Source organism: Vibrio sp. SCSIO 43140, from assembly GCF_023716585.1.
In the GTDB taxonomy this organism is placed as follows: Bacteria; Pseudomonadota; Gammaproteobacteria; order Enterobacterales; family Vibrionaceae; genus Vibrio; species Vibrio maritimus_B.
In genome coordinates this window covers 692,057-749,727 of record NZ_CP071851.1, presented here as the reverse complement: position 1 = coordinate 749,727, position 57,671 = coordinate 692,057, and the positions used below count along the sequence as shown (strand labels likewise).

51 protein-coding genes (2 of these 51 running past the window's edge) are annotated in these 57,671 nt (G+C 45.5%); 17 read left to right on the top strand and 34 right to left on the bottom strand.

Annotated elements, in window-relative coordinates:
• Positions 1–1,575, bottom strand: the 5' end (the start) of a protein-coding gene (locus J4N45_RS21915; protein ID WP_252016975.1) for a T1SS-143 repeat domain-containing protein. 10,743 nt of this gene lie to the left of the window's left edge; 1,575 of the gene's 12,318 nt are visible here — the first part of the coding sequence; it begins with the start codon at positions 1,573–1,575; its stop codon lies off the left edge, out of view.
• 120 nt (positions 1,576–1,695) lie between these two features.
• Here J4N45_RS21915 and J4N45_RS21910 point away from each other — a divergent pair, with 120 nt between their 5' ends.
• Positions 1,696–2,628 carry a DUF808 domain-containing protein gene (locus J4N45_RS21910; RefSeq protein ID WP_252016974.1) on the top strand — a complete coding sequence of 311 codons (933 nt, stop codon included), beginning with the start codon at positions 1,696–1,698 and terminating at the stop codon, positions 2,626–2,628.
• A 143-nt stretch (positions 2,629–2,771) separates the two neighbouring features.
• Entirely contained in the window at positions 2,772–3,695 is a 924-nt protein-coding gene (gene phnD, locus J4N45_RS21905; protein ID WP_234496918.1) for a phosphonate ABC transporter substrate-binding protein, read from the top strand.
• Positions 3,696–3,779: 84 nt separating this feature from the next.
• Here phnD and J4N45_RS21900 read toward each other — a convergent pair whose 3' ends face one another.
• The gene (locus J4N45_RS21900; RefSeq protein ID WP_042471307.1) at positions 3,780–4,991 is read right to left on the bottom strand and encodes a phosphoribosyltransferase family protein; all 1,212 of its coding nucleotides are present in this window, start codon (positions 4,989–4,991) and stop codon (positions 3,780–3,782) included.
• Positions 4,992–5,305: 314 nt separating this feature from the next.
• Here J4N45_RS21900 and J4N45_RS21895 point away from each other — a divergent pair, with 314 nt between their 5' ends.
• The gene (locus J4N45_RS21895) at positions 5,306–6,379 is read left to right on the top strand and encodes a beta/alpha barrel domain-containing protein (RefSeq protein ID WP_252016971.1); all 1,074 of its coding nucleotides are present in this window, start codon (positions 5,306–5,308) and stop codon (positions 6,377–6,379) included.
• Positions 6,380–6,489: 110 nt separating this feature from the next.
• Here the strand turns inward: J4N45_RS21895 and J4N45_RS21890 are convergent, their stop codons facing one another.
• The 11 genes from J4N45_RS21890 to J4N45_RS21840 all read right to left on the bottom strand — a co-directional run bounded on the left by J4N45_RS21890 (position 6,490) and on the right by J4N45_RS21840 (position 16,614).
• The gene (locus tag J4N45_RS21890) at positions 6,490–6,720 is read right to left on the bottom strand and encodes a hypothetical protein (protein ID WP_252016970.1); all 231 of its coding nucleotides are present in this window, start codon (positions 6,718–6,720) and stop codon (positions 6,490–6,492) included.
• A 9-nt stretch (positions 6,721–6,729) separates the two neighbouring features.
• Positions 6,730–7,155, bottom strand: a complete 426-nt coding sequence (locus J4N45_RS21885) for a bifunctional diaminohydroxyphosphoribosylaminopyrimidine deaminase/5-amino-6-(5-phosphoribosylamino)uracil reductase RibD (protein ID WP_252016968.1) — start codon at positions 7,153–7,155, stop codon at positions 6,730–6,732.
• Positions 7,156–7,234: 79 nt separating this feature from the next.
• On the bottom strand, positions 7,235–7,468 hold the full coding sequence (locus tag J4N45_RS21880; protein WP_252016965.1) for a YDG/SRA domain-containing protein: 234 nt from the start codon (positions 7,466–7,468) through the stop codon (positions 7,235–7,237).
• 100 nt (positions 7,469–7,568) lie between these two features.
• Positions 7,569–8,837: a hypothetical protein gene (locus J4N45_RS21875; protein ID WP_252016964.1), complete on the bottom strand. Its 1,269-nt coding sequence runs from the start codon at positions 8,835–8,837 to the stop codon at positions 7,569–7,571.
• A 301-nt stretch (positions 8,838–9,138) separates the two neighbouring features.
• The gene (locus tag J4N45_RS21870; RefSeq protein ID WP_042471294.1) at positions 9,139–9,681 is read right to left on the bottom strand and encodes a cupin domain-containing protein; all 543 of its coding nucleotides are present in this window, start codon (positions 9,679–9,681) and stop codon (positions 9,139–9,141) included.
• A 46-nt stretch (positions 9,682–9,727) separates the two neighbouring features.
• Positions 9,728–10,570 (bottom strand): ABC transporter permease subunit, encoded by an 843-nt coding sequence (locus J4N45_RS21865; RefSeq protein ID WP_252016962.1) that lies wholly within the window; start codon positions 10,568–10,570, stop codon positions 9,728–9,730.
• Complete coding sequence (gene potH / locus J4N45_RS21860; RefSeq protein ID WP_042471288.1) at positions 10,567–11,484, bottom strand: putrescine ABC transporter permease PotH; 918 nt, start codon at positions 11,482–11,484, stop codon at positions 10,567–10,569. Before potH ends, J4N45_RS21865 begins: the two co-directional genes overlap by 4 nt.
• Positions 11,481–12,623 carry a putrescine ABC transporter ATP-binding subunit PotG gene (gene potG, locus J4N45_RS21855; RefSeq protein WP_042471286.1) on the bottom strand — a complete coding sequence of 381 codons (1,143 nt, stop codon included), beginning with the start codon at positions 12,621–12,623 and terminating at the stop codon, positions 11,481–11,483. The genes potH and potG overlap by 4 nt, the downstream gene beginning before the upstream one ends.
• A 53-nt stretch (positions 12,624–12,676) precedes the next feature.
• A complete protein-coding gene (locus J4N45_RS21850; protein ID WP_286036919.1) occupies positions 12,677–13,786 on the bottom strand; it encodes an extracellular solute-binding protein in 1,110 nt (369 codons plus the stop codon).
• A gap of 74 nt (positions 13,787–13,860) precedes the next feature.
• Positions 13,861–15,225 (bottom strand): aspartate aminotransferase family protein, encoded by a 1,365-nt coding sequence (locus J4N45_RS21845; RefSeq protein WP_252016960.1) that lies wholly within the window; start codon positions 15,223–15,225, stop codon positions 13,861–13,863.
• 57 nt (positions 15,226–15,282) lie between these two features.
• Positions 15,283–16,614, bottom strand: a complete 1,332-nt coding sequence (locus tag J4N45_RS21840; RefSeq protein WP_234496928.1) for a glutamine synthetase family protein — start codon at positions 16,612–16,614, stop codon at positions 15,283–15,285.
• Positions 16,615–16,902: 288 nt separating this feature from the next.
• Here J4N45_RS21840 and J4N45_RS21835 point away from each other — a divergent pair, with 288 nt between their 5' ends.
• On the top strand, positions 16,903–18,261 hold the full coding sequence (locus J4N45_RS21835) for a glutamine synthetase family protein (RefSeq protein ID WP_503058231.1): 1,359 nt from the start codon (positions 16,903–16,905) through the stop codon (positions 18,259–18,261).
• A 14-nt stretch (positions 18,262–18,275) separates the two neighbouring features.
• Positions 18,276–19,553, top strand: coding sequence for an NAD(P)/FAD-dependent oxidoreductase (locus J4N45_RS21830; RefSeq protein WP_252016956.1), 1,278 nt, complete (start codon positions 18,276–18,278; stop codon positions 19,551–19,553).
• A gap of 134 nt (positions 19,554–19,687) precedes the next feature.
• On the opposite strand, the gene paeA is transcribed toward J4N45_RS21830, so the two are convergent.
• From paeA to J4N45_RS21770, 12 genes are all read right to left on the bottom strand, one after another.
• Positions 19,688–21,004 carry a polyamine export protein PaeA gene (paeA, locus tag J4N45_RS21825; RefSeq protein WP_252016954.1) on the bottom strand — a complete coding sequence of 439 codons (1,317 nt, stop codon included), beginning with the start codon at positions 21,002–21,004 and terminating at the stop codon, positions 19,688–19,690.
• A 212-nt stretch (positions 21,005–21,216) separates the two neighbouring features.
• On the bottom strand, positions 21,217–21,702 hold the full coding sequence (locus J4N45_RS21820; protein ID WP_252016952.1) for a GNAT family N-acetyltransferase: 486 nt from the start codon (positions 21,700–21,702) through the stop codon (positions 21,217–21,219).
• 60 nt (positions 21,703–21,762) lie between these two features.
• Entirely contained in the window at positions 21,763–22,719 is a 957-nt protein-coding gene (locus J4N45_RS21815; RefSeq protein WP_252016950.1) for a Gfo/Idh/MocA family protein, read from the bottom strand.
• Positions 22,720–22,738: 19 nt separating this feature from the next.
• On the bottom strand, positions 22,739–23,647 hold the full coding sequence (locus J4N45_RS21810; protein WP_252017219.1) for a LysR family transcriptional regulator: 909 nt from the start codon (positions 23,645–23,647) through the stop codon (positions 22,739–22,741).
• Between the two features lie 38 nt (positions 23,648–23,685).
• Positions 23,686–24,975 carry a BatD family protein gene (locus J4N45_RS21805; protein ID WP_252016948.1) on the bottom strand — a complete coding sequence of 430 codons (1,290 nt, stop codon included), beginning with the start codon at positions 24,973–24,975 and terminating at the stop codon, positions 23,686–23,688.
• Complete coding sequence (locus J4N45_RS21800) at positions 24,972–26,654, bottom strand: vWA domain-containing protein (protein ID WP_252016946.1); 1,683 nt, start codon at positions 26,652–26,654, stop codon at positions 24,972–24,974. The genes J4N45_RS21805 and J4N45_RS21800 overlap by 4 nt, the downstream gene beginning before the upstream one ends.
• On the bottom strand, positions 26,651–27,712 hold the full coding sequence (locus J4N45_RS21795; RefSeq protein ID WP_252016944.1) for a VWA domain-containing protein: 1,062 nt from the start codon (positions 27,710–27,712) through the stop codon (positions 26,651–26,653). Before J4N45_RS21795 ends, J4N45_RS21800 begins: the two co-directional genes overlap by 4 nt.
• On the bottom strand, positions 27,709–28,284 hold the full coding sequence (locus J4N45_RS21790) for a DUF4381 domain-containing protein (protein WP_252016941.1): 576 nt from the start codon (positions 28,282–28,284) through the stop codon (positions 27,709–27,711). Before J4N45_RS21790 ends, J4N45_RS21795 begins: the two co-directional genes overlap by 4 nt.
• Entirely contained in the window at positions 28,281–29,240 is a 960-nt protein-coding gene (locus J4N45_RS21785; protein ID WP_252016940.1) for a DUF58 domain-containing protein, read from the bottom strand. Before J4N45_RS21785 ends, J4N45_RS21790 begins: the two co-directional genes overlap by 4 nt.
• An 18-nt stretch (positions 29,241–29,258) precedes the next feature.
• Positions 29,259–30,257, bottom strand: coding sequence for an AAA family ATPase (locus J4N45_RS21780; RefSeq protein ID WP_252016939.1), 999 nt, complete (start codon positions 30,255–30,257; stop codon positions 29,259–29,261).
• A 114-nt stretch (positions 30,258–30,371) separates the two neighbouring features.
• Complete coding sequence (locus J4N45_RS21775) at positions 30,372–32,648, bottom strand: multiheme c-type cytochrome (RefSeq protein WP_252016938.1); 2,277 nt, start codon at positions 32,646–32,648, stop codon at positions 30,372–30,374.
• Between the two features lie 152 nt (positions 32,649–32,800).
• On the bottom strand, positions 32,801–33,799 hold the full coding sequence (locus J4N45_RS21770; RefSeq protein WP_252016936.1) for a CobW family GTP-binding protein: 999 nt from the start codon (positions 33,797–33,799) through the stop codon (positions 32,801–32,803).
• Positions 33,800–34,339: 540 nt separating this feature from the next.
• Between J4N45_RS21770 and clcA the strand changes: the two genes are divergently transcribed.
• From clcA to cqsA, 3 genes are all read left to right on the top strand, one after another.
• Complete coding sequence (gene clcA / locus J4N45_RS21765; RefSeq protein ID WP_252016934.1) at positions 34,340–35,737, top strand: H(+)/Cl(-) exchange transporter ClcA; 1,398 nt, start codon at positions 34,340–34,342, stop codon at positions 35,735–35,737.
• 119 nt (positions 35,738–35,856) lie between these two features.
• Positions 35,857–36,825: a TDT family transporter gene (locus tag J4N45_RS21760; protein ID WP_286036918.1), complete on the top strand. Its 969-nt coding sequence runs from the start codon at positions 35,857–35,859 to the stop codon at positions 36,823–36,825.
• 223 nt (positions 36,826–37,048) lie between these two features.
• The gene (gene cqsA, locus J4N45_RS21755) at positions 37,049–38,230 is read left to right on the top strand and encodes an alpha-hydroxyketone-type quorum-sensing autoinducer synthase (protein ID WP_252016932.1); all 1,182 of its coding nucleotides are present in this window, start codon (positions 37,049–37,051) and stop codon (positions 38,228–38,230) included.
• A gap of 73 nt (positions 38,231–38,303) precedes the next feature.
• Here the strand turns inward: cqsA and J4N45_RS21750 are convergent, their stop codons facing one another.
• Both J4N45_RS21750 and folE read right to left on the bottom strand, forming a co-directional pair.
• Positions 38,304–40,352 (bottom strand): hybrid sensor histidine kinase/response regulator, encoded by a 2,049-nt coding sequence (locus J4N45_RS21750; RefSeq protein ID WP_252016929.1) that lies wholly within the window; start codon positions 40,350–40,352, stop codon positions 38,304–38,306.
• Between the two features lie 195 nt (positions 40,353–40,547).
• Positions 40,548–41,201 carry a GTP cyclohydrolase I FolE gene (folE, locus tag J4N45_RS21745; RefSeq protein ID WP_042471267.1) on the bottom strand — a complete coding sequence of 218 codons (654 nt, stop codon included), beginning with the start codon at positions 41,199–41,201 and terminating at the stop codon, positions 40,548–40,550.
• Positions 41,202–41,406: 205 nt separating this feature from the next.
• Between folE and moeA the strand changes: the two genes are divergently transcribed.
• The 4 genes from moeA to J4N45_RS21725 all read left to right on the top strand — a co-directional run bounded on the left by moeA (position 41,407) and on the right by J4N45_RS21725 (position 44,653).
• Entirely contained in the window at positions 41,407–42,642 is a 1,236-nt protein-coding gene (gene moeA, locus J4N45_RS21740; protein WP_252017217.1) for a molybdopterin molybdotransferase MoeA, read from the top strand.
• Between the two features lie 9 nt (positions 42,643–42,651).
• Positions 42,652–43,401, top strand: a complete 750-nt coding sequence (moeB, locus tag J4N45_RS21735) for a molybdopterin-synthase adenylyltransferase MoeB (RefSeq protein WP_252016927.1) — start codon at positions 42,652–42,654, stop codon at positions 43,399–43,401.
• A gap of 28 nt (positions 43,402–43,429) precedes the next feature.
• Positions 43,430–43,735, top strand: coding sequence for a hypothetical protein (locus J4N45_RS21730; protein WP_252016925.1), 306 nt, complete (start codon positions 43,430–43,432; stop codon positions 43,733–43,735).
• Between the two features lie 84 nt (positions 43,736–43,819).
• The gene (locus J4N45_RS21725) at positions 43,820–44,653 is read left to right on the top strand and encodes a sulfurtransferase (RefSeq protein ID WP_252016923.1); all 834 of its coding nucleotides are present in this window, start codon (positions 43,820–43,822) and stop codon (positions 44,651–44,653) included.
• A gap of 78 nt (positions 44,654–44,731) precedes the next feature.
• Here J4N45_RS21725 and J4N45_RS21720 read toward each other — a convergent pair whose 3' ends face one another.
• Positions 44,732–45,253 carry a lactoylglutathione lyase family protein gene (locus J4N45_RS21720; protein WP_042471258.1) on the bottom strand — a complete coding sequence of 174 codons (522 nt, stop codon included), beginning with the start codon at positions 45,251–45,253 and terminating at the stop codon, positions 44,732–44,734.
• A 106-nt stretch (positions 45,254–45,359) separates the two neighbouring features.
• Here J4N45_RS21720 and J4N45_RS21715 point away from each other — a divergent pair, with 106 nt between their 5' ends.
• Complete coding sequence (locus J4N45_RS21715) at positions 45,360–46,250, top strand: LysR family transcriptional regulator (protein ID WP_252016922.1); 891 nt, start codon at positions 45,360–45,362, stop codon at positions 46,248–46,250.
• Here J4N45_RS21715 and J4N45_RS21710 read toward each other — a convergent pair.
• On the bottom strand, positions 46,247–47,245 hold the full coding sequence (locus J4N45_RS21710) for a sugar-binding transcriptional regulator (protein WP_252016920.1): 999 nt from the start codon (positions 47,243–47,245) through the stop codon (positions 46,247–46,249). The two genes, J4N45_RS21715 and J4N45_RS21710, sit on opposite strands and share 4 nt — an antisense overlap.
• A gap of 437 nt (positions 47,246–47,682) precedes the next feature.
• On the opposite strand from J4N45_RS21710, the gene tal reads away from it, so the two are divergent.
• The 4 genes from tal to J4N45_RS21690 all read left to right on the top strand — a co-directional run bounded on the left by tal (position 47,683) and on the right by J4N45_RS21690 (position 52,393).
• Positions 47,683–48,633, top strand: a complete 951-nt coding sequence (gene tal, locus J4N45_RS21705) for a transaldolase (protein WP_042471254.1) — start codon at positions 47,683–47,685, stop codon at positions 48,631–48,633.
• 82 nt (positions 48,634–48,715) lie between these two features.
• On the top strand, positions 48,716–50,707 hold the full coding sequence (tkt, locus tag J4N45_RS21700) for a transketolase (RefSeq protein ID WP_252016918.1): 1,992 nt from the start codon (positions 48,716–48,718) through the stop codon (positions 50,705–50,707).
• A gap of 155 nt (positions 50,708–50,862) precedes the next feature.
• Positions 50,863–51,330, top strand: a complete 468-nt coding sequence (locus J4N45_RS21695; protein WP_252016916.1) for a putative pterin-binding protein — start codon at positions 50,863–50,865, stop codon at positions 51,328–51,330.
• A gap of 1 nt (position 51,331) precedes the next feature.
• On the top strand, positions 51,332–52,393 hold the full coding sequence (locus J4N45_RS21690) for a diguanylate cyclase domain-containing protein (protein ID WP_252016915.1): 1,062 nt from the start codon (positions 51,332–51,334) through the stop codon (positions 52,391–52,393).
• Between the two features lie 47 nt (positions 52,394–52,440).
• Here J4N45_RS21690 and J4N45_RS21685 read toward each other — a convergent pair whose 3' ends face one another.
• The 5 genes from J4N45_RS21685 to J4N45_RS21665 form a co-directional block, all read right to left on the bottom strand.
• Positions 52,441–54,843: a bifunctional diguanylate cyclase/phosphodiesterase gene (locus tag J4N45_RS21685; RefSeq protein ID WP_252016913.1), complete on the bottom strand. Its 2,403-nt coding sequence runs from the start codon at positions 54,841–54,843 to the stop codon at positions 52,441–52,443.
• A gap of 3 nt (positions 54,844–54,846) precedes the next feature.
• Positions 54,847–55,911, bottom strand: coding sequence for an ABC transporter substrate-binding protein (locus J4N45_RS21680; RefSeq protein ID WP_252016912.1), 1,065 nt, complete (start codon positions 55,909–55,911; stop codon positions 54,847–54,849).
• 91 nt (positions 55,912–56,002) lie between these two features.
• A complete protein-coding gene (locus J4N45_RS21675) occupies positions 56,003–56,707 on the bottom strand; it encodes a COG3650 family protein (protein ID WP_252016911.1) in 705 nt (234 codons plus the stop codon).
• Positions 56,708–56,816: 109 nt separating this feature from the next.
• Positions 56,817–57,431 (bottom strand): LysE family translocator, encoded by a 615-nt coding sequence (locus J4N45_RS21670; RefSeq protein ID WP_252016910.1) that lies wholly within the window; start codon positions 57,429–57,431, stop codon positions 56,817–56,819.
• A 115-nt stretch (positions 57,432–57,546) separates the two neighbouring features.
• Positions 57,547–57,671: the final stretch of a LysR family transcriptional regulator gene (locus J4N45_RS21665; protein ID WP_252016909.1), read on the bottom strand. 793 nt of this gene lie beyond the right edge of the window; the window shows 125 of its 918 coding nt (coding positions 794–918); its start codon lies beyond the right edge, outside the window — the gene reads right to left on this strand; its stop codon occupies positions 57,547–57,549.

Below are 57,671 nucleotides of genomic sequence, written 5' to 3'. Positions count from 1 at the left end.
CTTATCAACCGTCGATGCTTCAACAGTGAGTGTACCATCTGTCAAACCCGACACATTAAGGTTCGTTATTTGCCATTGCCCGGTTTCACTGACAAGAGACGTACCCGAAATAGTACTACCTTGCGCGTCTGTTACCGTCCAATTGATAGTTTGTCCCGCTTCCACAAACTCAGTTGTTCCTGTAAACGCAGCATTCGGCGCTTCCACTAAGTTTACGTACTCATCACCAAACCCGTCCCAGTCAACACTAATACTTGCCAAGGTATCTTTTATGGTTGTATCCGTTGCCGATACCGAGTTCCCAGCGATATCTATCGTGCTCGCCACTACAGACAGTTCACCCTCGGCAAAACCAGACAGATCGATGTTGGATATCGACCAACTCGCTCCGTTAACTATCGAAGATAAGCTTAGAGAATCACCGTTACTGTTCGATAGGATGACATTTATTGTCTGGCCGTCTTCCACTTCTGCGACCGTTCCTGATATCGTTGTAATTGGAGCCTCATACTGATTTAGCACACCATCGACATCATCAAACTGAACCGAAATAAAAGCCTTTGTATCTTTTATAATTGTATCGCTAGACGTTGCTGGGTTGCCTGCAATATCGACCGTTGAAGCTTCAACAGTAATTACACCGTCTTGGAGAGTTTGAACATCGACAGACGCTATATTCCACTCTCCAGATTCACTCACTACTGAAGTTCCTGAAAGTGAAGTTCCCAACTCGTCGGTTACGGTCCAGTTAATCACCTGACCAGCCTCTACAAATTCAGTTGTCCCTGTAAATGCTTCGGCAGGTGCTTCGTTAGCGTTGACATAGTCATCACCAAAACCATCAAGTTCAACCGTAATACTCGCTAATGTATCTTTGATCGTCGTATCTTGAGCGGTAACATTATTGCCAAAATCATCAGAAATTATGGCATCAACAATCAACGGGCCTTCTGCGAGCGTCGAAAGATCAATATCAGAAATAAAATAAGACTCGTTAATTGTTACGGACTGGAGCTGGATGGTATTACCATCTTGATCAGTAATGGTAATAAAAACATCTCTATCATCACGCACGTCCTTTGCGGTGCCTTCGATGATGACACTTGGAACTTCAAACTGATTCTCATAACCATCACCACCATCGAGAATGTTGACGGTTAACGCCGCTTGGTCAGGCAGAATATCTAGCGAAGACTCCGCTGGCCTTGGTGAGGTATCTAACCTATTAGCAGGCCTAGTATCGAACCCCGCTCGAGCTATAGTTTCGTCTAGTGTTGCCTTTAACGAAACAATAAATCCGCCGCTTTCGTTACTCGTTCCTGAGGTAAGGTCCACGTTACCTTGTTGGTTAACAATATTATTCGTCAAATCATCAATGGTTTCTGAGAGAGCTTGCTCTACAGAGGCAATTTGCGCCGGGGTAAGGTTTGTCTGATCACCTAGCTCAACGATTGGCTGATTAACGACCAATACCCCATCGATTAGCGATTCATCAGGAGCAGCGCGCTCCCAACTTCCGTCTGAAAACACTTTCCAAATCACATCACCCATCTGAACGTATAGCACTGGCACCATCTTTGGTCTCCGATCCTTACTAAGCCTTTCATCTAAAGATAGTATTTGTACAAAGTAGCGTGGTAAATTTTACAAATTTGTTCTAGTTAATAAGGTAGAGTTCAAAGAAGGAACCGGGTTATGGCAGGCGCAAGTTTACTCACCCTAATTGATGACATCTCCGTGCTCATGGACGATGTCGCCGTTATGTCGAAGGCTGCAGTTAAAAAAACCGCCGGTGTACTTGGCGACGATCTCGCCGTAAATGCTGAGCAAGTCAGCGGTGTTGCTACCGAAAGAGAGCTTCCTGTAGTCTGGGCAGTTGCTAAAGGCTCACTTCTCAATAAAGTAATATTAGTCCCCGCCGCCTTACTCATAAGCTTATTTATTCCATGGCTCATCACACCGCTACTTACTCTTGGTGGTGCTTTTCTTTGCTTCGAAGGATTTGAAAAAATCCACCATTGGTGGACCCATCGCGGTCAAAAAGCATCTCATGTAAAAAACGAAGATGTGGTTTCAATGACAGCCGAAGAGTTTGCCAATCTCGAACAACAAAAAATCAAAGGCGCAATCCGCACCGACTTTATTCTGTCTGCAGAAATCGTCGTGATCGCCCTCGGCACTATGATGGCTCAATCACTGACCATGCAGGCTGTCAGTTTAAGTATCGTTGCTGTGCTAGTCACCGCTGGCGTATACGGTTTAGTCGCTATCATCGTAAAGCTCGATGACGCTGGACTCTGGCTTATCAATAACAATCCTTCTAAAAGTGTCTTGAAGCAGAAACTAGGGCTCGGTCTTTTGAGCTTCGCTCCTTGGTTAATGAAAGCTCTCGCAGTCGTTGGCACGATCGCGATGTTCTTGGTTGGTGGCGGTATTATTAGCCATGCGATTCCTTGGCTCGAACACTTAAGTGCTGCACAGGCAGATACCTTCAATCACATTCCAAGCCTAGATCTATTCTGGGAGAGCATTGGTGCTAGCATGATTCACCTGTTTAGCGGTGCTGTACTTGGTGCTGTTTGCTTTAGGTTGCACCACGTTTACACCAAGATAAAAGGTTCAGCCTGACCAACGTAATGTCACTGGCGTATAACTCGTCTAGATACAAACTTAATGACCTATTCACGACCCCGTAAGATAGCCACAAGCCACAACTGATTTAATACCGATTCAAACAACAATAAGCCTAGATAGGCATTAAGGAAGTTGAAATGAAAAGTGTATGGGTCGGTGGGTTGATGATCTCCAGTTTGGTCGCTTTTAATGCAAACGCATCAGCGCCAGCATCGATTAATCTAGGTATTTTAGGTGGTGAGAACTCGGAAGCGCAGATTGGTAACAACCAATGTGTGGTTGAGTTTATGCAAGCGGAACTTGGTGTGAAAACCAACATCCGCAATTCGAGTGACTACAACTCAGTCATACAAGGTTTACTCGGTAAGAAAATCGACTTGGTTATCAACATGTCGCCTAAAGCGTTCGCCGAAGTCCACCTTAATGATCCAGAAGCGGTGGACATCATCGGCTTAATTGCCGATAACACGGATAACTCTCGGGGCTACCACTCAGTTGTCATCGTAAAAGCTGATAGCCCTTATCAAAGCATCGACGATTTACGTGGCAAGGTATTCTCTTTTGCAGACCCAAATTCTACCTCCGGCTACTTGATACCAAACAACCAACTTCAGCAGCAGATTGGCGGCACGATGGACAACCGTTTTAACGGTTTCTTCGACACAATCAGTTTTTCGGGCGGGCACGAGCAAAACATCGTTGGTGTTATCAACGGTCAGTTTGATGCTGCAGTCTCTGCGTCAAGCATGGTAGGTGATGAATCGATAGGTTATTCAGCAGGCGCTCTCCATCGCTATGCGAAGCACGACCCAGAGGTGATGGATAAGATCCGCGTCATCTGGCAATCTCCGCTTATCGCGAATGGCTCTACGATTGTCAGCAATGATTTAGACCCAGCGTTTAAAGAAAAGCTGGTTGCTGCCGTAAAAAAGTTGGATAAAGAAGATAACGAGTGCTTCTCAAAAGCCGCAGGCGGATTAAGACATCTTGCCGATACGAGCATAGAAGAGTATCAATCGATCATCGATTTGGTGTATGCGACTAAGTTTGTGCAGCGCTAAACCACGCTTGCACAGGTCTAACTAAAGCACAAAAAAGTAGGTTCACGACTGAGCCTACTTTTGAATGTGAATTGCTAAGAGTGTCTATGACAGCTCTGACAATTGGTCTGAGAACCAGATTTTGCGTTGAAAACGTGGGTTCTTAGATGACATATCGATTTTATATGGGTTCTTCTCAAGCGCACGCTGAGGCACGTTAAGGATCTTACAAAGCTCTTGCGCCAAGAACTTCTCAATCTTCAACACAACCATCTTCTTACGCAGACGCCCCTGCTCATCACGGTTTAGGATCGTTGGCATGGTGTTCAGCGTCAGAATCTCACCAAGTGCAGGGTGAGACATACGCTCACGCCCTTCTGTGCTCGCGTAGAAGTGCGACACAGTAAATACCATACGCTCAGGCTTTAGCTGCTGGAGGAACTGACAAGATTGAACTACTGTCGAGCCAGTGCGAACCATATCATCAAACAGAACAATACTTGGGTTCTCTAGACCCTCAAATGTATCTTCGCTCTCTTTATGCAGCGTGATTTCAACTTTGCGCTCGGCCGTACGCTCTTTGTCCAGCATGATGAACTTCGCTTTGTTTAAGCCCAGCTTCTTGTAGATCTCTTTAACGAAATCACGAGCGCCTTTGTCTGGAGCACATAGAACCAGACCTTCGCCTTCTGGACCGTAGCTTAGAATGTTTGAGTTCAATAGGTAGTGCGCGTAAATCTCGTAAGGAATCAGGTTGTAGAAACGCCCTTTGAACACTTCAGTAAACATCTTCTGCACAGAGACCGAGTGGTTATGTACAGTGATGACATCATCCACACCAGCAAGCTTTAGCATTTGCGCGTAAAGCATCGCCGTAAATGGCTGACCATCAAACTTCTTGATATCGGCGACGTCACGCTCAGCTGACTTATCACCTAACTCAGGACGAGCACCACGGTCTTGAGCAGAGAAAAACAGGTCAGGTTCAACCAAAGTCACACGGCTAGCGCCATTTTCTTTCGCCGCACGTGCAATGATCAAGTTGTGCATTGCAAGTTCTTGACGGCTTGTGACCAGATTGCCCGTGCTGACAATCACTACGGTTTTGCCCGCTAGGCTATTACCAATGTTGTCCATGTCGTTCTCATCAGAGATAAAGCGTGGGCAAAACTCGGTATTCATAAAGTGCTTCATGCTGATGACATCGGAGATATCTTCATGCTGCCCCATCGCATAGGCGACATCGATTGCAAATGGGTTATCAGATGAGTTGCTAACAATCACTACGTCACTAGATTGTTCGTTCAGAGTGCTCATGGTATTCCTTATCAAGAAGAAGCGAAGTGGGTTGCGGGTATTCTAGTGGTAAACCACACAAAATGGCATCGGAAATAGTAAGTTTATGCGTAATTAGGTTGAGAACAGCATTAAGCAAACGTTTTCCAACTGAAAATTGCGTCTATTTTCACCATTTCGTTTAGTCGAAGGCGCTAATTTCGTCATTTTTTCGTCAAGTAATTGATCTTACGCAGCAATACGTTCATCTATCTCCCCTCCCCTATATTCAGCCAGCAAAGCAAACGCTAGAATCCCCTCCAAATTTTATTTGGCAAAACAGGAAACGGCTTCTGATGACTACTCCAACTCAGTTTGAACTTTATGACATCCTCAAAACCTATGAGGACAACTACCAAAATGGTCCATTCTTTGATGCCAAATACCCGACTCGTCCAGCGGTAACACAAACTCATAAAATCTTTGACTTTGAGGTTAACTCTCGTCTTGGTGTTCCTGCGGGCCCTCTACTAAACAGCCACTGGTGTGATGTTTATGCGAAGCTAGGTTTCGATATCCCGGTATACAAAACAGTAAGAAGTGTTGAGCGCACCTGCCACCCAGCACCAAACTGTGTCTTCCTTGATACCAACGAACAGTTCGACAACCGCGACATCAACACAGAGATCCACCCAGGTGCTCGCCCTTCAGTCGATGAAAAAATCACCATCACTAACTCGTTCGGCGTACCTTCTCTAGCGCCATCGGTGTGGATGAAAGACATCGAAGAAGGCAACCGTAAGATGGGTAAGAACCAGCTTATGATTGTTTCGGTAAACGGTACTCCAGGTCTTGCAGAGCGTGATCTTGTTGAAGACTACGGCTACGTTTCATCAATGGCGAAAGAAGCTGGCGCTAAAGTTATCGAAGTGAACTACTCATGCCCTAACCTAGGCGGAAGCAAAGAAGGCGCGCTGTTCTCTGATCCAGAAAACTCTGCGCTAGTGTCTAAGAAAATCCGTGAATCTATCGGGGACACACCACTTCTTATCAAACTAGGTTGGATGCCAGCAGAACAGCTAGAAAAAGTTATCGAAGCAAACCGCCCATTCGTTGATGGTTTTGCTGCAATCAACACCATCCCTCGCCAAGTAGTCACTCCAGAAGGCGTTGCTGCTCTACCTGGTGAAGGTCGTCTGCAAAGTGGTACGTGTGGCTACGCGATTGGTAACTTGGCTGAAGAAGTCACACAGAACCTAATCGACCTTCGCACCAAATGGAAAGATGAATTCGTTATCTGTTCTGTAGGCGGCATGATGAATGCTGAAGACCTACACCGCCGCCTAGATATGGGCGCAGACATGGTAATGAGTGCGACTGCAGCAATGTGGGACCCGTACTTGGCTCAGAAATTCCATGAGTACAAGTAAGCGACTGGGCTAGGTTTAGCTAGTTGAGTAAAAAAGGCTATTGGTGCTAGAAATGGTGCCAATAGCTTTTGTCCCCCTATCAGCACGCGTATTCTAAATCCGTGCGTTCCTTATGAAATCACACATTTTTCAATCATGCGCCAGCCAATATAGATAGCTGCCCCACCCAGCACTAACTCAGAAAGAATTAAGAAGAAAAACAGAAGCCACTTGTTCTCATAGTAAATATTGTTGAGAGTACGAGTGTAAAACGCTGGAACAAGACTTCTACCGACGTAGATAACAATAGCGATAAAGAGAATAGAGTTTACGAGTTCTGTGTTGGTTATACAGCTAAACATAAAATGCCTCTACGACTTACCCAGATAGGGTGTCAGAAACTCGCTAACTTGCTCACTACACAAACCAACCTCTACCTCTACTCCTGCTTCCCTTAGAATTGCTATGCCTTTACCGCTATTGCGGGGATCGGGGTCTAACATGGCTACGACCACCTTCTTGATCCCGGACTTAACGAGTGTCTCTGCGCAAGCTGGTGTTCGACATACGAATGAGCATGGCTCAAGCGTCACGTAGGCTGTGATGTTGTCCATCGAACCTGAGTATTTGTTTAGAGCTTCTACTTCAGCGTGATTGTAGCCGATGGGTTGTGTGAAGCCTTCGGAGACGATTTGATTGTCGTCGACGAGGACGCAACCGACTGGTGGGTTGGGTTTACAGTTTGGGAGGGCGGATTTTGAGAGTGTTAGGGCTTTGAGCATGTGGGATTTGGGCATTGGGGTGTGTCCATGTAGATAAAGTTGATTCTTGGATTCAGAAGTCGATTTGCAAACAGTCTACTAAAGCAAGACGTCCTTAACACAGTAGGTTTTGGTGTCTTGATTGGATGATCTCATTACCAAAGTCTTCATCATCCTCATACCTACCGCAGAGTACAATAGAGTAAGCGCCTTCATTTTCTCCGCCACTAATCTCAGCCTGCGTTGGTAAATGAAGACAAGCGTCTTTAAGAACAGAGCGATTTTCGAAAACATCTCCAACTTCAATACTGGCAATATGTCCAAAATGGCTAATATATTTCCTATACACACAACGCCGACTTAAGCGGACGAAAATTGGCTATGATTTGCATTAAAGTGAAAATAACCAACTGTTTTTTATTGACGTTTAATGTTCTTGTTTGGGCTTATTATTTTAGTTGATTTGCGATACCTAAATTTATAAGCCTCTCGCTCTCAATAGCTAACTGTAGAAGACCAGCACTACTTGAGTGTACTTTTTCTTTTGAAAACACTTTTTTAAGTTCCTGTAGATTCAAACTAGTCATTTTTACTGACTCAGAGCTCCCCAAAATGGGTAATTTACTATAGTCTTTGTCGTCTACAACTATTAAAAATGAAGCTTCATGTCGCAGAACGGTTAGATCCGTAACCAGCCCCAAAAAGTCGAAGCTAGCTGATTTAGTGTTAATTAGCTCTATTAACATAGAGACATGCTTTTCGGAAAGTATGCTGTTAGAATCTCTACCATCTACACAAAAACTAAACTCTTCAACATTGTATAGTTCCTCAGCATATTCTCTTAGTAACGCTGTCCGTATATCGAAGGCTTGCTCTAATAATATACTGTTATTATCTTGTTCGTGACCAAAAACTTCAAAGCCACCTGCAGGTTGAATCTGCCATAGGTCAGGTTTTACAGAGACATCTTTGCCCCTTTGTGCAATAACTGCTTTCCATTCAATATTCTCTGGGTCCTTATAGTCTTTGTAGATGACTAGAGCCTGCACACTGATTAATGGGAAGGCGTTACAGGGTTTAAGAATTGCCAAGGAGGGGGAACAGGAGCCGTGATAATTAGCTCTCATTTTTAAATCTGTAGCAATATTTATGTTCTTTCCCTGCTTTCTCTCATAGCTCTTAAATAGTTCCCATTCTAATATATGTGCAGTGGTTAAATTTTGGTCATACGTAGTAGCACGAGCAGAAATCGAATCTAAAAGGCCGTTTGAGTCTAAAATCACTTCATTAACGGAAAAACCCTTCATCTTCGGCCTTTTAACAGAATCGCCTAAATATTTTAGATACTTTCTTTGAGTCCTATTAAATTCAAAACTTTCTATATCAGTTGATTCTAAAGAGCATAACCCTTTGAATGGGTATTGATGTTTACTATTTGTACGTATTATAGTTGCTGGATATTCCTTCCCATATAGTGTGGTGAACTCCGAAGATGAATAAGTTTCCTTAAAAAAAGACAACTGCCAATGTAAATAGTCATCAGAGTTCATTTTATCACTCAATTGATACCTGTAGTTATTTATCCTATTTATTTTTCTTTCCTTTAAATATTCAAATAACTTATTCGCAAGTGTAACTAACGGTAAAACAACTAAGCAAATACCCAAAAGGTTTGCCAACCATCCTAGCTCTGACCAAAACTGATAAAACTCTTGCATGTACTCGTTTCTCTCTTTTTCGAGTGGTTCTAACACTTATCGGAAGGACTAGTTCCGTATAAATCCTAACAGCTTGCACTCAATCCATATAAAACTCAAACACTATCAAGTAGTTATGTGACTACCCCTTAGTATTGAGCTGAAACGGCAGAAAATTCGCTAACTGGCTGGAAAATCAGGGTTATACGGAAAGGTGGATGCGGGCGAATAATGAAGGGTTGGAGCGTGTTGTGGGTAGATTCCTGCCTGCGCAGGAATGACGTGAACTGGGATTTTTGGATGCGTAGAAGTACTTTAGCAGCTAGAAAGTTGGCGGCGTGGCGGCGCTGATTAGTTCACATTCTACTTTGCCTTTGTTGCGGAAGCGGTGAGGCTTTCTGGTTTCGAAGTAGTATGAGTCGCCGGCTTTGAGCACGCGGGTTTGGCTGCCTACGGTGATTTCTATTTCGCCACGGATGACGACACCGCCCTCTTCTCCGTCGTGTTCGATGAAGTCTGTACCTGTATCTGAACCTGGTGGGTAGATTTCTCGGAGGATGGCGAGTTGTCGGCCTTCGCGTTTGGCGCCGACGAGCAGCATTTTAATTTTGCCGTCACCTAAGTCTGCCATTTGTTCGGCGGTGAAGAAAATGTCATCTTTGGGTTCGACGTCTAGGGTGAAGAACTCGCCCATTGAGATTGGGATGGCATCGAGGATTTTCTTGAGTGAACCCACTGACGGGTTCACCAAGTTTTGCTCTATTTGAGAGATCATGGAGTTGGTGACGCCACTTCGCTTGGCGAGTTCTCGTTGCGACAAGCCGCGCATTGTGCGAATCGTTTTTAGCTGTTTCCCTACATCCATGTCTCTCTCCCTAAATTAAGCTGTGATCTCAGCAAGTTATTTCCGTTTACTGCTGACTCATCTTCATTTCTAGAAGCCTACGCTTTTCTGCCTTTGCCATCAACCACCACGCGATAAATGTGGCACAGGAGACGGCGAGTATCGTCAGTGTTGCCAGCGCGTTGATCTTCGGACTCACCCCCAGCCTTACACTGGAGAACACCACCATAGGCAAGGTTGTCGCACTAGGCCCTGACACAAAGCTCGCAATCACCAAGTCATCAAGCGACAGGGTAAACGCCAGTAGCCAGCCCGCTAGAATCGCTGGTGCAATAGATGGCAGCGTGATTTGGAAGAAGACCTTCCAAGGTGGCGCACCTAAATCCATCGCGGCTTCTTCGATTGATCGGTCGACTTCTTGAAGCCTCGAACTAACCACCACAGTGACATAAGCCGTACAAAACGTCACGTGGGCTATCCAAATGGTCATCATGCCACGTTGGCTGAAGATATCGAACACCTGCCCCATCGCAATAAACAGCAGTAACAGTGACAAGCCAGTAATCACTTCTGGCATAACCAATGGCGCAGTAATCATAAACGCAAAGCCCGTCTCGCCTTTGAACTTACCGAATCGGTTAAGGACGAAGGCGGCGATAATGCCAAGAACCACTGCGGCACTTGCTGATAGGAACCCGATAATTAGGCTGAGTTTTACGCCGCCCATTAGCAAATCATCTTGTAGTAGCTCAAAGTACCACTTGAATGAGAAACCTGACCAAACCGTTACCAAGCGGTTTTCGTTAAACGAGTAGATGATCAGAATCAGGATCGGCAGATATAGGAACGCAAAGCCCACGCCCAATATCACCCATTTAAGTTTGCTGTTGTAAACTGGGATGTCGTTCATCCTTGAGCCTCCAATTCACGTTTTTGATAGCGATGGAACCATAGAATTGGCAGCATCAAAATGAGCAGCATGACTATGGCGACGGCAGATGCCACAGGCCAGTCTCGGTTGTTGAAGAACTCTTGCCACAACACCTTACCGATTAGAACCGTATCGGGGCCGCCCAATAGTTCTGGGATAACAAACTCACCCACAGCCGGGATAAACACTAACATTGAGCCTGCAATGATACCTGCTCGTGTAAGCGGTACTAGAACCGTAAACAGTGTCGTCATTGGCTTAGCACCTAGGTCGCTCGCGGCTTCAAGCAACGAATAATCCACTCGCATAAGAGCGGTATATAGCGGTAGCACCATAAACGGCAAGTAGGTGTAGATAATGCCAATATAGACTGCAGTATCTGTGTGCAGGATTTGTAGTGGCTCGTCAATGACGCCAGACATCATCAAGACGTTATTGAGCAGTCCGTTATTTTTTAAGATGCCAATCCACGCATAGACTCGAATCAAGAAACTGGTCCACGATGGCAGGATAATCAACATCAAAAGGACATTACGAGTACTTGGAGATGAGTGAACAATCGCCCAGGCAATCGGGAAGCCTATGATTAAACACAGTACCGTCGAGATAAAGGCGATACGAATCGATTGAATGTAAGACGACGCGTAAAGGTCATCTTCAATCAGGTACTGGTAGTTGCCTACATTGAGCAGCAGTTGCAACTGTTGCTCCGCATAGCTCAACAGCTCTGAATACGGTGGAATCGATATCTGAGCTTCTGCAAAACTGATCTTAAATACGATAAGAAACGGCAGCAGGAAGAACAGTAGGAGCCAACCGTACGGCACGGCGAGTAGCAGACACTTAGGTGTCGGTACCACACTCCAAATATTAAGTTTGGCTGGTTTCTTCATATCTTGAGTACCACACAACTTTCCTTGTCCCAGCAAAGATTGACTCTTTGCTCCCATGTAGGCATTCCTTTCCTAACACGACTGGTGTTTTGCAGTGTTGCGGTGACCAGTTTTCCTGAGTCGAGTCTTACGTGATAGATCGACTGATTACCCATATAGGCGATGTCTTCGACGAGTCCACTACAATGATTCGGCGACGGATTCATATGATCGCACAATGTAATTTTCTCCGGTCTCACAGCAATCGACACCGGAATACCTGGCGCACCAGAGATACCGTGGCTGATAGAGATCGGATTGCTCATATCTGGAGTGCGAACGGTTGAATGGTCGGCCTCATTGGTTTCAAGCACACCTTCGAAGATGTTGACCGAGCCGATGAACTTAGCCGCAAATTTGGAGTTCGGGTGCTCGTAAATCGACTCTGGCGAGCCAATCTGTACAAACTGCCCTTTATTCATAATGGCAATGCGAGTTGCCATAGTCATGGCTTCTTCTTGGTCGTGGGTAACCATCACACAGGTCACGCCGACGCTTTCTAGAATATCGACCACCTCGAGCTGCATCTTTTCTCTAAGGTTTTTGTCTAGTGCGCCCATTGGCTCATCAAGAAGCAGCAGTTTTGGTTTTTTCGCTAAGCTTCTTGCCAGCGCGACACGCTGTCTTTGTCCGCCAGACAGTTGATGAGGTTTACGCTTGGCGAAATCGGTCATTCGTACCAGCTCGAGCATGTGCTTCACCGTTGCGTCGATCTCTTTGCTTGGCATACCGTCTTGTTTCAAACCAAAGGCGATGTTCTTCTCCACCGTCATATGTGGGAACAACGCGTACGACTGGAACATCATGTTCACAGGTCGTTTGTAAGGCGGAATGTCTGCCAAATCTTCGCCATCAAGAATGATTTGACCTGCAGTTGGTTGTTCGAAACCCGCGAGCATGCGCAGTAGTGTTGATTTACCACAGCCAGAGGCGCCTAGCAGCGCGAATAGCTCGCCTTGATTGATGGTGAGATCAATGTTGTCCACGGCTACGTGACCATCGAAATCCTTAGTCAGACCTCGAATTTCTAGAAGTGGTTTCGGTGGCACTGGGGCAACGTGTTGATGGTTGAGCTCTGTATCGAGTGACATCACTGTCATGGTAGTCTCCAAGCAAACGCGGCGACCCAAGTTGGGTCGCCAAAATTGTCTTATCAGTTTTTAAGGAAGTCAGTCCAAGCGCGAGTCATGGCACGAGATGTTTTGTGTGGCAACATCTTCGAGCTATATAGCTTCGCTTGCGCTTCTTCTGTTGGGTAGATCCCTGGATCTTCTAGAATCTCTGCGTCGATAAACTCACGTGATGGTGGGTTCGGGTTCGCATACCAAACATAGTTACTGATCTCAGCAATCACTTCTGGACGAAGTAGATAGTTGATAAACAAGTGAGCGTTCTCTGGGTGCTTCGCTTCTTTTGGAATCGCCATTAGGTCGAACCAAGCCAGCGCACCCTCTTTCGGAATTGAGTACGCGACTTCTACACCATTGTCTGCTTCAGCAGCGCGATCAGCCGCTTGAAGGACGTCACCAGACCAACCGATCGCCACACAGATATCACCGTTTGCTAGGTCATTGATGTACTGCGATGAGTGGAAGTAGGTCACGTATGGACGAACTTGTTTAAGCAGCTCCAAAGCGTCTTTCTTGTAGTCGTTTGGATTGGTACTATTTGGATCTTTGCCGATATAATTCAGCGCAGCCGCCATGATTTCGGTTGGCGCATTCAAGAAACCCACACCACACTTGTTGAGTTTTTCCATGTTCTCTGGCTTGAACACGAGATCCCAGCTGTCGACAGGGGCATCTTCACCAAGTACCGCCTTCACTTTCTCAACGTTGTAACCTATACCCGTGGTACCCCATAGGTAAGGGACTGAGTAGTCGTTACCTGGGTCTACAGTGTCAGCAAGAATGCCCATCAGTTTCGGGTCAAGGTTCTTGTAGTTAGTCAGCTTAGACTTATCGAGCTTTTGGAAAGCCCCCGCTTTCGCCTGACGACCTAAGAAGTCGTTACTCGGTACAACTAGGTCAAAGCCTGTGTTGCCCGATAAGATCTTCGCCTCTAACACTTCGTTTGAGTCGAATACGTCATACACGACTTTGATGCCGGTTTCCGCTTCAAACTTCGCAATGGTGTCTTCCGCTATGTAGTCTGACCAATTGTAAATGTTGAGCACTTTTTCCTCAGCAGCAAAAGATGTCATTGAGGTAAGCCCCATTGTCATCCCTAACGCTACACCAAAGTATGCTTTTGCTTTCTCCATTTGGATCTCCGTTTCCTGTTTGCTCTTTGGTTAATACCTTTGTTGTGTTTTTCTGGTATTGGGTGTCTCGTCGGCTACTGCGAAACGTCGGCGAGTGTTTTATCGAGTGCGAGTTTTGCTTTTTCGATGAACTCATCGATCTCGTCTCGGGTGATAATGAGCGGTGGCGAACAAATCATGGTGTCCCCTACCGCTCGAAGAACGACACCTGAGTTAAAGCAATGCTCGCGACAACGCGTACCTACATCGAGGTCTTTGTGGTATCGCTCATTAGTCTGTTTGTCTTTGACCAGTTCAATCGCACCAACCAGACCTTTACTTCTTGCTTCACCGACCATTGGGTGCTCTAAAAGCTCACTCCAACGTGAAGCAAAGTAAGGGGCGGTATCTTCGCGAACTTGGTTGATGATATTGCGGTTTTGCATCTCCTTGATATTGGCGATGGCAACCGCACAGGCAGCTGGGTGACCTGAGTAGGTAAACCCGTGCGCGAACTCGGTGTCAGCATCTGTCAGCACCTTGGCAACGTGGTCGCGCACCATGACGCCACCAAGTGGTAGATAGCCTGAGGTAATGCCTTTTGCCATACACATGAGATCGGGTTTGATGTTGTAGGTTTGGCTAGCAAACCACTCACCTGTTCGCCCGAATCCACAGATCACTTCATCAGCAATCAAAAGGATTTCGTATTTGTCACAGATACGTTGAATTTCTGGCCAGTAACTGTCTGGCGGGATAATTACGCCACCAGCGCCTTGAATAGGCTCAGCGATAAACGCAGCGACATTCTCTTCACCAAGTTCAAGGATCTTCGCTTCAAGCTGACGTGCGCGTTCCAAGCCAAACTCATTCGCATCCATAGCCTGACCTTCACCGAAGTGATATGGCTGATCGATATGAGTAATGTTTGGCAATGGCAAACCACCTTGAGCATGCATAAACGCCATACCACCAAGGCTTGCGCCCGCCATGGTACTGCCGTGGTAGGCATTCTTACGGCTAATGATGGTTTGTTTGTTTGGCTTACCTAGGCTTGTCCAGTAATGACGAACCATGCGAACCACAGTGTCGTTACACTCAGAGCCCGACCCAGTAAAGAACACATGATTCATCCCTTCTGGTGCTACTTCAGCAAGCAGCGTCGAGAGCTCAACAGCAGGTGGATGCGTAGTCTGGAAAAACAGATTGTAGTAAGGCAACTCCTTTAGCTGGTTGGTCGCCGCTTCAATAAGAGGCTCACAGTTGTAGCCCATATTTACGCACCAAAGACCCGCCATTCCATCTAAGATTTTATTGTCATGCTCATCGTAGATGTAGATGCCTTCTGCACGAGTAATCACTCGTGAACCTTTGTCGTTTAGTGCTTTGAAGTTAGTAAATGGATGGAGACAGTGTGCGCTGTCTTGCTCTGTCCATTTTGATCCGTTTTGTACTGACATAAATTAATTTCCATTTCCTGCTGTTTAATTAATGCTCTTTCGATAGCGTTGCCTTAGTTACACGTTTAAAAGTAAGAATTCTCGCTCCCAAGAACTGATCACTTGGAAGAAGGTTTTGTACTCCTTGCGTTTGATTGCCACATAAGCCGATACAAATCGATCGCCTAGGATTTCTCGTAATTCATCGCTGTTCTCTAGCAGAACCAATGCATCCTCTAGGTTGTGAGGAAGCGAGTATGGTTCAGTAGTCATGTCGCCTGTGCTCTTCTCCGTTGGCGTGAGTTTTTCTTTCATGCCAAGGTAACCACACGCTAGGGTAAGAGCCATCGCCAGATATGGGTTAGCATCTGCACCTGCGTAACGGTTTTCTAAACGTCTTGAATCTCGATCTGATACTGGGACACGAAGACCAACAGTGCGGTTGTCTTCACCCCAAGCGACGTTAGTTGGCGCTGAATCACCAAACACCAAACGGCGATACGAATTCACGTTTGGAGCAAAGAACGCAATCGCTGCTGGCGTGTATTTCTGCATGCCACCGATGTAGTTCATGAACAGTTCGCTGTTTGAGCCATCTTCGTTGGCGAATAGGTTTTTACCTTTGTCATCAACTAGGCTTTGGTGAATGTGCATCGCACTGCCCGGCTCATCTTCCATCGGTTTTGCCATAAAGGTGGCGTACACATCGTGTCTGAGCGCCGCCTCGCGTACCGTGCGTTTGAATAGGAAAACTTGGTCTGCTCGGTCTAGTGGCTCGCCGTGGTCAAAGTTAAGCTCCATCTGGGCTGCGCCAGACTCATGGACCAAGGTGTCTACATCCAAACCCTGCGCTTCACAGTAGTCGTACATGTCTTCGAAAATAGGATCGAATTCGTTAACCGCATCGATACTGAATGACTGTCTTGCTGTTTCTGGGCGACCATTGCGACCAATCGGCGGCTCAAGTGGGTAGTCCCAATCAAGGTTTTTCTGAACTAGGAAAAACTCGAGCTCTGGCGCGACAACTGGATGCCACCCTTCTTTTTCGTAGAGACTCAACACACGGCGTAACACAGCACGTGGTGAGATATCGACAGGGTTACCCTCTACGGTGTAGCAGTCGTGGATCACTTGCGCCGTGGGCTCTTTGGTCCAAGGCACAAATCGAATTGTGTTTTGGTCGGGCTCCAGAGTCATGTCCTTCTCGGTCAGGTCGATCATACTTTCATCGTCTGGCCAATCGCCGGTCACGGTCTGGAAAAAAACCACTTCGGGAAGACGCATGCCCCCTTCTCGAAGGAATTTTTTCGCTGGCATAATTTTGCCTCGAGCGTTGCCCGTGATATCCGGGATCAAACACTCAACTTCAGTAATACGGTTCTCTTCTATCCATTTCCTAATCGTTTCCATAAATCCTTCTTTTCGTTACTCGCTCAACGAATTTATCAATAAGCTCCCATTTAGCATTGGCACCGACCTGTATAAATGTCAAACAAAGATGTTAATTATTTTGCAACTTTTGAGATGACGATTAACATTTTAGATACATTAGTGTTGTGTTTTACTGAACATTGTGTCTATGGTTAAAAAGCAACCAACACGGTTGAGCCCAATTTAGGGCTTGATACATAAGGAATCGTTGGGAAAAGTGGAGGAGCCACAGTGGGAACGAGTCAACTTGCGAGTAGCGCAGACAACATCGAACCAATTCAACTTGGTCACGAAAAGCTTACAATTGAACGATTTATTGAACAGCATCCAGACGTCACCAGCTTGGATTTGATCCTGTTCGATATGAACGGTGTTGTTCGAGGCAAACGCGTCCCCATCACCCAACTCAACAAAGTGTTAGAACAAGGTATTTGTCTGCCCGCTTCGGTATTCGCACTCGATATTTGTGGGGAAACGGTAGAAGAAACCGGACTGGGTTTTGAAAAAGGCGACGGTGATAGGATCTGTCGAATGGTGGCAAGCTCACTCACTACCACTCCTTGGCAAGAAAACAGTGCGCAAGCGATTGTGACCATGTTTGAGCCAACCTCAAACCAACCATTCTTTGCCGACCCAAGACACGTACTCGAAGTTCAGCTAGAAAAATTCGCTGACAAAGGACTCAAACCTTGCATCGCAGTTGAGCTTGAGTTCTATCTCCAAGATCTTGAACCCGACGAAGCAGGCAACCCACAACCACCACTGATGCCAATCAGTGGTGAACGCATGACACAAACTCAAGTCTATTCCCTAGAAGAGCTCGACGAGTTCAAAGCCTTCCTCGATGAGATCATCAGCGCCTGTGAAGAGCAGAATATCCCAGCTGAAAACATCACAGCCGAGTACGCCCCTGGGCAGTTTGAGGTCAACCTAAAACATACTGATGATGTTCTACTCGCTTGTGACCAAGCCATGCTGTTAAAGCGCGTGGTTCGAGCGGTCGCCAAAAAACACAGCTTCTACGCCAACTTTATGGCCAAACCCTACACCGAATACGCAGGCAACGGCTGTCACGTGCATATCAGCCTGCGAGATGAAACCGGAACCAATGTCTTTGGTGAAGATGAGAGCGTTCTTCTCAATGCGATTGCGGGCGTACTTGCACACCTTGAAGATAGCATGGCGATCTTCGCGCCTAACGCTAACTCTTATCGAAGGCTACAGCCTAGTATGTTCGTGCCGCTGCACGCGACTTGGGGCTGGGATAATCGAACCGTTGCAGTGCGAGTACCTGCAAGTGGTCAATCAGACAAACGCATCGAGCACCGCCTCTCTGGCGCCGATGTTAACCCCTACCTCACCGTCGCAGTACTACTCGCATCGATACTCGATGGTATTGAGAACAAACTCACTCCACCAGAGCCAATTGAAGGCGATGCAACATTGCTCGAGCTTCCTATGCTGCCTATCTCTTGGGATATGTCACTGCATGAGTTTGCCAACAGTCAGTTTATGAAACGAAGCTTTGGTGAGGAGTTCTGCAAGGTTTACCTAGCAAACAAAAAACATGAGCAAGCTCGCTTCTCTGCGCAAGTCTCGCCATTAGAATATCAGTGGTACAAGTAAAGTAAGGATACAAAATGAAAGTGAAGCACACAGACTCTTATTACGCGGCATCGCGAAATCAGCAATTCGATTTTCCTAAACTAATGGGAGATCAAATTGCCGACGTCTGTGTTATTGGCTCCGGCATCACCGGAGCCACCGCCGCACTCGAACTTGCTAACAAAGGCTTTAAAGTTATCGTTTTAGAAGCCAATCGCGTTGGCTGGGGCGCTTCTGGAAGAAGCGGTGGTCAAGCTATATTTGGCTGGGCATCCGAACAAGACACCTTAGAAAAGCTAGTTGGAAAATCCGATGCTAGAAAGCTCTGGGACATTTCCGTTGAAGCGTTAGCGCTAACGAAATCCAACATCAACAAGTACAACATTGATTGTGATTGGCGAGATGGCATGGTGCATGTCGGTGTTAAGCCTCGCCACGACAAAGAGCTCAAAGCTTGGTATGACGACCTCACCGAAAACTACGGCTATGAATCGCTAGAGATGTGGGATCAAGAAAAGACCCACCACCACCTCGCTAGCCAAAAATACACATCTGGTATGTTCGATAGCAACAGCGGCCATCTGCATCCACTCAATTACACGCTTGGATTGGTAAACGCTGCCAAACAGGCTGGTGCAGAGTTTTATGAAGACAGCTCCGTGACCAAAATCGAGCATGGTGACCCGGCTACACTGTTCACTAAAAACGGCACCGTAAAAGCTAACCACGTCATCCTCGCTTGTAATGCGTATATGGATGGCTTGGAGACCAAACTGGAAAACAAAGTGATGCCCGTCGGCACCTATATTTGTGCCACCGAGCCTTTGGGTGAAGACGTTACTGGCGCTCTAATGAAAGATCACATCGCCGCTTGTGACATCAACTTTGTCTTAGATTACTTCCGCTGCTCTGGCGATCACAGGATGCTATTTGGCGGACGAGTCAGCTACTCTGGCGTCGCTCCGTTTAATCTAGAAAAAGCCATGCGCGGACGAATGGTAGACATATTCCCTCAGCTATCCGATGCAAAAATCGATTATGCCTGGGGCGGGAATGTCGCCATCACCATGAACCGAGCTCCACACTTTGGTCGTCTGAAACCCAATGTCTACTTTGCCCAAGGCTTTTCCGGTCACGGCATCGCGGCAACGGGAATGGCAGGCACACTAATGGCTGAGTGCGTTGCCACAACGGCAGAGCGCTTCGCGATTTTCGATAAGATCCCACATATGCCGTTCCCTGGAGGGAGATTGTTTAAGACACCAGCATTGGTGTTGGCGATGTCCTACTATCGGGTAAGGGATATTCTTTAAAACAGAGCCAACAACAAGGTTGTTGGCTCTTTTCATGTTCTCCCCCTAGAACACAGCTCGTAACTGCGTTAGCTGCCAAACTCAACATAGGGGGAGCTAGAGGGGGTAACAATCGACTAACTGCTTTTTTGTACCTAACTCGCCCCGTCCTCGGCAACAGCTCCGTTATCAACACGCGTCACCAACAACTGATCCACTTTATAATCATCAATATCCACCACCTCAAACTTATACCCCGAGAAAACCACAGAATCAGTACGACGCGGAATTTTCTTCAACATAAACATCATAAAACCAGCGATGGTTTCATAGTTTTGCGAATGCGGTAATTCATCAATTTGCAGTGTGCGCATAACATCCGTAATAGGCGTGACACCGTCGACCAACCAAGAATGCTCATCACGGGCGACTATCTGCTCCTCACCTTCTGCTAACACCCAACTACCCATTGCTGCGCTTTGTAAGTCATTAAACGTCACGACGCCAAGCACTAGCGCGTATTCGTTCGTCACCACGGCGAAATCTACGCGATTAGATTTGAAATACTCCAGCGCTTCGGACAAGCTCAATGTATCGGGAATGATCGGGCAGCTTTGAACCACACTGCTGCTTTTCAAATCCAAAGTTTGCTCATTGATAAGGCGGATCAACAACTCACTCGAGTTCACAAAGCCTTTGATCGCATCAAGCTGCCCGTCACACACTAAGAACTTGTGATGAGGGTTGTCAGCTATTTTGCGTTTGAGCATCGATTCATCGTCACTAAGCGAGAGAAAAGCGATGTCTTCGCGTGGCGTCATGGCAGAAGTAATCGGGATGGATTGCATCTGAAATACGCTTTCCATCATTTGTTGCTCGTTGGTATCAAGCACGCCCGCTTCCGCGCCTGCATCCATAACCGCATAAATATCATCACTCGTGATGTCATCATCGCGTTCAGCTGGAACGCGTAGCAAACGAAAAATCAGTGTCGCCAAACCGTTAAACACAAATACGAAGGGTTTAAGGATGAGTATGCAAACCACTAGAGGCTTTACCAACGCCAAAGCGACGGTCTCTGGCATCGCCATGGCGATGCGTTTTGGCATTAGGTCAGCAAACAAAATAAACAGACTGGTAACCAAGGTAAAAGAGAGCACAAAGCTCGTTTGCGCCACCCATGTTGATGGAATCCAATTGCTGAGCATTGCTGCGATATAAGGGGTGAACGCTGATTCCCCGACAATGCCACCCATAATAGCTACTGCGTTTAGGCCAATTTGCACAACCGTGAAAAAATTGCCTGGATGCGTTTGCAGCCCGAGCACCAAAGTAGCTCGCTGATCGCCATCATCTGCAAGTTGACGCAAACGAATTTTGCGCGCAGCAGCCAATGAGATTTCTGACATCGAGAAAAAGCAGCTGATTAAGATCAGCGCCATAATTATAGAAAGGTTTTCAAGTAGACTCATGGAGACTATCCGAATAGAAAAGTGGCGTCATTCTAGCCACAATTGGCGAGGATATTGAGAAAACTTCCATGAAATTATTTTGTCTAGACGATAACTAAACTGCCGTTATATCCGCTCCGTTCAAGAGTTGCTTCGTCAGAAATGCAAAGTAGACTACCTCACCTATATAGGCTCTAGCTCAGAATAGCCCCCACACTAGTTCTTCCTAGATTTTATAACGCTTTCCAGAAAACCACCTTATCATCACCTTCGTCATAGTAATCAGGTATGACCGCGACTGGCTTATATCCGCACTTGGGATAAAACTCCCTCGTCTTTTCATACTCTGGAAGCCCTGATGTCTCGACCAACAAAATACGAGCCTCTTGGCCCTTAACCTGACTCTCAGCATGTTGCATCATCGCTTTACCGATGCCAACACCTTGATAATCAGGTTGTACGGCAATCATGAGCAGGTTCCATGTTCCCTCGGTCATTCTTTCTGGGGAACAAAAAGCAACAGCAACAATGCCCGCCTTCTCATCCTCTGCAACCGTCCAAACTTCTTGCGAGTCACCAGAGAAATACTCGGACGTCATTTCATCGAGATATTCAGAAGGAAACATTTCATTGGCATCTATGATGGATTTAACCGCTGGTAGGTCATTTTGTTGCATGGCGCGAAGTTGGTTATCGGTAATCAATTGTCTGGCTCTCATATTTCTTAAGGATTGAGTTAAGAATAGCTTAAATTGTGTTTGCGAATGAATGGTGTACTTTTACTCAACGTTGAGCTTTTTACGCATTTCTTCAATGATACGTAATGTATCAATCGTCGCTTGCATTGGATGCTTATCACTCTGGATTTTGTTTTGTCTTAGACACTCCATCGCCTCCGCGATTTGATACTCAAAGCCGGCACCTAAGTGCGGTGCTTCGAATATTTCGGTGTCCTTGTCAGTAACAAGCGTTGCTTTCTCTGCGCCGAAGAAAGGCTCTGCTACTTCGATTCGCCCATGTTCACCGAATATGACCATGGTGTTTGGTGTGGTGATATTGAAACTACAGGTAAACATCGCACTAGCGCCATTTTCATATTCAAGAATCGCCGAGACACTTTCTTCGACTCCCGTTTCCCCTACTTCACCTGTGATTTGCCAGCTTAGAGGCAGTTGCTCGAAGACGTAATTAGATAATGCGATGTTGTAGATGCCAATGTCATGTAGTGCACCTCCTCCCTGCGCGGGGTCAAAGAGGCGGTCACTGTAGTTACGCTCAGCTTTAAAGCAGAAGTTCGATTGGACGAGTTTTATTGGTCCTATTTGCTGCTTCCAGATTTGGATTTGCTCCCAGACAGGAAGGAACTTAGACCAAAAGGCTTCCATGATAAATAAGCCTTTCTCGACAGAGACCTCACGCAGATGCTCAGACTGCTTGGCAGTCATTGTGAGTGCTTTTTCGCACATGACTGGCTTGCCTGCATTCAAGCACATCAAGGCTTGTTCATAATGAAAGGCGTGAGGCGTCGCGATGTAGATAATATCGATAACGGGATCTTGGGTTAACCCTTGATAATCTCCGTAAACAGTCGATATTTGATACTCATCCGCAAACTGTTGGGCTCGCTGTTGGTTTCTGCTTGATACAACGTGTATAACAGCGTCTTCAGTAACACTGATCCCTTTAGCAAAGTTGTGGGCAATCCTACCCGGCCCTATCACACCCCATTTGATCATGAACCTTCATCCTTTCATGTTATTTATTGAGCGTACTGGCAACCTTAGCAATTTGAGTTCTTAACCATTGATGTGCCGTATCCGAATTTCGGCTTGGGTGCCAAACCATACTGAGTCCGTGCACTGAAGCGCCAAATGGCATTGGCAGCGCTTTTACGTTGAGTCCTTGGGAAAACTTGGTAAACGTAGAGTGCGTGACCAGACCAATGGCTTCGGTCTGACTTATGGCTGGCAGCATATCCACTTCGCCTGGAGCACGATAGACGATCTTGCGTTTACCAAACTCAGGGAAGTCTTTCTCGCTAAAGAAGCTTTGGCGAGTATGCCAACGAGACATCACGACGTGTTGCTCGGCCAAATACTCTTCGGTTGTGATGGTCTCTCCCGTCAGCCTTGGATGGTCGTTCGATGCGACAACATAAAGCGTTTCTTTGAAGATCTCTTTGGTCTTCAACGTAGTGACATCGGTGCGCGTCCTATCAATAACTAAATCATAGCGCTGCAAGCGCAGGTCGGACTCATGGTCTTCGGTGAACAGCGGATGCACTTCCAATGAAACTTTAGGCGCTATCTTGGCAAACCTTACTAGTAGCTCCGGCAATACTGCATAGTTCGCAGCAGACACAGAGGCGATAGAGAATGTCTTGGTTGAGGTCTTAGGATTAAAATCTCTCGACGCTTCGAGTGTTGAATTGAAGTTTTTGAGCGACGTTGCCAAAGCCGGGTAGATATCATTGGCAAAGGTTGTCGGCTCTACGCCACTGGCATTGCGATGGAATAGAGAATCGTCATAGATTTCTCGAAGACGTTTGAGTGCTTTGCTCACTGCTGGCTGGCTAATGCCAAGCCGTGTTGCCGCACTGGATAAACTTTGCTCTTCGTAGATGGCAACGAAGACTGGAATAAGATTGAGTTCGGTGTTTTTCATTCTGACCTTTTCGTTTTCACCAGCTCGGCTCATGTACTCTAGTGCCACTTATCTAAACCCTTGAGTACAGATGAACGTTCGCTGCGCCTTTTTGGCTTAAGTCTTTTCCACATTCTGCGACTTAACGCGGCGTCTGGTGTTTCATTTTGGATGCTGTGACTCGCTTGCTGCCATGAAGGTTCGTCATGGATCTTTTTGAGTTCAACTTCTCCGCTAACTTCACGACCTTTTTTATAGATTAAAGCCCTGACTAACGCCCACTCTCTGCTTCGTAGCGCTTTCGCCAACTGCCACCACTGTGGTGTTGGGTGCGTTTTGTAGAAGCGGTACATTAGCTTGAACGTTGTTACTATCGCGAGCATTACTACAAAAAGTATAACGAGTTCAGTTTTATACGTATTGATCAGCGAACGCCAAGTGTGAGCAACCTGCACTTTTTTCGCAGCTAAAGTGACAGACTTGACCGATTGCGACTCCACATCCCACCAGCGAATCTCCTGCTCAGGGAACGTCACCTCACCGCCTGTCGTGAGAATATACGTCACCTCGTCGGTACGTTTCGATTTGTATACACCACGGGTCTGGCTATCGTTCAATACACTTGGTTTGGGATAACCTTTTACTCCCTCTACACTCTGCTCACCTAAAGGTGGTAAAAGTATCGATAAAGTATCGGCTGCTTCGATGTTCAAGGTTCTGACTAAACTATCGCCCGCTTTTAAATCCTCCGAGGATGCCTTCCAAGACTCATTAATTTTGACATCTTGAGCAGAGAACCAGGGTTCATTTTGAGTGAAAGTCGCATCTGGAAGGTAAGTAAACAACGACATCGGTTCTGTATACAGAGTACCGGAGACGGTCGAGCCGTCCTGTGCTGAAACCTGAACGCGCACAGGCACTTTTGGTAGTCGATATTCACCACTCTGCTGGGGGTAAAGCGTTATCTCCCAGCGCTGTCGCGACCATGTTTGTCCATTTTTACGTTCGGTGTAGTTGGTCGCTAATTGGTTACGTTGTTTTACAATCAGATCGGGCATCCCAAAACCAGAGATACGAGTACCGCCTGTAAACCACCTTGGCGTTGCCACCTCAATATAGAGAATAACCTGCTCTCGAATTGCGGTAGGCTCTGCTGCGCTATCACCTTTACTTAGCCAAGATTTTATCTCGACACCGCCTTCACGCTGCAGCTGGTTTATCGTCATGTCCGCGCGTGCCGGCATCGACATAGATAACATGGCAGCGAAGAGAATCAGTCCCAGCTTAGTTATTGCTTGTAGGGAGTTATGTCGGAAATTAATCACTCGTCGGAAGTTAACGGTTTTCATTGTTGACTCCCTTGTTCACGAAGCTGGATTTGGAATTTATTCCTCAAAAAATTCTTTGGATCGGCTTCCACTTTTCTCAGCCATTTATCCGCCAGTTCTTGACTGCCCAATATTTCGTTAGCATTGAGTGTTTCTTTTAGCATTAACTGTGACGCTGTTTCTTCATCCGCGCCATCAGCGGTTCGAGGGTTATCACCCAGCTCCATAGATTCTTCAGGTCCATCGGTTGTACCTGATTGGCTCTCACTTACACGATTAATTTCATCCACCAGCTCACTCATGGCTTGGTAGTTTTGCTTGGCAACATTGACAATATCTTCGTCGTTGGTTTTTTCCATAAGATCTTTATAAAGGTTTCTTGCAGCAAGATATTCACGTTGCCTCGCCAACGTGTTACCAAGATAAAGGATGGCACGTTCATCGCCCTGCACCTGAACAAACTGAGATTGGGCTGAAACGAAATCACGCCCATAATAAAAGGCGATACCTTTGTTCATTGGCTCTTGATAATGGTTCGCCGCTTTAATGAACTCGCCTTGATTGAAGTACCATTGTCCCTGCTGTTCAGGGGTTAGCCATAGATTCATCCAAGTCTGTTTCGCGCTATCCCAGAACTCTTCAACATTCGATTTGGATTCTGTGATCTGCTCAGTTTTTGCCACCACAGAAACAGTTTCGGCCTGAGCTTGGCTTATTATCAAATTAGGACTGATTAACGACGCTAATAGCACCCACTGAACCAGCCAACCTTTCCTAAACCATAACAGCGCAAGAATCATCACAGGAAAGATGAGGTAGTAACCCATGTCTCTCCACGGCATCGCTGACTCCCCTGAGATTTGCATGTGACGTTCGACATCCGATGCGATTTTATTGATGTCACTATCATCAGTTGTGAGCGCGTAGTAACGACCATCAGTATCGCTAGCCAGCTTTTTCAAGCTCCCCCAATCAGTCGCTGAACTACTTTGGATAGCATCGTTGCCCACACCTAAAACCATAACTAGCTGACTGGTTTCTTTAAACGCCTCTCGATATTGCTTAATACCTTCTTGGGAAACGCCATCAGAGACGATTAAAATAGATGCTGACGGAAAGCCTTTTAACTGAGATTGCAACTCAGGAATTGCCGATTGGACACTCTTACCTTGTACCGGAATCACCTCAGGCGTTATCGCATTGAGAAATGGCAAGAACACTTGATTGTCCTCTGTCATCGGCATCGCTATGTGTGCACTTCCACCGAAGACAATAAGTGACGTTTTTCCACCTTTTCTAGCCTCTAGAAGGTCTCGGATCTTGTATTTGGCACGCTCTAAGCGCGACGGCGGCAAGTCCGTTTGCTCCATAGAAGTACTGACATCCAGCACAATAGCGAGCGCCCCTTGGTCTTCTCCAAATGGTGACGGTTCGCGTTCCCAGGTTGGTCCCGCACAGATCACTATGGCAACACTGAGAATCGCACTGAGTAGTTTAAGGGGAAGTTGGCTTTTCCAGCCCTGCTCGCCAATGATCAATGCCTTTTGTAAATGCTCTGGGATGATGGTTTTCCATGCAGATTTTGACTCTCTACTCCAACGAAGCAACAGCAGTACCACAAGTGGGATAAACGCCAACAGCCAATAAGGACGCATAAAATGAAACTGAGAGAAGAACTGCTCAATCGCTAAACTGCTCATGATTTGCCCTCCGTTTCGAGAGAGGCAACATCTTGCTTTCTGGCTAAATCCACTGGCTCAGAGTTAAACATGGAACGACGAATCGTAGCGGTGGTAAACGCGATAAGATAAAGAACGACGACAATCATAATTAAGTAATGATGCACCGTTTGTTTCGGTCGGTATTGCGTACTTTCGTATAACTTTGGCTCCAATTCCCCAATGGCTTGATAAGCACTTTGCAATGCTTCTTGGTCCATCGCTTGAAACGCTTCGCCGCCCGATGAGCTAGCGATGTTTTGAATTGTTTCCATATCTAACGCTTGCTCGCCTACGGTTTCTGGATCGCCCATTGCTATCACATGGATCCTCACTTGTTTCGCAGCGGCAACGGTCGCGGCATCTTTCGGCTCAACAAAGCTCCCTGTGTCGTTGCCGTCAGTGAGAACAATCACCACTTTCTCTCGCTCCGCTTCCCCTTGCGATTGTTCAAACACCTTGATTGCCAAGCCAATAGCATCTCCTAAGTGAGTACTTTGTCCTGCCATCGCGACTTCGGTTTGATTGAGCAATGCGAGCCAAACATCGTGATCGGCAGTAAATGGCGTTTGTAAGTAAGCGGCATCGCCAAACAAAATCAAACCAAGGCGATCACCATCGCGAGTAGCGACAAAGTCTTTAAGCACACCTTTGACCACATCCAATCTTGATATCGCTTGACCATCTGGAGATACAAAATCCATCTCTGCCATTGAGCCCGACAGATCGACAGCGACCATGACATCTCGCCCTAGTTTCTCGCGCGTCTGTGGCTCACCAAGCACCGTAGGCTTAGTCATCGCAATAACTAGCAATACCCATGAAGCAACAAGGATTGCGCGCTGCCACCAAGAAGGGTTCAGTTGACTCGCACCCTGCTCGGGTTCTTCACCAAGAATGTCCAAGAGGCTTCTAAAAAACGGCACCTTAATCGCACTCTGTTTGGTCTTATAGGCTGGGACTAAGCGGTAAACCAGAATCGGTAGTGGTAAGAGCAATAGCCACATTGGGTAAGTTAGAGAAAGGCTTTCCCAGTTCATGATGACTCCCCCTTGAATTGAATCAACGATCGTCGAACACCACTCAATTTTCGCTGAGCTGTATTTTTAAGCGACCAGTATTCTATTAGCCAAGAGGGCGTTTTATGAGAATCAATCCAAAGCGATACAGCGCTATGTATTTGCTTAGTTTCCGCATTCGTTAATACCACCGATTGAGAAATAAGCGAGCGTAGCCACTTTTCTCCGAGTTCTGTCGCTAGATTGCTGCTTTGATCTAAAGACTGTTGACTCAAATACGCCAACCAAACCTTATTAAACTGTTGAGGCTGATTTGGATATAGGTAGTGGTGAACACTTTTCAGCACGTCATAACAAACCATCGAAAGATGCTCGGACTGTTGATGTTGTTCAAGTACTCGTTTCGCTTCTCTCCGATAACTCTGCATCTGATGGTCACAGTAGGCTATGGCGAACTTGTAGATAGCAAATAGAAGGATGAATAATGCCAGCACTTGCCATCCTATGGTCTGTGGAAGCCACGAGATAGCATCTGGATTCGGGACCTCTGACATATTGCGAAGAATATAGGAACTAGGCGCTGTTTGACTCATGAAGACACTCCTCCCACAGCACGCTTAAACGCATCGATATGTTTACCATCAGTTGATAGCTCAATGACAGGAAGTCGTTTCATCGCCATTAGCTGACCAAGTCTCTCAAGACGTTGGTGAGATTGCTCCCGGAGCCCAAGGTTGGCTTTGTCTAATTTCGTTTTTTCAGTCACGCTTAACTGATATTTGCCATCACCAAATACCAAGGAGGTTGCATCGAGAATCTCTGCTGGTAATGCCGCTTCGAGCGGATCGGAAATGACTACGCTAAGGATATCGTTGTGTTGCTGTAAGTACTTCAATCTATCGAGATCGAATTCAGACGCCCCAGACCAATCGCTAATGAATAAGACAGTGGCGTTCTTAAGCCCGAGATTACCAAGCATACGAATAGTGGCTGACAAGCTAGATGCTTCGCTGTCTTCACTGGAGATGTCAAGCGCATTATTCGCTTCATTGAGCCGTTTTAAGGCATGCAAAAGATGGTTTTGCGAGCGTTGAGGCTTTAAGTATTCAATCTGTGTTGTTTGGCTAATGATAAAACCAACTCGGTCATTGTCTTTCAAAATGCGCCAGGCTGACAGAGCTGCGATCTCGGAAGCAACCACGGACTTCATGGTATCGATAGAAGAGAAATACATGCCACTCCGCTGATCAACACAAATGATAAAGTTTCGGTCTTTCTCTTCGGTATAAGTGCGCACGTGCGGTTTGCCAGTACGCATCGTGACCTTCCAATCCAGATTTCGAATATCATCACCGAGCTGGTAATGGCGAAGCTCTTCAAAGTTAAGTCCACGCCCACGAAACGGTGAACCATGTCGACCCGACATACGAGATTGCGCCACGAGATGCGGTAATAATGAGAAAGCTTGCACTTGTGATTGCAGCTTAACCAAACGCTCATATGAGGTATGAATTCGACAATCTTGGTTGTTAGCGTTTTTAGAAGCCATAGTAGTACCTCTGGCGGCTTAGCCTATCGCAACAACATCAAGAAGGTGGTTTACAACATCTTGCTGGGTCACTTGTTCTGCCAACGCGTTGTATGACAGCGCAATTCGGTGTCCGAGCACCATGTTCGCTACCGCTCTGACGTCATCAGGCTCAACATAGTTTCGACCTTGTAACCAAGCATAAGCGCGACTGCATTTATCTAAAGCGATAGACGCACGCGGGGAAGATCCAACGAGAATCCAATCTGACAGTGACGATTCTGGGTAGCGCTGCGGCTGTCTTGTCGCCATCACGAGACTGACGATATAATTCTCGACGATGTCCGATACCTCAATCTCTGGCATTTCTTTTCTTGCGGCAAAAACCGAATCTGTTGAGATAGTGATAATGTCATTGGAGGTGGTAGTTTCAGAATCCGCAGCAACCAATATTGAACGTTCTTCATTTCGCACTAAGCGAATGATGTCTCGTTCTGCCTCGTCCTCTGGATAATCTACCGTCACCTTCATAATGAAACGGTCCATCTGCGCTTCGGGTAACGGATAGGTACCCTCTTGTTCGATTGGGTTTTGTGTCGCTAGAACCATAAACAGCTCTGGCAATTTATGACTGTCTCCTCCCACTGTCACCGTTCCTTCGGCCATCGCTTCTAACAATGCTGCCTGAACTTTTGCTGGCGCGCGGTTGATCTCATCCGCCAGAACAATGCTATTGAAGATAGGACCAGCTTGGAAGTGAAGCTGAGGCTTGCCATCCATATCCTGGTAAATTTCGGTACCGGTTACATCGGAAGGTAATAAGTCCGGTGTGAACTGAATACGGCCAAAACTTGTATTCAGGCGATCGGCCAATGATTTAATAGAGCGTGTTTTCGCCGTGCCCGGCAAACCCTCAAGCAAGATGTGTCCATTGGTAATCAAGCCAACCACCAGCGCTGTGACCACATGTTGTTGACCGATAACCGATTTACCTACTTCTGTAATCAGGCGGTTAAGTTCTGTTTGTGCTTGATTCATTGGTTCACACCTTTTGATTGCTCGTCTTCGTTAAATGAATGGACCTCAATGTAGCGCTTAATTTTACCTAGCTGCTCTATAACTTTTGGTTATAGAGATAATGCTATATGGCTCCTAATAGCGTGATTTTAACTGCTGTATAACTTCTGGTGGTGCAACCTTGGACAGCTGGCTCAGACATTGAGATGCTCCTCGGTGATTGTATTTGAGCATCAAATCGCACTTCGAGAACAGATGCTCTGGGTTTCGACTTAGTTGATAAGCTTTATCTACGGCGTTAAGCGCAACATTCAGATTGGCAGTTTCCATTGATAAGCCGTATACGAACCAATATTGAGGATTGCTTGCCTCTAGCTCGCTGGCTTTTGCCAGTAACTGGCTGGCGGCCGCTTTATCACCCTGTCTTAGTTTTGAAAGCGCGGCACTGTAATGAATGGCTGCCGAGTTTGGCTGATTTTTCATACCTAGCTTGAGTGTTTGGTCTGCCAACTTCTCATCGTCAAGTCCTCGGTAGAGGTCGGCAAGATTGATATAGCTATTTTCAAAATAAGGCTCTATTTCAATGGCCCCTTGGTACTCTGCAATTGCTCGTTGGCTTTTACCCTGTGCCGCGTAGATATTGCCAAGATTGGTTCTTCCAAACCCTCGGTCTGAGTTGTACTCCTGAATTTCTATGTACTCTTTCAAAGGGGCTTTTAGTTGATCTTTTTGGAGTGGGTTTAACTCTCGCCAATATTGAGCCAGAGCACCTGCGGCTTCCGCTCGAACGGCGAGCACTTCATCTTCAAGGAGCGGAGAAATAATCTGCCAGCGCTGCAGAGCCGGATATGGCGCGCTGCCTTGTATCGCACCAATTCGAATCATGGATTGCTGGTTTTTCACGGCCCGTCCTAACGCGATCAAACTGTTTTGCCCTTGAAAACCAGCCATTCGTTGCAACGCTGACGCTCGTACAATGGATGGTTGGTTCACATCTTGCGCAATGTAAGAGAGCGCGTCTGCAGCCGCTAGGTGACCAATATCCGCAGCATAGAAAGCTACACCATAGTGTTGAGTATTTTGGTAGTTGGATTTAGGGAACCACTGAGCCAAAGTTTCGCTTGCCCAGTCGGCATCTTTGTCCTCATGACAGGCAGTACAAACATTAGGCGTGCCGATGTGTTTACTCATATCTGGTCTAGGTATGTGCCAGCCGTGATCTCTTCTCGGATCGACTTCCATGTACGTCGTCTCTGGCATATGACAGGTTGTACATTTATTCGCTTCTGTTCCTGCTTGGTGGAATGTATGCTTTTCTGGCGTGTATTCAGAGGCAACATGACACTGAGCACAAACAGCTTCCTCTGGTATTTTGAGCTTTGCTGAATGGGGATCGTGACAATTGGTACAAGTCACACCCTTTTGGGCCATCTTTGATTGTTCAAATGAGCCAAAAACATACACTTCGTCGTAGATCTGACCATCTGAGTGATAAAGTTCTGGCGTTAAATTGGAGACTAGATACCTATCAAATAGATCCCCTTGAACGTGATCATACTGCTCTGACAACTGAACACGGCGACTGTGGCATTGAGCACAAACCTTAACCTGTTGTGTCTCTTTGATGGACTCTGGTTGCAGTGTCGAATAGCCCTCTTGATAAACCCACTCTGAGACCGCTTTGCTTAAATCGCGATCAAAGCCATAATGATTATCTTGAGAAAAGTTGGTGGAATTTTCCTGCTTTGAGAGAGTTACATGCAAGCTGCCTGGTCCATGGCACGCTTCACAACCTACGGTGATTTCTGACCAGGTTGTGTCATAGCGATTCATCGCTTTGTTGTATTTTTTTTCAAGATTCGTTGAGTGACAATCGGCACACATGAAGTTCCAGTTTTGACCAGTGTTAGTCCAATAAAACTCATCATTGATTGTTGTTTCTGGATAGAGGTGATACCAACGTTGCCCACCCTGATCTTTAGCCCTGGAATCCCAAGTAAAGGGGATCAGCTGCACGCGGCCATCATCAAACTCGACCATATATTGCTGAAGGGGGTAATGACCGAAGGTGTACTGGATTTGGTAGTCATAAAATTGACCATCAGGACCTTGGATATTGACCCAAAATTGGTCGTCCTTTTTAAAGAATCGGTTGTCTTTGCCTTTAAACTCAAATACAGCGTTGTCGAAATCGCCTAGGACACTGTGCTCTGTTGCGTGGTCCATAGCTCGCTCATGGTCTGAGCCTTTCCATTGCTCAACTTCTTTTTGGTGACACTCAACACAAGCTTCACTGCCCACAAAACTAGCTTTTAAATTGTTTGAGGTCGACATCGTGCCATCACCGCCACGTGCCGTAACGCTCGCGAGCAGTATCACAACCACACTAAACACTCGAACCACTGCGCCCATCTGACATTCCTTTGCTTTATTGCAAGTTATTGTTATTTCAATAATAACAATAGTCTAGAATCATCACTGAGCAAGGTGAGTTAGTTGATTTGGCTTAGATTTATACAAAAAAAAGAGAGGCGCTTTGCCTCTCTTTTCATTCACAAATATCTCTACGCCTCATTCAAGCCGCATAGCTTTAAAAGTATCGATTCTAAGTCTTGCCACGGCATCAGTTGCGAGTCTATAACTTCAATTCGAGATTCATAGCCCTCTAGTGACATTTGATTTACGGAAACCACGCGGTTAGCCACGTTGAATGCGAAGCAGCCCTTGTCTGTATTGACCACCGCCTTCACGCGCTCAGCATTTAGATCGCTAAACAGCGAGAATAACTGGTCGAAATCAAACTTGTGTTCTTCGCCGATGATCCATCCACAGCTAAAATAGCCTTGTCCCTGGTTTTCGCGACGTATAAACGGCTTCTCTGGTGGCAACTCAAACACTGGTTCAAGGTCGCTATGGTCATGATCGTCTTGATGATGACCATGTTTAGCCGGCTCTTGTGCCACATCGCGTCTTTCTATATCAAGTACTTCAAGGGGAAGCTCACCATTTTTAACCAGTTTGTGGAAGATTTTTGCTGGCTCTTGATCGGTCAGCCAATCATTAAAGACATCAATATCTTCTGCTGTGCACTGATCAACTTTGTTGCCAATAATGACTTCCGCCGAGGCAAGTTGGTCATTGAAATTTTTATTCTCTAGATGTCGCTCGTCTGACAGGTTACGCGGGTCAACCAACGCAATAGTGGCTCTTAAATCAATATACTTATCATATTGGTCGGAAGTCAGCGTTTTAATAACCTGCTTAGGATGTCCCAAACCTGTTGGCTCGATGATCAGGCGGTCTGGCTTTTGTCTTAATAGTGCATTGATGCCAACAGACATAGGAACGCCCGCTGTGCAACACATGCAGCCACCTGGCACTTCCTTAATCATAGCGCCACCATCTGCCATCATTGCGCCGTCAATGCCAACCTCACCAAACTCATTGACCAAAACTGCCCAGTTTTCATTCTCGGGTTTGTCTTTCAGTAGATTGAGTATCGTTGTGGTCTTACCGACACCTAAAAAGCCGGTGATTATGTTGGTTGGGACTTGGTTAGTCATAGTCTTACTCTGTGTTTGCTGTTATGGAAAGTATAACCGCAAATTATTCAATGATTCTAGAGTGATAGAGGGGACAGGAAAAAGTGTTCAGTGATTACTTTATCGCAGACGACAAAAGGCGCACTTTGCGCGCGCCTTGATCCCTCGTGACTCAATCGTGAGTTTGCGAATCTCTGAACCAAATCGATCAGCTGAGATAGTATACGAGGCAGTAGTATGTGTATGTTGCACATCCAAATTGTAGGTAGGGATTTGAATCCTCCATGTAAGTCGAATATGAACCCTACACTCTAACTATGGTACAGAAACGATAAATTACAAGTTTTGAAGTGTGCCTGACATCACATATGTTGAACGGTGGTTCGAAATTGGACAGCAAAACACACTGTCTATGCATAATCTCAATTAGGTAAGCCATTCTCGGTGTATCAGCGAATAGTGAAATGCTACTTTTCATTCTTGCCACTGTTGCCAACTTTGTGAAGTCGTATAATTTTACCTTAAGTACCCATCAGTTAACCCAAAAAGGTTCTTACTACAATGACCAAAAGAGAGAAAATTAAACAGTCGTTACTTGCCCACGTGCCAAAAGGAACGATCAATCAATTTCTCTCTAGAGACAAAACCCCGATTTCAGTTCTTCTTCTGTCATGTGTGGTCGGCGTATTTGCTGGGCTCGTCGGGACTCTTTTTGAGCTGGGTGTTCATTTCGTTACCGAAACTCGAACGGATTGGCTAAAAGACGAAATAGGCTCCGTTTTGCCGCTATGGTTGCTTGCTTTTCTTATCAGTGCCCTACTCGCGTTCGTGGGTTATTTTTTGGTTCACAAGTTTGCCCCTGAAGCAGCAGGGTCAGGTATTCCAGAGATCGAAGGTGCGATGGATAATATGCGCCCTGTACGTTGGTGGCGAGTTTTACCTGTAAAGTTCTTTGGTGGTCTTGGAGCCCTCGGCTCAGGCATGGTATTGGGACGTGAGGGCCCTACCGTTCAAATGGGTGGTAATATTGCCCGTATGGTGACGGATATATTTCGGGTGAAAAACGATGATAGTCGCCATACCCTTCTGGCCTCTGGTGCCGCGGGTGGTCTTGCCGCTGCGTTCAATGCCCCTCTAGCAGGCATTATGTTTGTTGTTGAGGAGATGCGCCCACATTTTCGCTACTCCCTTATCTCTATCAAAGCCGTTCTGATCTCCGCGGTGACGGCCACCATCGTTTTTCGCGCCATCAATGGACAACACGCGGTCATTACTATGCCGCAGTACAGCTCGCCTGACCTGCAAATACTATGGCTATTCCTGTTACTTGGGGCTTTGTTTGGTGGATTTGGGGTTGTGTTTAATCGCCTAGTGACGGTATTTCAGGACTTGTTTGTCCGTATTCATAAAAACGACCTAAAGCGTTTCCTTTTCACAGGTTCAATGATCGGCGGTACGTTTGGCTTATTGCTGCTGTATGTACCAGAACTTACTGGCGGAGGCATAGGTTTAATCCCCGAAATAACCAATGGGAGCTTCAGTGCTCAAGTCTTGATTCTTCTATTTATCGGACGCGTTCTGACAACGCTTATCTGTTTTGGCTCGGGTGCGCCTGGCGGTATATTTGCGCCAATGTTGGCGCTTGGTACTTCCTTTGGTTACGCTTTTGGCCTAGTCGCACATACCCTTTTCCCAGAGCTTCCCATAGAGCCGGGAGTGTTCGCTATCGCAGGAATGGGAGCGCTATTTGCTGCCACTGTGCGTGCGCCAATCACAGGAATTTTGTTGGTTATAGAAATGACCAATAACTATCACTTGATATTACCTTTGATCATCACAGCGGTTGGCGCTACCATCGTCGCCCAGATGCTTGGTGGCCAACCTATCTATAGCCAACTTCTACATCGCACCATTAAAAACGAAAAACTCCAGCAAGTTGATCTACCTAGAAAAGAGTGAATTTAATCATACTGTAAGATGTTTCATGGTTACGTGATCTAGAAAAGCATGTATAATTAGACGGCTAGACTGCTAAAAAATTAGCAGCCATTGGATATGGAATTTCAAGAGAGCCCCCTGTGACAATAAGCTTTGCTCCCCTTAAACGTCTTACCCAGTTTCATAATGTACCGACCTCTCAAGCCTCTTTAGCGCTTGGTATGATCGGTTTAGGGCATGCTTGGGCACTGTATATTCCTGACATAGGTAAGCAGATTCAGCCTATATTAGCGGCATTAGGCGCTATTCTACTGCTACCAGTATTAATCAAATACCTACTGAATAGACATATCTTCTCGGCGGATATTAAGAATCCCTTAACAGGTAGTTTGATGGCGCCAATGAGCATGGCGCTTTTAATTCTATGTGACTACCTCGCGGTTATTCAGCCAATCGTAGCCTATCCTCTCTGGTTTGCCGCTTTAACACTTCATGTATCAATGGCTGTGTTATTTTTCTTCCACCAAATAAAAAACTTCCGAATGTCGAATATAGTGCCTAGTTGGTTTCTCTATCCAGTAGGCCTAATCAGTAGTTCATTGGCTGGAACACAATTTGGGCACACTGTTTACTCGGAAACTATTGCTTCGGTTTGTATTACTATTTACTTTTTTATGCTGCCGCTTGTTCTATACCGTTTGGTATTCGAAGGGATGCTAAGAAAACGTGCAAGACCCACTTTGGCCATTATGGCCGCTCCGATCAACCTCACATTATCTGCATACTTAGTCAATTTTCCCGAACCTGATCCTATACTCACTGGTGCGTTAGCTGGCATCGCCATTACAATGACTATGCTGATCTATTTGTGCTACTTCCGACTACTTAAGCTCAAATTCCAGCCTTCAATAGCAGCAATTACGTTTCCCTCAGTCATTAGTTCGATTGCAATGCATAGGCTTACTACGTTTTTTGAAGCCGAACATCCACATTGGCACTGGCTGCATAATTTTGGATTTCTCGAACTGACTGTAGCGACGTTAGCAGTGGTTTGGGTGAGTGTCGGATTTGTAAAAATGTACTGGCCTGAGCTTGGTAGAAGTCGCTAATATTTTGTGATACAAATATCAATAATGCGATAGGAGCGTAGAGTTTTCAATCACTTAGACCCCCAACAGGTATAAGCAAAATAAACATAATCCCATAGAATATAGTTCATTTTGCAAACAGAACCAAAAAATAAAATATTCACTAATGACAGCAGCTCGTTTGTCGGCAATAAATAAGTGCATCGGCCGACATATGATTTCAATTACATAGAGAATAACTGCTATGCACTTAACTCAGATTAAAAAGTCTCTCCCAGAATTTATTACTAAAAAGCATGAGCATTTTATTGCGGACAGGATCAGTTCGAATACAGAAAATCATCCTGTTGTTTGTGGCGGTCGACCAACTAGCAGCGATGTTGTAATGCAAACAAATGACTACCTTTGTCTGCATGACCACTACGAAATTCAAGAAGCTCATATTCAGGGAATACGCGAAACCAAAGAAAGCTTGCTCATGTCCGGTGTTTATTTGCTGGGCGAAGAAAAAGAAAGTGACTTCGAATCGAAGTTGGCGCGTCATGTTGGGTTCGAAAGCTGCTTAGTTGCTCAGTCAGGCTGGACTGCCAATGTAAACCTTCTGCAAGCCATCTGTGACAAAGATACAAACGTCTACGTTGATTTCTTTGCCCATGCTTCATTGTGGGAAGGGGCACGCATTGCCGGGGCCAAGGTGCATATGTTTATGCACAACAATATCAAGCACCTAAAACGTCAAATATCGAGAAACGGCAGCGGAATCATTCTTGTAGATTCTATTTACAGTACCGTTGGCACGGTTGCCCCACTGGTGGATCTCGTTTCGCTTGCCTACGAGTTTGATTGCGCCTTGGTCGTTGACGAATCTCATTCGCTAGGAACCCATGGTCCACGAGGGGCTGGTCTCGTTGCAGAGCTGGGGCTTACCGAGCATGTTGATTACATTACCGCGAGTCTCGCTAAAACATATGCCTATCGCGCTGGTGTTATTTTAGCCAATGAGAAAACCAACTATTGCGTCCCAATGGTCGCTTTTCCGGCAATATTTAGCTCAACAATGCTGCCTTACGAACTCGCTCGACTAAGCAAAACACACGACGTCATCGTAAGCTCTGAGAAGAGACGACAAACACTCAACAAGAACGCTCAATACCTAAATAAGGAACTGCGTTCCATTGGCTTTGCCATTCAAAGTGAATCGCAAATCATAGGTTTGGAAACTGGTGATGTGGAAAACACGATTAAAGTAAGAAACTACTTTGAGGAAAACGGTGTGTTTGGCTCAGTGTTTGCCCCACCAGCGACACCTAACAATAAGCACATACTAAGATTATCCATCAATGCGATGCACACTAAGCAGGATCTCGATAAAGTCATAGAGGTTTGCCGATCAGCTTGGCTGAACAACGACCTTATCTTCTATTAAGATATAAAAACGCCTACGTCAATGTAGGCGTTATCTTTTTTGTTAATTCAGCCCTTTTACAGTCGTAATTCAACTACAACCAAGTCGCTACTTTATCAATTAACTCATCTTTAGGAGTTGGCTTAACAATATAATCATTCATACCACTTTGGTTAATCTGAACGACGGTTTCTTCGCTTTTATCACCGGTATAACCAACGATTGGAACCGATGAGTAAGGCATGTTTGACTCACGTATTTTCCGAGTCGCAGATAAACCATCGAGTACTGGCATCTCTACATCCATAAGAATTAAGTGGACGTCTTCTTCATCTAGAACATCTAGGGCGACCTGCCCGTTTTCAGCTTGTATTACATGTAAGCCTTGTTTTTCAAGCATAATACTAGTAATCGAGCGCAATGAGTGGTTGTCATCGACAATCATGACTGTCTTCTTAGTTGAGATTTCATTATATGCTTGGTCAGGCTCATCATCTTCTAAAGAATCAAACAATAAATAGTCTAACGTAGCTAATGGCTGGCTGATGAGCGCTTCCCTACTATTAAGAACGATATTGACATATCGTTGGAAATAAAGGTTACGAGTAGCATCTTCTTCATTGAGGAATACAATCCTAGCCTCAGTGAATCCCAGTTTACCTTCGAGGCGCGACATTAGTGACCAACCATTGCTATTAAACTCGCCATCTATGAGTATCAAGCTATATTCAAAGTGATATTCATCCCGCTCACAGGCATCCTCTAAACTCACAAACTCGACTTTCATTTGAGTGATGCCTTGCAGCTTTATAAGCTCAGTGGCAACCTCCGATTTTTCATCTCCGATGAATAGAACAGATTTAGCCTTGACCAACTCGGTTTTGATATTTTTTACCGCTGGCGAGGAGTAATTAGGGAAAAACAACTCAAACTCCGTCCATTCTCCAACACTTGAACGACAGGCTATTGTGCCGCCAAATGAACGCATCACCTTCTTGCAAAAAGACAACCCTAAGCCAAACGTACCGTTCTTGCCCGTCGTATAGAAATCATCAAATATATTCTTTATAAGTTCAGGTTCAATCCCAATACCCGTATCCCTAAATAAGATACTATTGCCATTCTCAGTCACCTTGGAGCTAATCACAATGTTGAACTTACCTGCACCTCGATGTCGGAAAGAATTCTTTAATAGATTATATACGACATACTTTAAAAGCGTGTCACTCCCGAAATAACTAAAATCTTCTTTTATATCGAAGAAAACGAGCCTTTTATCAGCCGCATTTTTATAACTGAAACTATCAACCGCATTATCTACAATCGACTTAGCATTCAACTTACAAAACGTTGAAGTTGACACTCTATTTTGATCTATTGATGTCAACAATAAGTCTATGGTTTCGTTACCAGTCCAAATTGCTTTCATAGAATCATCAATAATATCATTGAGTATTTGTATTTCTTGTGCATTTAATTGATATGTATTCCTGTAAGATGAGTTACCACTTGGTATGATACTCTTGATTACTTCAAACGAAGACAACAATGCACTCAGTGGGTTTCGCATTTCATGTGCAATACCTGCACCAAACGATCTCGCAACAGTAAATTTCGCTTCATGTTCTGTTTGGTTTCGAAAATAAAACAAATTACCAAATAAATACGTAAATGCGAAGATCGGCAAATATACCAGATGTTCAGAAAAGTTCACACCGTCAGGTAAATTAAAATGAGCTATTAAAGCCGCACTCATTACACAGATTAATGCCTGCAATAACATAACCCTAGTATCATAAACCAAGAGAATATGCAGAAATATAGATGACATAAATGATAATACCCATACATCATTCCAGCCATTCATAAACATCATATAAGAGAAGAAAAAAGGAAGACAAAAACCAATGGAAACTAGGTAATAATATGGAACTACCTTCTTTAATCTATTGGTCATCACGCCACGAAATGCTAAAACGAAAACCGCCAGCGAGCAGAGCAGTCTCAGCCATAAGTTTTCGTAGGGCTGAGGATAGAGCGTATCCCATACCCAATAGTATACAGGGTAACCAAACCCACCCATCACAACCACCAGAGTCGTATTAGGCTCAGCATAACTGTAGATTTTTTGAATTCTGTTCATTTCAACCTAGTCCAACTATAAGAACAGCAAACCAGGACGAGGTATTTTTTTGTTTTGAACGTCCATAGTCTAGCTGGCTAATTTCTTAGCAAATCCTTTATGTAATCAATAGTATGAACGAAAAGCAGTGACAAATACAACAACGCCCTCTGAAATTAGAGGGCGTCTATAGCTTTTTATTTACAATCGAGAGATTTAGCGCAAACCATGTAGAAACTCATGGCGTGTTGCAGGATTTGATTTGAAAATACCGCCAAGCGCTGTTGTTGTTGTCTCACTCGTTGCGTCCATAACGCCACGAGATTTCACGCAGTAATGTACTGCGTCCATCGTTACCGCAACGTCATCGGTTTCTAGCAAGGTTTGTAGCGCGACTAAAATTTGCTGCGTCATGCGTTCTTGCACTTGAGGGCGCTGAGCGAAAAATCTGACGATTCGATTGATTTTCGATAGGCCGATGATCTTGCCGCGTGGGATGTAAGCGACAGCTGCTTTACCATCGATAGTCACTAAGTGATGTTCACAGGTACTGGTCACAGTAATGTCTTTTACTCGCACCATTTCACTGACATCCATCTTGTTTTCGATGACGGTGATTTTTGGGAAGTTACTGTAATCTAGGCCTGAAAAAATCTCATCCACGTACATCTTAGCAATGCGATGTGGCGTCTCCATCAAACTATCATCCGCAAGGTCAAGTTGAAGGAGGGTCAAGATCTCACGCATGTGATGCTCGATACGCTCTTTCTTTTCTTCTCTTGTTACTTCATTCGGCAACATTGGGGTTTCCAGTCCACGTTCTGACAACGCTTCTTTCACCAATTTTGCTGACTCACTTAAACCTGACATCTTACTTCCTCGCACTAACTCCCGTAAGGGGAGACAAGGATACTCGGATTTACACGCAATTACACCCACAAATTCCGTATTGCTTTGTATCCGCTATGATTTGGAGCAACATTTAGCTGCTTTTTTCCAAAGGGATAAGCCTCTCATCCAATAAAGTGTGTTAGAGTCGAATGGTTTTATTGAATCAATCAGGATGACTTATCTTATGGGTTGCTGCGACGCACCAGGCTTAATGCCTATCGAAGAAGCATTGGATAAAATGCTCACTCCAATCACCCCTATTTCTGACACCCTAGCCCTTCCGCTGGCTGAAGCATTAGGCTATGTACTGGCTGAAGACATTCTGTCACCTATTAATGTTCCACCGTTTGATAACTCAGCAATGGATGGATACGCCATTCGCTTGAGCGACCTTGAGCAATCTACCACCATGCTTATGGTTGGCAAATCATTTGCTGGCGCTCCTTTTGATGGTGAGTGGCCTTCAATGACGACTGTACGCATCATGACAGGAGCGAAAATCCCTGAAGGTTGTGACGCAGTCATCATGCAAGAGAACACCAGTGTAGATGGTGACAACATCACTTTTTCTCAGCCTAGTGTCAAAGCTAACATGAACATTCGCCCTACCGGCGATGATATTTGTGCCAATGACATCGTACTGAAAAAAGGTGCTCGCTTAACCGCTCGTGATATTCCTATGATAGCCACACTTGGCATCAGTCATATTAGTGTCTATCGCAAACCAAAAGTCGCATTCTTCTCAACCGGTGATGAGCTCAAGCCCTTAGGCACCGAACTCGAAGCAGGTCAAATATATGATAGCAACCGCTACGGCATTAAGCCGCTCATCGAAAACTTTGGTTGCGAAGCCATTGACCTAGGTATCATCCCTGATTGTCAGGACACACTTAAAGCGACATTCGAGCAAGCTCAACAACAAGCAGATGTTGTCATTACGTCAGGTGGTGTGAGTGTTGGCGAAGCCGATTACACCAAAGACATTCTTGAAGAACTTGGTCAAATTGGCTTTTGGAAACTTGCGATTAAGCCTGGTAAACCTTTCGCGTTTGGTGAACTTGATAATGCTTGGTTCTGCGGATTACCTGGCAACCCCGTGTCAGCCGTATTGACTATGTATGTGCTGGTACAACCGCTCATTGCAAAGCTTGCAGGCAACACAGAGTGGAAACAGCCAGAATCGATCCCAGCGACAACCCGTAGCGCATTTAAAAAAGCACCGGGCCGAACAGACTACCAACGCGGTATCTATACTATTGAGAATGGTCAGTTCGTCGTCGAAACAACGGGTAACCAAAGTTCAGGTGCGTTCCGTTCGATGAGCCTTGCTAACTGCTTTGTAGTGCTTGAAAGAGAGCGTGGCTCAATAGAAGTTGGTGAAACGGTCCAGATTCAACTGTTCAACCCTACGCTTTACTAAGAGGTGACCTTGGATATTCTCTCTGATGAAGAGATGCTTCGATACAATCGGCAGATCATTCTCAAGAACTTCGATTTCGATGGACAAGAAGCGCTTAAACAGTCTTCAATCTTAATTATTGGAGCTGGCGGACTAGGTTGCGCAGCAAGCCAATACCTTGCTACCGCAGGTGTTGGCACCATCACCCTAGTCGATGATGACAAGGTGGAGGTGTCGAACCTCCAACGTCAAGTCCTACACTCTGACGAAACGGTTGGAAAAAACAAAGTAGATTCCGCCAAACAATCATTGTGTAAACTCAACCCCTTTATCACTGTCAATACAGTCGCTAAGCGACTAAGCGATAAAGAGCTTGAGCAGCAAATCCTTCAGCATTCATTGGTTTTAGATGCAACAGACAATGTTGAGACACGAAATCAACTTAACCGTCTTTGTTATCAGCACAAAAAACCTCTAGTGTGTGGCGCTGCTATCCGCATGGAAGGACAAGTATCGGTATTTACCTATCAAGATGATGCCTTGCCCTGTTATGCGTGTTTGAGCGCTCTATTTGGCGACACGAGCCTGAGCTGTGTTGAAGCTGGCGTAATGTCTCCAATAGTCGGTATTATCGGAGCGACACAAGCGCTCGAAGCCATTAAAGTACTTGCGAACTATGGTCAACCAAAGATCGGAAAGCTGGTGTTATTTGATGGCCTTACCTTAACTTGGCGTGAGATGGGGCTTCCTAAATCCAAATCCTGCCAAGTTTGTGGCTAAGCTTTTAAAACAATGACAGAGTGAGCAAATGAAACCATTTTCCATCGCTATAACTCTACTGTTAGCTGGCGTCGGTCTTTTGGTACTTTTGCTCACTTTTCAATCCTCTGATGATAACCAAACCATCACCGCAACGGTGCAAAGCCACGTCCTAACTCAGTCACTTGATGGCAATCGCCATTACATGGTAGTTATTTTTGATGATGGCACCTCAACTCGGCTCCTAACCAATGCCCTATCTCTTTGCCCTGTCGGCGATAAAGTCGTACTGAGCGCTTCCTCATCGTGGGGAGATTCAACCACCTATCAGTTGGACCATTGCGTACCTAAATAGTGTTTTACACCTAGACACTTGCGTTTTTTGCCTGCATGCTGAAACAGCATAATAGTGGAACAAAACAATAATAAGGAACGGCACATGACAGATACCCTCATCTCTCCACAGTGGTTAAAAACGCAACTACATAATAATCCAGATACCATTGTTTTAGACGCCAGTATTGAATTCCAAATCCCGCTCGAGCCCAATAAAGACAAGAGTGGCGTCATTCCAACCGCCCAGCGCTTTGACTACGACAATGAGTTCTGTGACCCGCAGGCAGCACTACCTCACATGATGCCGTCCGAAGCGCGTTTCAATGAACTCGCAGCTAAACTCGGAATTACGCCAGAAAGCACCATTGTCGTCTACGACAACTCAGGAACATTTGCCTCACCTCGTGCATGGTGGATGCTGAAATCTCTCGGTCTTAAGCACGTGCATGTCTTGTCCGGTGGTCTACCAGCTTGGAAAGCAGCGGGCTATTCTGTTGATGAAAACTACAGTGCGCGAAGTGCCTCTACCCTATCTCAACCCGTTGATGGCAACTATTTCATTGCCGCTGAACAAGTGTTGCAATACTCAGATAACAGGTGCGCACGTATCGTTGACGCCCGCTCATTGGCACGCTTCAAGGGCGAAACTCCCGAACCGCGTGAGGGAATTCGTAGCGGTCACATTCCAAACTCGGTGTGCCTACCGTTTGCAGAATTAATGGAGGAAGGTACTCTCAAACCCCTTGAAGAGCTTGCTCCATTGTTTTCGTCTATCAGTGCAAGCAAGCGTGAACATCTAGTGTTTAGTTGTGGGTCGGGTGTGACAGCGTGTATTTTGGCGCTAGGGGCGTACTTGTGTGGCTACACTAACTTGTCTGTGTACGACGGGTCATGGACTGAATGGGGTCAGCGAACTGACCTACCTATCCAACTTTAACATACAGAAGAAATAGCCTTAATATAAAACAACGCCCCACTTGTATGTCGGGGCGTTCGAATCAAAAACCTTCGTTACTTAGCCTGTGTAAGCACCACTTGAGTAATGCAACTCATAACTGTGAGAGTAGATCTCTAAAATATTGCCAAACGGGTCTTCCATGTAAATCATGCGATAAGGCTTCTCTCCTGGGTAGTAGTAACGTGGTTCTTTCATTCTTCGTTTACCACCAGCAGCTACGATTTTATCCGCTAACCCTTCCACATCCGGATCTTGTACACAGAAATGGAATACGCCGGTTTTCCAATATTCAAAGTTATCTTCTGGATTTTCTTGATTATCGAACTGGAATAACTCGACACCAATGCGATCGCCTGTCGACATATGAGCGATACGGAAGTGCTTCCACCCTGCCCCAAATACGTCGGTACACATCACTCCGATTGCCGAATCATCTTCAGTGACATCGGTTGGAGGCATGATCAAGTACCAGCCTAATACCTCTGTGTAGAACTTCACAGCGGCTTCCAAGTCGGGAACTGATATACCGATATGGCTAAAAGTACGTGGATAGGTGGGATTTGTGTTGGGTGAAGTCATGAGTGGTGTCCCTCTCTCTAGTTGAGAATAAGATACTTCTGATGGATTCGTTGTTATTTATCATATACTCTTCAGACAATAAGGATTTGTTATCAATGTAGAGTGTATGATTAACACAACTTGGCTTAATACGTTTAAAACTCTAGTAGAGATTGGTCACTTTACCCAGACTGCAGAAAAGCTGTTTATGACTCAGCCTGGCGTGAGCCAGCACATTAAAAAGCTCGAAGCGAGTCTAAAAGCGGAACTGATCACAAGAGAAGGAAAAACCTTCGAACTGACGGAGCAAGGGCGACTGGTTTATAACTACGCATGCGACCTAGCCAAGCAGGAGGCCTCACTACTAGAAAAGCTCAAATACGATGACCCTGAATCAGGAAATCTCAGCTTTTCTGCCTCTGGTGCAATAAGCACCGCGCTGTACCCCAAACTGCTCCTACTTCAAACTCAATACCCGGGTTTACGCGTCAATATTGAAGCGGCTCCAAACCGGCGAGTAATAGAGAGCGTCACCAACGGTACGATAGACTCGGGCATTGTTACCGCGGTACCCCAACATCCAGACTTGTCCTCGGAGTATTTGGGGCAGCTTGAATTATGTCTGATTGGCTCCAAAGCCTCCGTGTCTGACCTTAGTCCGCGAGATGCGCTTGAGCAGTTGGGCGTGATTGACCACCCAGATGCTCAGTACTACTTACAAAAGCTATTTGATCAAAGCGGGCTCGAAGAACTCGAAGAGGCTGAGTGGCAGGATTTTAGAAAAGTCAGCTATATCAACCAACATAGCCAAATTCTGCAGCCTGTTTCGATGGGAATTGGAGTTACCGTCTTACCCAAGGTCGCTATCGAATACTCTGAGTACAAGGATAAAGTCGACGTTTGGCCAACCGCAGAATTGGTGAGTGAACCGCTGTACTTTGTGAAGAAGAAACGTAAACAGCTGGCTGCGCGTTACTCGTTTCTTCTTGAGGTCATAAAAGAGACGGAGTTTTCCTAGTCCTCTTCTGAAGTGTCAGGCAGGCTTAGCATTTGTTCGTCAAGGTTAAGCACTGTCAGCGCGTTACTAACGCTTGTTGCAACAACATCCACTACGCCGGTGCGAAGCGCACCTAACAGTGCCATTGGTTTGCTGTTTTCAGAAGCAATGGCGATGACTTCTGAAATGCGGCGGAACTCTTCAAGCCCTAATCCAATGACACGATCACTCATAACGGTGTTGGCTGCTCTGCCCTGAATGTCGAAGAAATCATAGCCTGCAAAATCACCAACAACCCCTTGATTCAACCGCGATTGAACCACTTCATCCGTAGTAAACCATCCTAGATCCACCATATAGCTGTTCTCGCTCATATCGCCCACACCAACAATTGCCACATCCGCTTTGCGTGCCAAGTCGAGAGTTTGCTTGACCGTAGCGTTTTGCATAAACACCATTTTCTGGTCTCTATTTTCAGCGTACGCCGGCGCATAAAGCGTTTCTGACGTTCCCCCGTACTTTTTCGCCAGTTGTCGACAAATATGATCAGCATTAAAGCGTCCACCCCTTGGGTGAATGCCTCCGATTCCGCAAACAAACTTACAATCACGGGGAGTAATAACCCCCATATGATGCGCGACTGCCGAGACATTCCTACCCTGACCTACGGTAACAACTGTTCCGCCACGTAAGGTTTGAGCAAGGTAGTTCGAAACCAAACCGCCCACTTGAGTTCGCTGCGACTCTTCATCTGGCTGGTCAAGAGCAATAAGCGCCCGCTTAATACCAAATCGTTCAATCAGGCGCTGTTCTATCTTGGCACTGTATACTGGGTGATACTTAACCGTGATCTCGACAATGCCCTCGTCTCTCGCCTGTTTGAGTAACCGTCCTATCTTTGCTCGCGATACCCCAAACTTTTTGGAAATCTCTTCTTGTGTCGCCCCATCTTGATAATAAGCCACCGCGATTTCGGTCAATAAATCGTTGCTGGTTTCGTTGCTGTCGTTTTTCATCGGCTGTACTACTCCGCGATTCTATTCAGGCGAGCATTGGCTCACATATCAATCATTTGCTCAATGATAACCTTACCGTACCATTCGCTCAATAGCGTGACATTTTCTCAGCTGCATTTTTAACCATTGAAATTCTCCTCTAGCCCCTGCTAGCACTGATTTTCAGTTGCAATTCGGGTCGCGCTAACAAAAACCAAAAATAACCCATGGAATACGAATTTTTGTACCAGTATTTGGTTGACATTATTTCTGCATGGGGTAAATATGAATCCAACATTTACTCACGAGTGATGCAAATGTTCACAGCAATCTGCGCACTCTGTACTGAAAAAATTTAAAGCGGATCGATAGTCGACTGAAACTTTGAACCGCTGAGCAACATTTGTATTTAGAGCCTTAGTCTCAAATTCTCTGCCCTCTAGAATAGGAACGAACCGATGAGCAACAAATTAGAGCAACTTCGCAAACTAACAACTGTCGTTGCAGACACTGGCGATATCGAAGCAATTCGCAAGTACCAACCACAAGATGCAACTACTAACCCTTCTCTGATTTTGAAAGCGGCGCAGATCGAAGAGTATGCACCTCTCATTGACCAAGCGATTGAGTACGCGAAATCTCAAAGTGACGACAAAGCACAACAAGTGCAAGATACGTGCGACATGCTAGCGGTTAACATCGGTAAAGAAATTCTAAAGACGATTCCAGGTCGCATCTCAACAGAAGTTGACGCGCGTCTTTCTTACGACATGGAAGGCAGCGTAGCGAAAGCACGTCAGCTAATGAAAATGTACAACGATGCTGGCATCGCAAATGACCGCATCCTTATCAAGCTAGCTTCTACTTGGGAAGGCATTCGTGCTGCAGAGATCCTAGAAAAAGAAGGCATCAACTGTAACCTAACGCTTCTGTTCTCATTTGCTCAGGCGCGTGCATGTGCTGAAGCGGGTGTTTTCCTAATCTCTCCTTTCGTTGGCCGCATCATGGACTGGTATAAAGCCAAAGAAGGTCGCGACTTTGAAGCATCAGAAGATCCTGGCGTAATTTCAGTGACAGGTATCTACAACTACTACAAAGACCACGGCTACAACACAGTAGTAATGGGTGCAAGCTTCCGTAACACCGGTGAAATCCTAGAACTTGCTGGTTGTGACCGTCTAACTATCAGCCCACAACTGCTTGCAGAGCTTGAAGAAGCGGAAGGCGAAGTCGTTGAGAAACTGGTTGACTCTAAAGGCTCTAAAGAGCGCCCTGCTGCGATGACTCACGCTGAGTTCCTATGGGAGCACAACCAAGACCCAATGGCGGTAGAGAAGCTAGCAGAGGGCATCCGCAACTTCGCTATCGACCAAGGCAAACTAGAAGCTATGATCGAAGCTAAGCTTTAATCAGCACAGATATTCAGAGGGGAACGTTTGCGTTCCCCTCTTCAATTCTCTCTCTTTAAAATCTATTTTTTCGGAATGTATTATGGATCGTAAACATCTCGCTAATGCTATTCGTGCTCTAAGCATGGACGGCGTTCAACAAGCAAACTCTGGTCACCCTGGCGCGCCTATGGGTATGGCTGATATCGCTGAAGTTCTTTGGCGTTCACACTTAAACCACAACCCATCTAACCCAGAGTGGGCTGACCGTGACCGTTTCGTACTATCAAACGGCCACGGTTCTATGCTGATCTACTCACTGCTTCACCTAACAGGCTATGAGTTACCGATTGAAGAGCTAAAGAACTTCCGTCAGCTTCACTCTAAAACACCTGGCCACCCAGAGTATGGTTATGCACCTGGTATAGAGACGACAACAGGCCCGCTAGGTCAAGGCATCACAAACGCAGTAGGTATGGCGCTTGCGGAGAAAACACTAGCGGCTCAATTCAACAAAGACGGCCACGACATCGTAGACCACTACACGTATGCATTTATGGGTGATGGCTGTTTGATGGAAGGTATCTCTCACGAAGCATGTTCTCTTGCAGGCACACTAGGCCTTGGCAAGCTCATCGCATTCTGGGATGACAACGGTATCTCAATCGATGGCGAAGTTGAAGGTTGGTTCTCTGACGACACTCCAAAACGATTCGAAGCTTACGGTTGGCACGTAATTCCGGCAGTTGATGGTCACAATTCAGACGCTATCAATGCAGCGATTGAAGCAGCTAAAGCAGACCCTCGTCCTACTCTTATCTGTACTAAGACCATCATTGGTTTTGGTTCTCCAAATAAATCAGGTTCACACGACTGTCACGGTGCACCTCTAGGCGCTGACGAAATTGCAGCAACACGTAAAGAACTTGGCTGGGAGCACGGTCCTTTTGAGATTCCAACGGACATCTATGCGCAATGGGATGCGAAAGAAGCGGGCGCAGCTAAAGAAGCAGCGTGGAACGAGAAACTTGCAGCGTATGAAGCAGCATACCCAGAGCTGGCAGCTGAGTTCAAACGTCGCGTAAATGGTGAGCTACCTACTGAGTGGGAAGAGAAAGCAACACAAATCATTGCGGATCTTCAAGCTAACCCGGCGAACATCGCCTCTCGTAAAGCGTCGCAAAACGCACTAGAAGCATTTGGCGCGATGCTACCAGAGTTCCTTGGTGGTTCTGCTGACCTTGCTCCGTCTAACCTAACCATGTGGTCTGGGTCTAAATCTCTTACTGCTGAAGATGCATCTGGTAACTACATTCACTACGGTGTTCGTGAATTCGGTATGACGGCGATTATGAACGGTATCGCGCTTCACGGCGGTTTCGTACCTTACGGTGCAACCTTCCTAATGTTCATGGAATACGCGCGTAACGCAATGCGTATGGCTGCTCTAATGAAAGTGCAAAACATCCAGGTTTACACTCACGACTCTATCGGTCTTGGTGAAGATGGTCCTACGCACCAACCTGTTGAGCAAATGGCATCGCTTCGTCTAACACCTAACATGAGTACATGGCGTCCGTGTGACCAGGTTGAGTCAGCAGTTGCATGGAAATTTGCGATTGAGCGTAAAGACGGTCCAACGTCTCTCATCTTCTCTCGTCAGAACCTTGCACAGCAAGAGCGTGACACGCAGCAAGTGGCTGACATCGCAAAAGGCGGATACGTTCTTAAAGATTGTGAAGGTACGCCAGAGCTTATTCTTATTGCGACAGGCTCTGAAGTTGAGCTAGCCGTTAACGCAGCCGCAGAACTCAGCGCTGAAGGTAAGAAGGTACGTGTCGTATCTATGCCAGCAACTGACGTGTTCGATAAGCAAGACGAGGCCTACCGTGAGTCTGTTCTGCCTTCGAGCGTAACAGCACGTATTGCAGTTGAAGCGGGTATTGCTGACTTCTGGTACAAGTATGTTGGCTTCGGCGGCAAGATCGTTGGTATGACAACGTTCGGTGAGTCAGCACCAGCTGGTGAGCTATTTAAGATGTTTGGCTTTACAACTGAGAATGTTGTAAGCAAAGCAAAAGAACTGTTGAAGTAAACTTCTCTTTCAACACAAAAGGCTGAGCGAATGCTCAGCCTTTTTTATGTGTGACTGTTTTAGATTCAACATGTCTCATATGTTAGACACAAATTCGCTTGAAGGAGTAATCTCGCTTTCTACACTGTACGGTATGGTCAAAAAGGATTTTTACTATGCGAGCTAGAACACTTCTCATCACCCTTGTTTCACTACTCTCAGTTTGCCTGACTACGGTCCACGCTGCTGGTCTTGCCGTCAAAAGCGGTGGCGTTTTGCTAAAGACCTACTCCGATAGTGACTTGTCAAACATGCCCCAAGCAACCATAGATACAGAGTTGCCATGGTTAGACGGAAAAAACTCATTTACTGGGGTAAACCTTGAAGAGTTTTTCGCCCAGTCTAATACCCCGCTTCCAGAACTGATCACTTTTATCGCACTCAATGACTACAAAGTCACCATTAGGCAAGAAGATATCAAGCAATACCAACCTATCATCGCTAATCGGAAAAACGGCGAAAAGATGTCTATCCGCGACAAGGGGCCATATTGGGTGATCTTCCCGTTGTCACAGCACCCAGAGATCGATAATACCGATTACCACGCTATGATGATCTGGCAATTAAAGGAAGTACGGTACTAGCATGAAAGCCAAGGAGTGCGTCGAACGATTCCCAATCAATCTAATAAAGATTATTTTGGCGACCATAACCGCTTGCGTACTCGCCGTAAACGTCATCACCATCGACCGTATCAATCAAATCAACGAAGACCTTTCTGACCGCAAAAACGAAGCGACCTGGTTCATTCTTCAGTTAGTCAAAGAGTACTCAAATTTCATTACGCAATCGCATATAAAGCCGTTAGGAAAGGACGAGATCTGGCTGGCATATGACCTGACGTGGAGTCGATTCGACATCATATTGCACAGCAAAGAATCGTCAAAGTTTATTGAGCAGGCGAGCTATAAAGCCTTCATGGAAGCGCAGTTTGATAAGTTCAAGGCCTTGGAAAAATCTTTAGTACTACTCGACACTCAACCAGAAATACAGGATGCCCTAAAGCAGCGCATAGAAGTTAACTTTGAGGAAATCGTTCATTTCATCAACGAGAAGTTTCAGATTGAAAGCCCTATTACTGAGAAAAACCGGACTGAGCTTCAACGTCTATTAATGTACCAAAAAGCCAGCACCGTCGCGCTCATAGTCCTATTTCTTCTAATTTCTTGTATTTTCTGGTTAGATTCGAGACTTCGTAAAACGCTCCAGCGCAGAGACGCGCTCACTTGTTTATTAAACCGCACTGCGCTAACCAATGACATCAAAAGTCAACTAACACAACCCTATTACCATTTGCTATCGGTGCGTATCCTCAACATTTCAGAAATTAACCACAAGTACGGTATTGATTATGGTGATGTGTTGATTAAAGTCACTGCTGACAGGCTACTCAACTCTATCAACGCTGACTACTCACTATACCGTTACAGTGGTTCTCAGTTCATTATTTTGAGTAATACCCCGGACTCTAAAATCACCCCTTCTCTTCAACAAACGATCAAAGACATATTAGCGGAGCCCATTGAACTGTCTGATATGGCTTTAATTCTCGACATATCAATGAGTCGTGAATCTAATTTGGTCAGACGAGGCTTGATTGAGAAGCTGACTCAGCTATCCCGAAAAACATTGTCAACAGCGCTTTAGCTCGAGCACCTACATATGAGAAGATTCACAGTAATATCTACAACCGCTTAATGCTTGATTATGGTGATATCCGCCATTTTAGCTTTAAGGTCAGTTAGCCTATCCTGAACATAAAAGTCGCAAAACGCCTCAAAACCTAGCGGTTTACTAAACCAATAACCCTGAAGATAATCACAACCTAAATCGGAGAGATATCGACATTGGTAACCCGTTTCGACGCCTTCGCCAACAACCTTCGCATTGCAGTTGTGCCCCAGAGCAATAATGGAGTTAAGCATTCGCTCCTCCGTACCATCGGTGCCAATACGTTCTACAAAGCTCTTATCCACCTTCAGCTCATCAACCGGATAACTAAGCAACTGATTTATTGAAGTAAATCCTGTTCCAAAATCATCCAGTGACACCCTAAACCCTATATCTCGCAAACCAGCAATAATTGCTATCGTGTCTTTGGTACTCTTAACGTAACTTGTTTCTGTTACTTCTAGAATCACGCGATTAGGCGTGATGTTATGCGAATGACACACACTACAGATGAGCTCAATAAAATCATTGTTGTACAATTCAAGGGCAGAAATATTGATTGAGATATCTCCGGCGTATCCCACTTTTGACTGCAACATCGATAAAGATTTGATCGCATTATTAATGACCCAAGTATCTATATCGCCAATTAAGTTAGCTCGCTCTGCCGCCGGAATAAACTCTTCTGGACCAATCCCCATTGCCTGTAATTTAGGGCACCTTACTAACACTTCGATACTAGCGACCTTATAGGTCGTAGAATCAATGAGCGGCATATAATTCAGCTCAAACTCACCATCTCCACAGCAGCTTAGAAGTATTTTTTCTATCTCATCTCTACGTTTTAACTCATCAAATAGAAGATGATCAAAATAGACCAACGGCGCTTTGTTTTTGATCTGTTTCGCTTTGCTTAACGCGGCCTCTATGCCTTTCTGCCAAACTCCTCTCTGGGATTCGTCACAAAGAGGAAAAATAGCCTGGGCAAAATCAAGGTGAAGCGGGACGCCCTCAACCCGTATCGCGGTTTTGAGGGACTGCTCAAAGTTGGCCATCAGTAATCTAATGGCCTGCTCGCTATCCGCATTCACTAAAGCGTAGAATGTATTGCTGCCGTAACGACTGATTGAGTAATCACTGCAACCACATCCCGTGCTTGATTGATTGGTGCAAATACACCGCTCGATTTCCCTCGCGATTTTGACGAGAGCGCGGTCACCCTCGAACAAACCATGCAAATCATTAACTCTTCTGAAGTCTATGATATCCCAGGCCACAATATAGGTATGCTCATTACAATAGCTTTCTGTTCTCTGGTCGACAAACCTAATAAAAGAAGCTCGATTAGCTAACTTTGTTAGGCTATCAAATTCAGCCTCAAACTTTACTTTGCTCAAACTGTCTATGTAGGCATTTTTGAGAATAGAGACTTCATCATTATCTTTAGCTCGTTTAAAGTAGCGTAGCTCTAAGCCTCCTCTCTTTATATCTTTCAGTAAACCGTTGATTGGGTCGAGCACTTTCGTTCTCACAATCACATGAATAATTAGCAACAACGAAATCACGACCGCAAACATATAGGCCAGTACTTGTGTCGCTATTTGTGATTTAACATTGGCATAATGGTCATCCAATATATCCAACTCTATCTCTACTCCTGGGCCAAAGATCTTAATCACTTTTCCGTCAACGAACTCATTGTTCACTACCTCGAAATGGATGTCAGACCAAAGCTCGGATGTCTCGGTAACTTGATTGAAATCCAAAATAATGTTTTTGTGGTTTGATGCATCGTTAAACAACTGGTTTAGTTTTCTTAAAGGTCCATCAACAACGAGCAAGCTTCTGCTTTTGCGTGTCATCGCTTGTTTATCGTCTGGTAAGAGTTTCGGGTCATAAGCTCCGATGTAGCTGTACCTAATTTCTCCTGTTACCGATTGGTAGGTATACCCTGTATTACAAAACTCTTCGCCTAAAGAAACTAAAATGTAAGAATCGAAAACAGTTTGATAGATGTCATCGGCTAACGAGTTTGCTTCAAACGGATCGGATTTAAGTGAACTAGCCGTTAGACTAAAAAGAGGATCCAAGCTATAGACTTCAACGTCCCCTAATTTCATAGCTCGCTCTTGGTGAAGCAGGTAATTGATGTGAGACTCGAGAAAACCCCGCAATACATAATCACTCGTGTCCTGAATATGATTTATAAACTGTGCGCTTCCTGAAATCTCATGCCCAAGTCCCTCAATACCGCTTCGCTCAAACTCAGCGGCACTCAACGCATTTTTGACTTTTGTGACCCACTTGTCCTGTTCGAGTGTCTTTTGCTCGCTTAACTGCCAAAAATAGAGCCCCGTACCAGCAAGCGCAGCGACAGCCGTCATTACTGGTATGAGAACAAGATCTAACCTTCTGAGTAGTCTCATCGATCACCTCAAATCTTCTACAATTCTTTGGCGAATGAGTAAGCCGTTGTCGCTCACAGGCTTGTACAAAAAGCTTTTCTCAATAAGGTTTGAGGCTGGACTGATTGCAGGGTCTTCACGGTACTCTCTACTCAGCAGAGCTTCAACATTTGCGTTAGGTGTTGAAAACCAGGCACTTTGAGCATTAAGAGTGGCCACTTCAGGTGAGGTCAAGTAATCTAATGCTACTGTTGTTTGTTCACGGAAACGGCTGCCAGCAGGTATCGCTAAACACTCCAACCAAACAATTGTGCCCTCATTAGGCACAACATACTCCCATACGTCTCTGTTTTCAGCTTCATTTAACACATGGTGATCACCTGCGTAACCAAATGCTATATCGATGCTCTCGAGCGCACTTGGAGTAGCAACATTTGCAAGAATGTAGTCTGTGGAAGCAAGCGATGATCGTTGGGTCTGCAATAGCTTATGCGCTTGCTGAAGTGATGCTTCATCATCAGTAAATGGACTTTTGTTGGATGACAGTAACGCTACCCCTACAAGGTCTATAGGGTGGTAGTACATTGACACTTTGCCGTCGAGACCCTTATTCGGCTTGAGTAGCGTTTCCCAAGAATCTACCGGCTTCGAAAATTTATCACGTCTATAAAGAATACCACTGGTACCCCACGCATAAGGAATACCAAAATCACCGCATGCCTCCATCCATTTGTGTTCAAAACGAAATGACAGTTTTTGTCGAAGCTCTGGTATTGGGCGGACTACACCGAGTTGACCCAGTGTTTGTAATCGGACACTTTCAACGACAACAATATCAATGGTTTTACCACGTTCACTCAGCAGTAACTCATCACGAACTGACTCGTCAGAGAAATAGATTTGTTCGATGCTAATTTGATGATCTTGTCTCAGCTTCTCGATAACAATCGGCGCTAAAAACGCTTCCCAGTTATATAGGTGAACGGCGTCTTCGCCTTGGTGGGCGTATAAGGGCGAGCAAACAACAAACAACAGATATAACCAACAACTGAGTACAGCCCTTCCTTTGACCAAACTTCGTTTCGACATCTGCTAAGTCCTTTAGCTCTTACTAACATAAAGAGCCTAGGACAGTAGCAGGGTGATGGCGAAGTCTTTATCATCTCAAAATTGAGAATTATTACTCTTTAGCCGGCTCCTGGCCGTTAGTGTTGGGACGCATATCCAATTCTGATTCTCCAGTAACCATATCTACGGTAAATAGATAGTGGTTATCAGGGTCTCCATGATGCTTGAAGTCAAATTGATACGTATGAGCAGGAAAAAATATCGGCACTTCCTCGACTTGTGTTAAGTCAAAGCCGTCTTGCACATAGATCTCTTGTATTTCAATTTGCAGCCTTGCAGCTTCTAACTCTCGGCTCCTATCATATTCGGGCTCAACCGATGGATTAGCAGGATAAGAGTTTCCATCAAATGCCATGGTTCGAAGAGAACCATCACTCCACACATAAAAATTCTTCCACCCATTGGTTTCTCGACTAGCAAGAAGTACAGGCGTATTGGTCACTGTCATTCTATTAATCAGCTCTCCGGAGTCTTGAAATAGATAAGCCGTACAGCCACCCGACCCGCAAAAGTAAGGGTCTTGCATTAATACAAATAACTCTTCACTGCCATTTCCGTTGAGATCTGTTGCCCCCGTCAGGTACTTATAGTCTTTTTCTCTAGGATCAAGCTTCTCTGGAATTAGAATATCTTCAACCACTAATCTGTCGATATTCTCTAGGGTAAATACATCCGGGCGAGGCTCACTATAGTCGTGATTACACCCTTGAATCAAAGCAACAGTAAACACACTGAGTAGTATGGTAGGTAGTTTCAATTTGTTCTCCGAAACATGATAGAGATATCTAAGTCTATGAAGATAAACACCATATCTCAAGTTTCAGTGAACAAACTTGTTTATTAAACTGTGAGGCTTCGCGAAAAAACTATAGAGAGGTGACAACTCTAACCGCAAGAAGAATCAGTACCACGCCAGACAACTGATCAATAAGTTTCGCTCGTGACTTTAGGGTATTCAATAGACGTGGAGATGAAAGCATAAACGTAATCAATGTATACCATAGTCCGTCAACGATGAGGGGTGTCGTGACGATAATTGCTTTGTCAGTAATTTCGCTTCCTACGGCAACAAACTGACTAAACAGAGCCGTGAAAAACAGAGCGATTTTCGGACTCAGTAACGAGATAAGTAGCCCCTCTCTTGCAGCAGACGCTACCGATACTTGCTTGCCTGATTCTAATCTATCAACAATGCCACCTTTGGAGCGAATCGCGTTATATCCAAGCCATGCGAGATAAAGCGCCCCCAGTAGAGAGATAGTCTTAAATAGCATCGGGAACTGATGCAGAAGCACTGACAGACCAAGCACAGTAACTAATGCATACACACCGATACCAAACGCATGAGCCCATGCAGTTGCCAGACCGTGGCGTCGCCCACCAGCCAAGCTGTGTTTAGCAACAATCGCTAAACTCGGACCTGGGGACATAGCCCCTAATAAGCAAATGGCTAGTAGTGATAACCAAATCGTAAACGTCATGATGTATTCCGTGTGTAATTCCAACTCATTGATTGAACTCTATCATCTCAACATCATGATTTGAAATCACAATTAATCATGGCGATCATTACATGAAATCATAGTATACAGAGAGTCAACTTTTCACGGAATACATAGACGATTGCATATACGCGAGGACTTTGTCTCTTACCCACTTGTGGGCGGGATCTTGTTCGTACTTTGGATGCCATATAAGCCAGTACTGATGTGTAGGCGGAC

Bases quoted from the DNA above. Each gene is read 5' to 3' on its own strand.
- J4N45_RS21900 (WP_042471307.1), bottom strand. From the start codon at position 4,991: ATGAGCACTCTGAACGAACAATCTAGTGACGTAGTGATTGTTAGCAAC.
- J4N45_RS21890 (WP_252016970.1), bottom strand. From the start codon at position 6,720: ATGTTTAGCTGTATAACCAACACAGAACTCGTAAACTCTATTCTCTTT.
- J4N45_RS21790 (WP_252016941.1), bottom strand. From the start codon at position 28,284: ATGAGTCAAACAGCGCCTAGTTCCTATATTCTTCGCAATATGTCAGAG.
- J4N45_RS21670 (WP_252016910.1), bottom strand. From the start codon at position 57,431: ATGACGTTTACGATTTGGTTATCACTACTAGCCATTTGCTTATTAGGG.
- J4N45_RS21730 (WP_252016925.1), top strand. From the start codon at position 43,430: ATGAAACCATTTTCCATCGCTATAACTCTACTGTTAGCTGGCGTCGGT.
- tkt (WP_252016918.1), top strand. From the start codon at position 48,716: ATGGATCGTAAACATCTCGCTAATGCTATTCGTGCTCTAAGCATGGAC.
- J4N45_RS21910 (WP_252016974.1), top strand. From the start codon at position 1,696: ATGGCAGGCGCAAGTTTACTCACCCTAATTGATGACATCTCCGTGCTC.
- clcA (WP_252016934.1), top strand. From the start codon at position 34,340: ATGACCAAAAGAGAGAAAATTAAACAGTCGTTACTTGCCCACGTGCCA.
- J4N45_RS21830 (WP_252016956.1), top strand. From the start codon at position 18,276: ATGAAAGTGAAGCACACAGACTCTTATTACGCGGCATCGCGAAATCAG.
- J4N45_RS21895 (WP_252016971.1), top strand. From the start codon at position 5,306: ATGACTACTCCAACTCAGTTTGAACTTTATGACATCCTCAAAACCTAT.
- moeA (WP_252017217.1), top strand. From the start codon at position 41,407: ATGGGTTGCTGCGACGCACCAGGCTTAATGCCTATCGAAGAAGCATTG.
- J4N45_RS21725 (WP_252016923.1), top strand. From the start codon at position 43,820: ATGACAGATACCCTCATCTCTCCACAGTGGTTAAAAACGCAACTACAT.
- J4N45_RS21820 (WP_252016952.1), bottom strand. From the start codon at position 21,702: ATGAGAGCCAGACAATTGATTACCGATAACCAACTTCGCGCCATGCAA.
- J4N45_RS21770 (WP_252016936.1), bottom strand. From the start codon at position 33,799: ATGACTAACCAAGTCCCAACCAACATAATCACCGGCTTTTTAGGTGTC.
- J4N45_RS21865 (WP_252016962.1), bottom strand. From the start codon at position 10,570: ATGAACGACATCCCAGTTTACAACAGCAAACTTAAATGGGTGATATTG.
- J4N45_RS21840 (WP_234496928.1), bottom strand. From the start codon at position 16,614: ATGGAAACGATTAGGAAATGGATAGAAGAGAACCGTATTACTGAAGTT.
- J4N45_RS21680 (WP_252016912.1), bottom strand. From the start codon at position 55,911: ATGTCGAAACGAAGTTTGGTCAAAGGAAGGGCTGTACTCAGTTGTTGG.
- J4N45_RS21885 (WP_252016968.1), bottom strand. From the start codon at position 7,155: ATGCCCAAATCCCACATGCTCAAAGCCCTAACACTCTCAAAATCCGCC.
- J4N45_RS21715 (WP_252016922.1), top strand. From the start codon at position 45,360: ATGATTAACACAACTTGGCTTAATACGTTTAAAACTCTAGTAGAGATT.
- phnD (WP_234496918.1), top strand. From the start codon at position 2,772: ATGAAAAGTGTATGGGTCGGTGGGTTGATGATCTCCAGTTTGGTCGCT.
- J4N45_RS21720 (WP_042471258.1), bottom strand. From the start codon at position 45,253: ATGACTTCACCCAACACAAATCCCACCTATCCACGTACTTTTAGCCAT.
- J4N45_RS21785 (WP_252016940.1), bottom strand. From the start codon at position 29,240: ATGGCTTCTAAAAACGCTAACAACCAAGATTGTCGAATTCATACCTCA.
- J4N45_RS21710 (WP_252016920.1), bottom strand. From the start codon at position 47,245: ATGAAAAACGACAGCAACGAAACCAGCAACGATTTATTGACCGAAATC.
- cqsA (WP_252016932.1), top strand. From the start codon at position 37,049: ATGCACTTAACTCAGATTAAAAAGTCTCTCCCAGAATTTATTACTAAA.
- J4N45_RS21750 (WP_252016929.1), bottom strand. From the start codon at position 40,352: ATGAACAGAATTCAAAAAATCTACAGTTATGCTGAGCCTAATACGACT.
- J4N45_RS21795 (WP_252016944.1), bottom strand. From the start codon at position 27,712: ATGAACTGGGAAAGCCTTTCTCTAACTTACCCAATGTGGCTATTGCTC.
- J4N45_RS21695 (WP_252016916.1), top strand. From the start codon at position 50,863: ATGCGAGCTAGAACACTTCTCATCACCCTTGTTTCACTACTCTCAGTT.
- J4N45_RS21850 (WP_286036919.1), bottom strand. From the start codon at position 13,786: ATGGAGAAAGCAAAAGCATACTTTGGTGTAGCGTTAGGGATGACAATG.
- potH (WP_042471288.1), bottom strand. From the start codon at position 11,484: ATGAAGAAACCAGCCAAACTTAATATTTGGAGTGTGGTACCGACACCT.
- J4N45_RS21845 (WP_252016960.1), bottom strand. From the start codon at position 15,225: ATGTCAGTACAAAACGGATCAAAATGGACAGAGCAAGACAGCGCACAC.
- potG (WP_042471286.1), bottom strand. From the start codon at position 12,623: ATGACAGTGATGTCACTCGATACAGAGCTCAACCATCAACACGTTGCC.
- J4N45_RS21685 (WP_252016913.1), bottom strand. From the start codon at position 54,843: ATGAGACTACTCAGAAGGTTAGATCTTGTTCTCATACCAGTAATGACG.
- J4N45_RS21810 (WP_252017219.1), bottom strand. From the start codon at position 23,647: ATGAAAAACACCGAACTCAATCTTATTCCAGTCTTCGTTGCCATCTAC.
- paeA (WP_252016954.1), bottom strand. From the start codon at position 21,004: ATGAGTCTACTTGAAAACCTTTCTATAATTATGGCGCTGATCTTAATC.
- tal (WP_042471254.1), top strand. From the start codon at position 47,683: ATGAGCAACAAATTAGAGCAACTTCGCAAACTAACAACTGTCGTTGCA.
- J4N45_RS21690 (WP_252016915.1), top strand. From the start codon at position 51,332: ATGAAAGCCAAGGAGTGCGTCGAACGATTCCCAATCAATCTAATAAAG.
- J4N45_RS21775 (WP_252016938.1), bottom strand. From the start codon at position 32,648: ATGGGCGCAGTGGTTCGAGTGTTTAGTGTGGTTGTGATACTGCTCGCG.
- J4N45_RS21870 (WP_042471294.1), bottom strand. From the start codon at position 9,681: ATGGATGTAGGGAAACAGCTAAAAACGATTCGCACAATGCGCGGCTTG.
- J4N45_RS21815 (WP_252016950.1), bottom strand. From the start codon at position 22,719: ATGATCAAATGGGGTGTGATAGGGCCGGGTAGGATTGCCCACAACTTT.
- J4N45_RS21800 (WP_252016946.1), bottom strand. From the start codon at position 26,654: ATGAGCAGTTTAGCGATTGAGCAGTTCTTCTCTCAGTTTCATTTTATG.
- folE (WP_042471267.1), bottom strand. From the start codon at position 41,201: ATGTCAGGTTTAAGTGAGTCAGCAAAATTGGTGAAAGAAGCGTTGTCA.
- J4N45_RS21805 (WP_252016948.1), bottom strand. From the start codon at position 24,975: ATGAAAACCGTTAACTTCCGACGAGTGATTAATTTCCGACATAACTCC.
- J4N45_RS21780 (WP_252016939.1), bottom strand. From the start codon at position 30,257: ATGAATCAAGCACAAACAGAACTTAACCGCCTGATTACAGAAGTAGGT.
- J4N45_RS21875 (WP_252016964.1), bottom strand. From the start codon at position 8,837: ATGCAAGAGTTTTATCAGTTTTGGTCAGAGCTAGGATGGTTGGCAAAC.